The sequence below is a fragment of the Aquimarina pacifica genome, assembly GCF_000520955.1.
Classification (GTDB): domain Bacteria; phylum Bacteroidota; class Bacteroidia; order Flavobacteriales; family Flavobacteriaceae; genus Aquimarina; species Aquimarina pacifica.
In genome coordinates this window covers 57672-115342 of the sequence record NZ_JACC01000008.1, presented here as the reverse complement: position 1 = coordinate 115342, position 57671 = coordinate 57672, and the positions used below count along the sequence as shown (strand labels likewise).

Annotated in this window: 54 protein-coding genes and 2 riboswitches (2 of these 56 cut by a window edge); of the genes, 32 read left to right on the top strand and 22 right to left on the bottom strand. The window is 33.8% G+C overall.

The window, feature by feature from the left end; translation table 11 throughout:
• Positions 1-77 carry the final stretch of an L-histidine N(alpha)-methyltransferase gene (locus DZ60_RS0105975; protein ID WP_025741180.1) on the top strand. Its footprint begins 898 nt before the window's first position, so 77 of the gene's 975 nt are visible here — the last part of the coding sequence; its start codon lies beyond the left edge, outside the window; the stop codon is at positions 75-77.
• Positions 78-170: 93 nt separating this feature from the next.
• Here the strand turns inward: DZ60_RS0105975 and DZ60_RS0105970 are convergent, their stop codons facing one another.
• The 7 genes from DZ60_RS0105970 to DZ60_RS22590 all read right to left on the bottom strand — a co-directional run bounded on the left by DZ60_RS0105970 (position 171) and on the right by DZ60_RS22590 (position 5872).
• Positions 171-542, bottom strand: coding sequence for a VOC family protein (locus tag DZ60_RS0105970; RefSeq protein WP_025741179.1), 372 nt, complete (start codon positions 540-542; stop codon positions 171-173).
• A gap of 50 nt (positions 543-592) precedes the next feature.
• Positions 593-1516, bottom strand: coding sequence for a M43 family zinc metalloprotease (locus DZ60_RS0105965; RefSeq protein WP_025741178.1), 924 nt, complete (start codon positions 1514-1516; stop codon positions 593-595).
• Between the two features lie 84 nt (positions 1517-1600).
• A complete protein-coding gene (locus tag DZ60_RS0105960; protein WP_025741177.1) occupies positions 1601-1969 on the bottom strand; it encodes a hypothetical protein in 369 nt (122 codons plus the stop codon).
• A 121-nt stretch (positions 1970-2090) separates the two neighbouring features.
• On the bottom strand, positions 2091-3338 hold the full coding sequence (locus DZ60_RS0105955; protein ID WP_025741176.1) for an RNA polymerase sigma factor: 1248 nt from the start codon (positions 3336-3338) through the stop codon (positions 2091-2093).
• The gene (locus DZ60_RS0105950; RefSeq protein ID WP_025741175.1) at positions 3338-3685 is read right to left on the bottom strand and encodes a YciI family protein; all 348 of its coding nucleotides are present in this window, start codon (positions 3683-3685) and stop codon (positions 3338-3340) included. Before DZ60_RS0105950 ends, DZ60_RS0105955 begins: the two co-directional genes overlap by 1 nt.
• 684 nt (positions 3686-4369) lie before the next feature.
• Positions 4370-4666: an isoamylase early set domain-containing protein gene (locus DZ60_RS0105945; RefSeq protein ID WP_025741174.1), complete on the bottom strand. Its 297-nt coding sequence runs from the start codon at positions 4664-4666 to the stop codon at positions 4370-4372.
• Between the two features lie 135 nt (positions 4667-4801).
• Complete coding sequence (locus DZ60_RS22590; protein ID WP_034228836.1) at positions 4802-5872, bottom strand: aminotransferase class V-fold PLP-dependent enzyme; 1071 nt, start codon at positions 5870-5872, stop codon at positions 4802-4804.
• 65 nt (positions 5873-5937) lie between these two features.
• On the opposite strand from DZ60_RS22590, the gene DZ60_RS24660 reads away from it, so the two are divergent.
• From DZ60_RS24660 to fabD, 4 genes are all read left to right on the top strand, one after another.
• Complete coding sequence (locus DZ60_RS24660) at positions 5938-6882, top strand: dihydrofolate reductase (protein WP_025741173.1); 945 nt, start codon at positions 5938-5940, stop codon at positions 6880-6882.
• Between the two features lie 59 nt (positions 6883-6941).
• Positions 6942-7394: a pyridoxamine 5'-phosphate oxidase family protein gene (locus DZ60_RS0105930; protein WP_025741172.1), complete on the top strand. Its 453-nt coding sequence runs from the start codon at positions 6942-6944 to the stop codon at positions 7392-7394.
• 13 nt (positions 7395-7407) lie between these two features.
• Complete coding sequence (locus tag DZ60_RS0105925; protein ID WP_025741171.1) at positions 7408-8259, top strand: fructosamine kinase family protein; 852 nt, start codon at positions 7408-7410, stop codon at positions 8257-8259.
• Positions 8260-8344: 85 nt separating this feature from the next.
• Complete coding sequence (gene fabD, locus DZ60_RS0105920; protein ID WP_025741170.1) at positions 8345-9226, top strand: ACP S-malonyltransferase; 882 nt, start codon at positions 8345-8347, stop codon at positions 9224-9226.
• 184 nt (positions 9227-9410) lie between these two features.
• Here the strand turns inward: fabD and DZ60_RS0105915 are convergent, their stop codons facing one another.
• The gene (locus DZ60_RS0105915) at positions 9411-10277 is read right to left on the bottom strand and encodes a hypothetical protein (protein ID WP_025741169.1); all 867 of its coding nucleotides are present in this window, start codon (positions 10275-10277) and stop codon (positions 9411-9413) included.
• Positions 10278-10298: 21 nt separating this feature from the next.
• Entirely contained in the window at positions 10299-10994 is a 696-nt protein-coding gene (locus DZ60_RS0105910; protein WP_025741168.1) for an Ig-like domain-containing protein, read from the bottom strand.
• A gap of 612 nt (positions 10995-11606) precedes the next feature.
• On the opposite strand from DZ60_RS0105910, the gene DZ60_RS22580 reads away from it, so the two are divergent.
• The 3 genes from DZ60_RS22580 to DZ60_RS0105895 all read left to right on the top strand — a co-directional run bounded on the left by DZ60_RS22580 (position 11607) and on the right by DZ60_RS0105895 (position 14311).
• Complete coding sequence (locus DZ60_RS22580) at positions 11607-12632, top strand: YHYH protein (protein WP_025741167.1); 1026 nt, start codon at positions 11607-11609, stop codon at positions 12630-12632.
• Positions 12633-12712: 80 nt separating this feature from the next.
• Positions 12713-13252, top strand: a complete 540-nt coding sequence (locus tag DZ60_RS0105900) for a hypothetical protein (protein ID WP_025741166.1) — start codon at positions 12713-12715, stop codon at positions 13250-13252.
• Positions 13253-13600: 348 nt separating this feature from the next.
• On the top strand, positions 13601-14311 hold the full coding sequence (locus DZ60_RS0105895; protein ID WP_034228834.1) for a DUF481 domain-containing protein: 711 nt from the start codon (positions 13601-13603) through the stop codon (positions 14309-14311).
• A 56-nt stretch (positions 14312-14367) separates the two neighbouring features.
• Here DZ60_RS0105895 and DZ60_RS0105890 read toward each other — a convergent pair whose 3' ends face one another.
• From DZ60_RS0105890 to DZ60_RS0105880, 4 genes are all read right to left on the bottom strand, one after another.
• Positions 14368-15645 (bottom strand): metal-dependent hydrolase family protein, encoded by a 1278-nt coding sequence (locus tag DZ60_RS0105890; protein ID WP_025741164.1) that lies wholly within the window; start codon positions 15643-15645, stop codon positions 14368-14370.
• Between the two features lie 124 nt (positions 15646-15769).
• Entirely contained in the window at positions 15770-17374 is a 1605-nt protein-coding gene (locus DZ60_RS24070; RefSeq protein ID WP_051477587.1) for a DEAD/DEAH box helicase, read from the bottom strand.
• 110 nt (positions 17375-17484) lie between these two features.
• Entirely contained in the window at positions 17485-18699 is a 1215-nt protein-coding gene (locus DZ60_RS24065) for a hypothetical protein (protein ID WP_051477586.1), read from the bottom strand.
• Between the two features lie 149 nt (positions 18700-18848).
• Positions 18849-20018, bottom strand: coding sequence for a DegT/DnrJ/EryC1/StrS family aminotransferase (locus DZ60_RS0105880; protein WP_025741163.1), 1170 nt, complete (start codon positions 20016-20018; stop codon positions 18849-18851).
• Positions 20019-20209: 191 nt separating this feature from the next.
• On the opposite strand from DZ60_RS0105880, the gene DZ60_RS0105875 reads away from it, so the two are divergent.
• A complete protein-coding gene (locus DZ60_RS0105875) occupies positions 20210-21367 on the top strand; it encodes a 3-deoxy-D-manno-octulosonic acid transferase (RefSeq protein ID WP_241448726.1) in 1158 nt (385 codons plus the stop codon).
• Positions 21368-21384: 17 nt separating this feature from the next.
• Here DZ60_RS0105875 and DZ60_RS0105870 read toward each other — a convergent pair whose 3' ends face one another.
• From DZ60_RS0105870 to DZ60_RS0105860, 3 genes are all read right to left on the bottom strand, one after another.
• Positions 21385-22041 (bottom strand): DUF2461 domain-containing protein, encoded by a 657-nt coding sequence (locus DZ60_RS0105870; protein WP_025741161.1) that lies wholly within the window; start codon positions 22039-22041, stop codon positions 21385-21387.
• A 14-nt stretch (positions 22042-22055) separates the two neighbouring features.
• Positions 22056-22670, bottom strand: a complete 615-nt coding sequence (locus DZ60_RS0105865) for a deoxynucleoside kinase (RefSeq protein ID WP_025741160.1) — start codon at positions 22668-22670, stop codon at positions 22056-22058.
• A 365-nt stretch (positions 22671-23035) separates the two neighbouring features.
• On the bottom strand, positions 23036-23377 hold the full coding sequence (locus DZ60_RS0105860) for a hypothetical protein (RefSeq protein ID WP_025741159.1): 342 nt from the start codon (positions 23375-23377) through the stop codon (positions 23036-23038).
• 281 nt (positions 23378-23658) lie between these two features.
• Between DZ60_RS0105860 and DZ60_RS0105855 the strand changes: the two genes are divergently transcribed.
• Both DZ60_RS0105855 and DZ60_RS0105850 read left to right on the top strand, forming a co-directional pair.
• Positions 23659-24843, top strand: a complete 1185-nt coding sequence (locus DZ60_RS0105855) for a heparan-alpha-glucosaminide N-acetyltransferase domain-containing protein (protein WP_025741158.1) — start codon at positions 23659-23661, stop codon at positions 24841-24843.
• 94 nt (positions 24844-24937) lie between these two features.
• Positions 24938-25360, top strand: coding sequence for a DoxX family protein (locus DZ60_RS0105850; protein ID WP_025741157.1), 423 nt, complete (start codon positions 24938-24940; stop codon positions 25358-25360).
• A 92-nt stretch (positions 25361-25452) separates the two neighbouring features.
• On the opposite strand, the gene DZ60_RS0105845 is transcribed toward DZ60_RS0105850, so the two are convergent.
• From DZ60_RS0105845 to metK, 3 genes are all read right to left on the bottom strand, one after another.
• Positions 25453-25716, bottom strand: a complete 264-nt coding sequence (locus DZ60_RS0105845; RefSeq protein ID WP_025741156.1) for a hypothetical protein — start codon at positions 25714-25716, stop codon at positions 25453-25455.
• Between the two features lie 389 nt (positions 25717-26105).
• The gene (locus DZ60_RS0105840) at positions 26106-26441 is read right to left on the bottom strand and encodes a hypothetical protein (RefSeq protein WP_025741155.1); all 336 of its coding nucleotides are present in this window, start codon (positions 26439-26441) and stop codon (positions 26106-26108) included.
• A 189-nt stretch (positions 26442-26630) separates the two neighbouring features.
• On the bottom strand, positions 26631-27887 hold the full coding sequence (metK, locus tag DZ60_RS0105835; RefSeq protein WP_025741154.1) for a methionine adenosyltransferase: 1257 nt from the start codon (positions 27885-27887) through the stop codon (positions 26631-26633).
• A 378-nt stretch (positions 27888-28265) separates the two neighbouring features.
• Positions 28266-28372: riboswitch (SAM riboswitch) on the top strand.
• 135 nt (positions 28373-28507) lie between these two features.
• On the opposite strand from metK, the gene DZ60_RS0105830 reads away from it, so the two are divergent.
• The 5 genes from DZ60_RS0105830 to DZ60_RS0105810 all read left to right on the top strand — a co-directional run bounded on the left by DZ60_RS0105830 (position 28508) and on the right by DZ60_RS0105810 (position 35067).
• Positions 28508-29797 (top strand): O-acetylhomoserine aminocarboxypropyltransferase/cysteine synthase family protein, encoded by a 1290-nt coding sequence (locus DZ60_RS0105830; protein ID WP_025741153.1) that lies wholly within the window; start codon positions 28508-28510, stop codon positions 29795-29797.
• A 74-nt stretch (positions 29798-29871) separates the two neighbouring features.
• On the top strand, positions 29872-30840 hold the full coding sequence (locus DZ60_RS0105825; protein ID WP_025741152.1) for an alpha/beta fold hydrolase: 969 nt from the start codon (positions 29872-29874) through the stop codon (positions 30838-30840).
• A 58-nt stretch (positions 30841-30898) separates the two neighbouring features.
• Positions 30899-33313 (top strand): bifunctional aspartate kinase/homoserine dehydrogenase I, encoded by a 2415-nt coding sequence (gene thrA, locus DZ60_RS0105820; RefSeq protein WP_025741151.1) that lies wholly within the window; start codon positions 30899-30901, stop codon positions 33311-33313.
• 153 nt (positions 33314-33466) lie between these two features.
• On the top strand, positions 33467-33892 hold the full coding sequence (locus DZ60_RS0105815; RefSeq protein ID WP_025741150.1) for an OsmC family protein: 426 nt from the start codon (positions 33467-33469) through the stop codon (positions 33890-33892).
• On the top strand, positions 33889-35067 hold the full coding sequence (locus tag DZ60_RS0105810; protein ID WP_025741149.1) for a trans-sulfuration enzyme family protein: 1179 nt from the start codon (positions 33889-33891) through the stop codon (positions 35065-35067). The genes DZ60_RS0105815 and DZ60_RS0105810 overlap by 4 nt, the downstream gene beginning before the upstream one ends.
• A 79-nt stretch (positions 35068-35146) precedes the next feature.
• Here the strand turns inward: DZ60_RS0105810 and DZ60_RS0105805 are convergent, their stop codons facing one another.
• Entirely contained in the window at positions 35147-35710 is a 564-nt protein-coding gene (locus tag DZ60_RS0105805; RefSeq protein WP_025741148.1) for a hypothetical protein, read from the bottom strand.
• 84 nt (positions 35711-35794) lie between these two features.
• A complete protein-coding gene (locus DZ60_RS0105800; RefSeq protein ID WP_025741147.1) occupies positions 35795-36325 on the bottom strand; it encodes a hypothetical protein in 531 nt (176 codons plus the stop codon).
• A 307-nt stretch (positions 36326-36632) separates the two neighbouring features.
• On the opposite strand from DZ60_RS0105800, the gene DZ60_RS0105795 reads away from it, so the two are divergent.
• The 9 genes from DZ60_RS0105795 to DZ60_RS0105755 all read left to right on the top strand — a co-directional run bounded on the left by DZ60_RS0105795 (position 36633) and on the right by DZ60_RS0105755 (position 45111).
• Positions 36633-36899, top strand: a complete 267-nt coding sequence (locus DZ60_RS0105795; RefSeq protein ID WP_025741146.1) for a DUF2061 domain-containing protein — start codon at positions 36633-36635, stop codon at positions 36897-36899.
• Between the two features lie 57 nt (positions 36900-36956).
• On the top strand, positions 36957-37583 hold the full coding sequence (locus DZ60_RS0105790) for a phosphoadenosine phosphosulfate reductase domain-containing protein (RefSeq protein WP_025741145.1): 627 nt from the start codon (positions 36957-36959) through the stop codon (positions 37581-37583).
• Positions 37584-37607: 24 nt separating this feature from the next.
• The gene (cysD, locus tag DZ60_RS0105785; protein WP_051477584.1) at positions 37608-38546 is read left to right on the top strand and encodes a sulfate adenylyltransferase subunit CysD; all 939 of its coding nucleotides are present in this window, start codon (positions 37608-37610) and stop codon (positions 38544-38546) included.
• Positions 38547-38711: 165 nt separating this feature from the next.
• Complete coding sequence (locus DZ60_RS0105780) at positions 38712-39959, top strand: sulfate adenylyltransferase subunit 1 (RefSeq protein WP_025741143.1); 1248 nt, start codon at positions 38712-38714, stop codon at positions 39957-39959.
• Between the two features lie 110 nt (positions 39960-40069).
• Entirely contained in the window at positions 40070-42154 is a 2085-nt protein-coding gene (locus DZ60_RS0105775; RefSeq protein ID WP_025741142.1) for a HEPN domain-containing protein, read from the top strand.
• 71 nt (positions 42155-42225) lie between these two features.
• Positions 42226-43005 (top strand): uroporphyrinogen-III C-methyltransferase, encoded by a 780-nt coding sequence (gene cobA / locus DZ60_RS0105770; RefSeq protein WP_025741141.1) that lies wholly within the window; start codon positions 42226-42228, stop codon positions 43003-43005.
• Between the two features lie 26 nt (positions 43006-43031).
• Positions 43032-43631, top strand: a complete 600-nt coding sequence (locus DZ60_RS0105765) for a precorrin-2 dehydrogenase/sirohydrochlorin ferrochelatase family protein (RefSeq protein ID WP_025741140.1) — start codon at positions 43032-43034, stop codon at positions 43629-43631.
• Entirely contained in the window at positions 43628-44683 is a 1056-nt protein-coding gene (locus tag DZ60_RS0105760; RefSeq protein WP_025741139.1) for an NAD(P)/FAD-dependent oxidoreductase, read from the top strand. The genes DZ60_RS0105765 and DZ60_RS0105760 overlap by 4 nt, the downstream gene beginning before the upstream one ends.
• Before the next feature lie 107 nt (positions 44684-44790).
• Positions 44791-45111 carry a 2Fe-2S iron-sulfur cluster-binding protein gene (locus DZ60_RS0105755; protein WP_025741138.1) on the top strand — a complete coding sequence of 107 codons (321 nt, stop codon included), beginning with the start codon at positions 44791-44793 and terminating at the stop codon, positions 45109-45111.
• Between the two features lie 399 nt (positions 45112-45510).
• On the opposite strand, the gene DZ60_RS24060 is transcribed toward DZ60_RS0105755, so the two are convergent.
• Entirely contained in the window at positions 45511-48783 is a 3273-nt protein-coding gene (locus tag DZ60_RS24060; RefSeq protein WP_025741137.1) for a chondroitinase-B domain-containing protein, read from the bottom strand.
• Positions 48784-49337: 554 nt separating this feature from the next.
• Here DZ60_RS24060 and DZ60_RS0105745 point away from each other — a divergent pair.
• From DZ60_RS0105745 to DZ60_RS0105710, 7 genes are all read left to right on the top strand, one after another.
• Positions 49338-49760: a hypothetical protein gene (locus tag DZ60_RS0105745; protein WP_025741136.1), complete on the top strand. Its 423-nt coding sequence runs from the start codon at positions 49338-49340 to the stop codon at positions 49758-49760.
• Positions 49761-50061: 301 nt separating this feature from the next.
• Positions 50062-50934, top strand: coding sequence for a hypothetical protein (locus tag DZ60_RS24055; RefSeq protein ID WP_152537372.1), 873 nt, complete (start codon positions 50062-50064; stop codon positions 50932-50934).
• Between the two features lie 162 nt (positions 50935-51096).
• Positions 51097-51206, top strand: a riboswitch (SAM riboswitch).
• A gap of 138 nt (positions 51207-51344) precedes the next feature.
• Positions 51345-52346 carry a homocysteine S-methyltransferase family protein gene (locus DZ60_RS0105730; protein ID WP_025741135.1) on the top strand — a complete coding sequence of 334 codons (1002 nt, stop codon included), beginning with the start codon at positions 51345-51347 and terminating at the stop codon, positions 52344-52346.
• A gap of 3 nt (positions 52347-52349) precedes the next feature.
• Complete coding sequence (metH, locus tag DZ60_RS0105725; RefSeq protein WP_025741134.1) at positions 52350-55043, top strand: methionine synthase; 2694 nt, start codon at positions 52350-52352, stop codon at positions 55041-55043.
• 51 nt (positions 55044-55094) lie between these two features.
• Positions 55095-55571 (top strand): DinB family protein, encoded by a 477-nt coding sequence (locus DZ60_RS0105720; RefSeq protein WP_025741133.1) that lies wholly within the window; start codon positions 55095-55097, stop codon positions 55569-55571.
• A 170-nt stretch (positions 55572-55741) separates the two neighbouring features.
• On the top strand, positions 55742-56695 hold the full coding sequence (gene metF, locus DZ60_RS0105715; protein ID WP_025741132.1) for a methylenetetrahydrofolate reductase [NAD(P)H]: 954 nt from the start codon (positions 55742-55744) through the stop codon (positions 56693-56695).
• 118 nt (positions 56696-56813) lie between these two features.
• Positions 56814-57671: the 5' portion of an acyloxyacyl hydrolase gene (locus tag DZ60_RS0105710; RefSeq protein WP_034228827.1), read on the top strand. 240 nt of this gene lie beyond the right edge of the window; only the first 858 of its 1098 coding nucleotides appear in the window; the start codon lies at positions 56814-56816; its stop codon lies off the right edge, out of view.

The following is a 57671-nucleotide window of genomic DNA, read 5'->3' as shown; positions in this document are numbered from 1 at the left end:
CAGGATTAGAAGTTATTTGTTCTTTTGCTGATGAAAATAAGGAGTATAAAAATTATGTAATACAGAAAACTAATTAAAAAATAGTACTATAATTATAGGTTTGATTGTAAATTGTTACGAGTATAGCTGTTTTAATTTTTGGGGAAGATGCTGTTTTCGTATGGTTTTAACTAGACATGTTGATCAATTAGAATAGCATTTCCGTCGGGATCCATTACTACCAAACTCGCTGGTCCTGTTGTGTTCTCATCAGCTTCGTTTTCTATACTTATATTGTTCTTTTTTAGGTGCTTTTGGATTTCTCTTATATCATCAAAATGAGTAATATTATTAGCATTTTGGTCCCATCCAGGATTAAAGGTTAAGAGGTTGTTTTCAAACATTCCTTCGAATAGACCTATTAAAGTATTTTCATTTTTCATGATCAGGTATTTTTTTTCAAGATCACCTGCAAAAACTGCAAAACCTAGTTTTTCATAAAATTGTTTGGATGCCTTAATGTCTTTGACACTGAGACTAACTGAAAACGCACCTAATTTCATATGTTCTTTTTTTTTTGTTAAAAATTAGTCATGTATTCAAATTTCGTATTTTATCTTGATATAGCAGACGAAATTATAAGAGATTTTCTACGATCAGCATTTTCTAATACATATCGCATGCGGGTAACTTGATCATTGGTAAACATATTCATGCAGGAATCCGCAGTATAGTCCATATAATTATTAATTAGCGCTATTTCTTCATTGCAGGCGAATATGTTTTCTACACAATCTTTTGAACGTTTCGTTACAGGAGGAGTGTCATCACAATAATCATCATATTCACCACATGTAGTATTTTCTCTTTTGCCCCATAAGTGTTCTAATCCGAAAAAATGACCCATTTCATGAGTCAATGTTCTGCCTAGATTTGCATTTCCAGAGATATTTGATTCACCAAAATGTGGGGTGTTAATGAGAATACCATCCCCTTTTGTTTGTAGTTCATTTTCGAGTCCTGGTAAATCCGTAGTAGGGAAAGTTGAACTGCCTAGAAAAAGATTTTGGGGAGCTACGGGCAGCACCCAAATATTGATGTAGTTGTCAGGGTTCCAGTAACTATATTGGGTAAGCCAGTCGAAAGGTAACTCTGCATTGTCTGAATCAATCTCGATATCAGATGCATTAATTCTATGTATGCCATTTGTAGGGTTTCCTTCAGGTGTGATTTCTGCAAGAATAAATTCTATTTTTGTGTCTGCCCCTAATATGTGTGTATTATAACCAGAGGTTCCTTCTTTTTTTCTGAAATCATTATTTAGAATTTGCACCTGAGACATGATTCTATTTTGAGCTAAATTGTTTCCTTCACCAATGGGTTCTCCTAAATGAATAATATGAATAACTATGGGTAATTTGTATATGTCAGATGCTATTTGAAGGTCTTCTTTTGCATCATCAGAAGTACAAGAAAAAAGTACAGTGATTAAAAGAATAAGGATAACAGTTATTCTGTAGGGTATAAGAAAATTCATTTTCGGGATTAATACTATGGGATGTTTGCAGGCATAATTTATAAAATTCTAAATATAATTTATAAAATGACAGGTAATTTAACTTTAATCTTTTTTTAACCAGACAGTATCGTCTTCTTTGCGAATTAGTGTTGAATTATCTTGTATTGTAAATGAAATATCAAAGTTTAACCCATCCTCTTTACTTAGTTCAATACTATTTTTATTTATAGTATATGTTGTTACATAAATAATGTCACTACCACCTATTAAGGCATTGACTTCGGAGGAGTTTACAAACTCAACAAATTCGCTACAGTTTATTTCGAAGTTTGAGCTGTTATCACAATCAGGAATTTGATGTACGAAGGTCCCGGTAACTGAATACTCAGAATCTTGATCATCATTATTTGAGCAAGAGGCAATGATAAAAAAGGAAGGTATTATTAGTAAGATTGAATATATTTTTGGCATCACGATTTGTTTTAAGCATTTTTATATTGATGTGTCTATCACTAAATGGTTGCTCATACATGGATTGTTTCTATAGAATAACAAGAAATGATTACCTATATTATTTGTTTTGAATAAATAATCAACTATTATTTTGAAGCAATGTTCTTTTCTTTTTTTGTAAATACTCTTTTTCAAGGACATTGTTTACATGATCAATGGCATCATTAAGATATGCTATTGCTTTGTTGAAGTTTTTGATGGCACTATAGTAATCAGAAAGTGCTCCGTAATAAAGATAAACGCGTTGTCCAAAGTCTTTGGGCATGAGTTGATCAAAATAGCCCTTGGCTTTTGAAAGTTCTTTATTTTGAATACATATAACTGCCATTGTTAATATATGAGTTGGCATTGGTTGAAGCTTATTAAGACATTGATACCAATGTAATAGTGCATTCCAATTTGTGTCATCAAAATGTTTAGCTTTTAGATGTTCGAAGGCTATCGCTGCTTCATAATGGTAGCATGAAAACTCGGCGTTATCTACTGCTTTACTCATAATAGAATTTCCTAGTTCAATTAACGGAAAATGCCATTGACTTCTATCTTGATGCTTAAGATCCAGAATTTTATTTTCTGTACTAGTTTTAGCATTTAGTCGAGCGGCATGAAAACACATTAGTGCAAACAAAGCATAACTTGTTGAGGTGCGTGTTAGTTTATTTTTGAGCAGCATTTTACATAGGCGCATGGCCTCACCACACAATTCTTTTCGTATTAATTTTTCTTTTTGATTAGAATGGAATCCTTCATTAAAAATTAGATACAAGACCTCCATAACACTTTCTAATCGTTGAGGCAGCTCTTTGCCTTGGGGAATAGTAAACTTAAGCTGGCATTGCTGAATACTTTTACGGGCACGGGAGAGACGTTTTTTTATCGTTTCTTCTTTGGTTAACAATGCAGATGCTATTTCTTTGATACTAAATCCAGACACCGTTTTTAGGGCAAATGAAATGCGGTCTCTAGGATCTAGATTCGGGTGACAAGCAGTAAAAATCATCCTTAGTTGAGAATCCTCGATTTCGGTATCGAGAAAAAGTTCATTAATTGCAATAAAATCTGTTCCTGATTGTATATTAGGAAGATAATTTTTCTCTGTTTTTAACTTCCTAAAAATATCAAGCATTCTATTTTTAGCCGCTTGGATTAACCATGCCTCTGGATGTTGAGGTCGTTCATGCCTCCAGGATACACTAGCTTTGACAAAGGTGTCTTGTACTGCATCTTCAATAGTTTCTAGATGTTCTAGACCAAAAATACGGGTTAAAATAGAGACCATCTTTCCGCTATGATGTCTAAAAAGATGGTCAATATATTTGGACTCCATTATTGGTCAAAAACCATTATTTCACGAATTTCTACCGTTCCTCCAAGATCATAGTCAGGAAAATCTTGTGCAATTTCTTGTACCTCATCAAAATCTTTGGCTTTTACTAAATAATAACCTCCTATCAGTTCTTTGACTTCTGCTGAGGTAATGTCTGTAACGGTTCGATTTTTTCCCACAATTCGACGGATGTTTGGTGTAAGTGCATTTCCTCCACGATGAATTCCTTCTTTTTGCATTTTATCATTCCATGCAAACCATTTTCCCATTCGATTTTGAAGTTCTTCAGGAGAAAGTCCTATATCGGTGTAATCTGCACCGACAAAAAGCATCATAAATTCTTTCATAATAATTAAGTTTTAAATTGTTTATACTACTAAGACGTTTATCAAATCAGAAAGGGGGACATTTTTTTGTTTTTTTTACTAAAAAAGCAAACCACTTAAAATTAGATAGGTAGTATGCAGTTAGAAATGTAGTAGATATGAATGATTTTTCAAAACTTCGTAATATTTTTTGACATAAATATTATGTAATGTGTACAATTAGAAAACCAGAGTAATTGAGTTAATAAGTATTGTTTTATGATATGTTTGGTCTAATTAATTATTGTGGGGATATGGTAGTTTCTGACTGTATTTATTTTTCTAACCATAAGGTGAGTATGGTACTTATAAATGATGGTTGCGTAGCTTTTATTGGCCTAATCAGATAACTATAAAAAGGTTGGCATCCCTTTTCCTTGGGGGAGGCGACAGGATGCTAACTTTACCTAATTATTATTTATAAAACAATATATGAATACGAATGACTATGGATCAATTTTTTGATGCCTTATCATTTTTGTACGAATTGATATAATGATTTAAGAAAATAGTTTTGTAGAAATATAAAAGGATTTTAAGAATAGTATTTAGAAAAAACAGCACACAAAAGAATATGATGTACTAATTGATACTGATTAGTACACAGCTATAATAAAGTTCTAAACACTATTGTTATAAAAGTATTAAAAAACCTAAATTATTCTATTACAATACTAACAAGCTATTGTCGGTAGAAGCAAAATCGCTCCACTGATATCCATCAGCTTCGGCTTCGTTAGTCCATTGACCATCTACGACATATTTAAACTCAAAATTGTTGTCTTTGGGAAGATTTATGGTTCCCTTGAAATTGCCGTTTTTTAATTTTTTAAGTACAGTAGCTTCAGTATTCCACTCATTAAATTCTCCTGCTACACTTACAGTGTTGGCTTCTTTTGCAGGAACTATGAAGGTAACTTTACAAATGGGTTTAGATTTTAAATATTGTTTGGTAATCGCCATAATTTTTTATTTTTTATTTAAGCATTGGTTAAAAAACTTGTAACTAAGTTACTATAAAAGGCTAGAAATAAAAAATGGAGGAGTCACATTTTTAGCTATTTAATGACAATTATTTCAAAAAAACTATCTATAACGTTATAGGTTATCAATTAATTTGTCAATATCTTCTTTTGTGTTGTAAAAATGTAAGCTAATTCGAATACCCGAACCTCTTAAAGAGGTAATAATATGTGCTTTTTTTAATGTATTAAATAGTTTTTCATCACCTCGGATATTATAAATAGAACTATGTACAGGTCTTTTCATTACCTCTTTGTCAAGTAACTCTAATTTGCTTAATTCTACTCTTGCGTAATCAGATACTTCTTTGATACTGTTTTCTATATTCAAAATTCCTATTTGGGTTAAAAATTTCAAAGAGTGTTGTAAACTTCCGAAGTTAAAATTATCTAAATGGCCACATTGAAATCGAGCTTGTAAATTAGTATATGAATCATCATAATCCATCTCTAATGCTGATTTTTTGTACGAATTTGGGGTAATTCTCTCAAGTATTTCGTTTTTGAATAGGAAAAACCCGTTGCCATATCCACCAAGAAGCCATTTATAGCCACTACATCCAAGAATATCGATACCAGAACTGTCAAAATCAAAATCTTTGGTACCACAAAATTGAGTGCCATCTGCAATAATGAGTAGCTTCGGATATGTAGCTTTTAATGTTTGTAGAAAGTTAAGATCGATCATAATGCCACTTATGTATTGTATAATACTTATCGCCAGAATATCAGGTGCGTGTTTTTCTATGGCTTCAACAATATTTTGTTCTAAACTAGCATTTACCTGAGCATAACAGACTTCGAACCCCTTGTTTGTAACTGCAAAATTTAGGGAAGGGTAATCAGTATCTAGGAGTAGTATTTTTCTTTTTTTCTCTAAACCATTTAGTATTGTATTGATGCCCAATGAGAAATTTGGAGTTAATATTATATTCTCTTCAGAAGCGCCTAAGAAAGACCCAATTGTTTGTCGTACATTTTTAAGAAACATCTGTTGATGGTCTCTAATTTTACTTCCGTGTAGAATAAATTCTAAATCACATTCTTGTCTAAAATCTAAAAGTGAATCATATAATATACCTGAAGCAGCAGTGTTGAGATAGGTGTTATGGGATAAAATAGGAAATACGTTTCTTAAATTCTTCATAAGTTACTTCGGCGATTTTTGGTAAAAACTATATCTTTACTTCTAGATACTAAGGTAACATTAATATGTTTTCAAAAAAGAAAGAAAAAGTACAAGTTGATCCACAGCAAAGAGAACTCTATGAGCATGCTCGTAAGAGAGTTATTCAGAAAAAAAGATTATTTCAGCATTTCATTGTTTTCATTGTAGGCTCTTTGTTCTTTATTCTTCTTAATTTATTAGTGGGGTACAAAAAAGAAGTTACTTTCTTTGGTGCAGACTGGTATGTCATTTGTGTGATTTTTTGGGCATTTCTTTTTATGATACATTTTTGTAATGTTTGGTTGTTTAGCACATTTATGGGTAAAGAGTGGACTGACCGGCAAATGGAGCGACTTATTACGAAGCAAAAAGCCGAAATTGCTTTACTCAAAAAAGATGTTGACTTAATGTACCCGACAGATGAACTTAAAAAAAAGAAAGAAGGGTTTATTAAAGAAAAAGCATCAGAAATTGTAAATGTAATGCAAGAGTCCAATCCTCTGATCACTATGATTGCAGCTGCCGGAGAGGATAATTCATTGGGAAAGGATAATGATTTGGTTTGGCATTTACCAGATGATTTTAAGCGTTTTAAATCATTGACTACTGGTCATCATATTATTATGGGGCGAAAGACATTTGAGTCATTTCCAAAACTATTGCCTAATAGAGTACATGTAGTAGTGACCAGAAATACCTCATATCAAGCCGAAGGAGCTATTGTCGTGCATACCATAGAGGATGCAATAAAATTAGTAAAAACAGATCCTCAACCGTTTATTATCGGTGGAGGCGAAATTTATGCGCTTGCTATGGAGTATGCGAAGTGTATAGAGCTTACCAGAATACATGAATCTTTTGAGGCCGATACGTTCTTTCCTGAGATAGATATGAATATTTGGGAGTTAAAGAAAGAAGAATTTCATGACGTGGATGAAAGACATAAACATCCTTTTACATATTTAACATACTACAGAAAAAAAGAGTAATTTTTTATCTCCTAATTTCAGAAAAGAATAGGTGTATAGATAAAAGCAATTTCTTGAAAATGGAATTAACAACAGAGATTAAAAAGTATTTAGATCGAAGTGTTTTATGTTGGTTGGCAACCAGCTCACAGGACGCAATACCCAATGTATCTCCCAAAGAAATATTTACGCATTATAAAGAAGATTGTATTATCATTGCAAATATTGCATCCCCTCAAACAGTTATTAATATCAAAAATAATAATAATGTATGTGTCAGTTTTGTTGACGTTTTGGTGCAAAAAGGGTTTCAGTTAAAAGGAAAAGCAGTAATTATAAAGAAAAATGAACCCGAATTTGATGAGATTGAGCCTTTGTTATTAGAAATGACAAAAGGGGTTTTTCCATTCTCATCAGTGCTAAAAATAACTATAGACCAATCAAAAGAAATATTAGCACCGAGGTATTTGTTTTATCCCAATACTACAGAAGAAGAGCAAATAGAAAGAGCCAAAAAAGCCTATAATTTATAATTCACATATATTTTTGTTATCAGAATCAATTGTATATCACTTAGAGAAGTTTCTTTCAGAAAAAATAATATCTTCAGTGCGTATGTCAGGAGGAGATATTAATGACGTCTATATGTTATCTACTACCAAGGGTAAAGTAATAGTAAAAATAAACATAGCCTCATTATTTCCCGAGATGTTTGCTGCAGAGGCAAAAGGACTTAAGGAGTTAAAAAGCTCGAATACATTTAGAGTTCCTGAAATATTGGGATTTGATACGATTGATAACACTTCTTTTTTACTACTAGAATATATTAATACTGGACAACCATCTGGGGATTTTTGGACAGTTTTTGGAGAAAAATTGGCTTTATTGCATCAGCAAAGTTCTCCTTGTTTTGGACTGAGTATCGATAATTATATAGGAAGTTTACCCCAATTCAATGCAAGGCACCATACAGCCGAACAGTTTTACATACAGCAGCGTTTGCATCCTCAATTCGAATTAGCAGCGACGAATGGTTTTCTATTCTCTGGGTTGGATCAATTTTATAAATGTATAGAAGATGAAATCCCCAAAGAACCGGCAAGTTTGATTCATGGTGATTTATGGAGTGGTAATTTTATAGTAGGCAATGGTGGCATTCCTTGTTTAATTGATCCAGCAGTTGCATTTGCACCTAGAGAAATGGATATTAGTATGATGTTGCTTTTCGGAGGTTTTGATTCAGAATTGTTTCGAGTATATGATGAGGTTTTTCCGTTTTCGCATAATTGGAGAGAGCGATTGTCGATATGGCAGTTATATTACTTACTAGTTCATCTTAATATATTTGGGAGCTCCTATTATGATAGCGTAAAAAATGTTTTAAATAAATATTCCTAAAAGGTATAGTAAGCTCTAAAAGCATAAATTCTAGAAGTAAGTTATAATCCTTACTTTTGTCAAAATTTTAAACAAACACGATCATATGAATGCATATGTATTTCCTGGTCAAGGAGCACAGTTTTCGGGAATGGGTTTAGATCTATATGAAAACTCAGAAATAGCAAAAGAACTTTTTCATAAAGCTAATGATATATTAGGTTTTGAGATTACTAAAATTATGTTCGAAGGTACTGCTGAAGAACTAAAGCAAACCAAGGTTACACAACCGGCTATCTTTTTACATTCGGTAATCCTCAGCAAAGTGATGGGTGAAACGTTTGTGCCAGATATGGTTGCAGGTCATTCTTTGGGAGAATTCTCTGCATTGGTTGCCAATGGAGTGCTTACTTTTGAAGATGCCTTACTTTTGGTGTCAAAAAGAGCACTGGCTATGCAAAAAGCATGTGAAGCATTACCCTCTACAATGGCAGCAGTTTTGGGATTAGAAGATGAAGTAGTAGAGGAAGGATGTAATACTATAGACGGTATAGTTGTCGCGGCAAATTATAATTGCCCGGGTCAATTGGTGATTTCTGGAGAAATAGAGGCAATAGAAAAAGCGTGTGAATTGATGAAAGAGAAAGGCGCAAGAAGAGCACTGATGTTACCTGTAGGTGGTGCGTTTCATTCACCATTAATGGAGCCCGCCCGAGAAGAACTTGCAGCTGCTATCGAGGCAACAACTTTTAGTACACCAACTTGTCCAATTTATCAAAATGTAACCACAACAGCAGTTACAGATCCCGAGGAGATTAAAAAGAATTTGATTGCTCAACTTACCGCTCCTGTAAAATGGACACAAAGTGTGCAACAGATGATCAATGATGGAGCTACACTATTTACAGAAGTGGGTCCAGGAAAGGTATTGTCGGGCTTAGTAAAAAAGATTGATAGATCTTTAGAAACGGCTTTGGCATCTGTCTAACCAAAATTGAAATACTTCTTTTTTGTATATTATTAACCACCAATTAAATTAGGTGGTTATTATCTCAAAAAGATACATGGTATAAAAATAAAGCTCTCAAAAATAGGTGCGTTTTTGAGAGCTTTATTTTTTACCAATTATGAATTAGAACAAGTCTTTTGACTAATTTTAACTCATAGTTCTATTATTTAATAACAAGAAAAACACCGCCGGATATTGAGGCATTTGCATAAATAATACGTCCATCTATTGCAGAAGAATAAGCGACAGAAACACCTATTTTTTTTGTGATGTAATACGCGATTTCTCCTCCTAGATTAGTGTATTCTATATTGTTTGCAAAAATACTTCCTTGCGAATTTATGGCAGATTTATCTCCGTTTTTTAGGGATTGTACGCGATTAAGCCTTCCTAGGAGTAATACTTTTTTCTTAAATAATGAAATACCTGTTTCTGCACCTAGATGCAACTCATCAGAAAAGTCCTGAGTTCTATTATTGTAACCAATAAAAGTTTTGGCATATAAGGATGTCTTTTTTATAGAAAAAGGAACTCCAAAATTTAATTGAATAAGCTGATTAAACTCACCATCTCCTGTTTGAAAACTTCCATCAGATCCCCCAGCATCATTTCCTGTTGGGAGCCCAAGTTTTAATGTAGCAGCTATGGCTATGTTGCTTCTTTTCAGAAGACTATAGCGCACAGCGATATCTATATCACCAATACTATTAAGAGCTTCACCTTCTTGAATAACTTCCCCAGTGGTTGCAGAGATTTGATCGTTTTGGTAGGTTCTAGAAAAAAAAGGTACATATGCAATTGCATCTAGTTTATCAGAAATTCCATATTCACCATAAAAATTCAGGTTAAAAAGCCCTCTGGTTGCATTTGGGTCTATTTTGCCCGTGTCTGTAAAATGTTGATCAGATACTAATGACCACGCAGATACTTTGTAATATCCGTTGTTTTTGCCTTTTACCCATTGTGCATTCGATATTAGAATACCACCAAGTAAAGTGCATATAAAAAGCCAATGTTTTATAGTTACCATTTTTTATATATTACCGATTATTCAGTTTATTTTTCCTTCTCCTACTTTTACAGAAAATGGTTTGCACCAATATAGTAAGTACCCGTATTGATTAATGCCAACCTCCTGATCACTTATATCATAAACATGAGCTCCGCTAAAGACCGTTACAGGTCCAACCTCAAAAGCATTTTCTATAGAATTAGGATTGTTTGTAAGGTATAAGTACAAGCCAGGTAAGGCAGTTGATGCAGAATAATTATCTGATATAGATATACGAATATTATCTTGCGTAGATTGTTCAGTTATCATAAAGTCTCCTGTTAGTTCATAACTAGAGGTTGTTTTAATAACTCCTGTCTTAATATCGTTGTCTAGAACTGTACCTGTACTGACTTGTAGTGTGTTACGAGTAATTGCGTTTTCTGTTTCATCATTTATTCGAACACTGATAATGGCTTCACCTTCTTTTAGAGCAGTGGCAAGGCCTAATTCGTTTATACTAATAATGGTATCATCAGAACTTGTCCATAAAAAAGTAACGTTTTCTTCTTGTCCTATGTTATTAAGATAGGTCGCTTCGAATTGATGAGTTTCTCCTACAGCCAATGATATTAAGGGGTTGTCAATTCTTAATATGGGGTCAATGGTATCCTCAATAATATCTTCACCGATACAGGAAACAAAGCAGGCAAAAATAAGAGTCATAAGTAAAAAACGGCTATTTGTAGCTCTCATACGTTCTGGTTTTATAAAACAATCTAATACAGAGTTATACGATCTGTTTTCAAAATACAGTACTTGGTCGCAATGAATTTTGTAAGCTTACAATTATTTGTAATTATAAAAGAACAGGCGGTGTTAACTTGGGCGTTCGGGCGGGCTATTCATTGCAATTCCTCGCATCTCCTATCGTCGAGCTGCGGGATTTTCATTGCTATCCCTAACGCTAACCTCTTTATGAAAATATAAGAACATGTACTTTTCGAAAATCTACACTGTTTGAAAAATAATAGCCAAAAACTCTTATAAATCTTTTAGAAATTGAAACGATTTTTGATAGATGCACTTAGGTGAGAATGGTATCACTTGAAGAATATATATATGAGAAATAAGTATCAAAAGTTCATGTGATTGATTATGACAATAAAATTAGTGTTTATTAGGTCAGTTGGGTATGCAAGAAGGGGCGTTTTCTGTGAATTGTATTTATTTTTTTATTGAAGATTTAAAAATAGAGATACGCTGAATTTAGTAATACGTCGACTGAAATTTTTTGTCAAATTTTTAATAATGGTGATAAATGATTTACTTTTAGTATATTAACTTATAGAACTATTTGTAGAACTTATGAGAGATTTAAATAAAGTAAAATATATAGTCTTATTGCTTTTGTCTATGATTGCGGTAGGATCCTGTAATAGTGATGATTCAGGTACAAATGAAGAAGAAGCTGTAGGAGATGAAGATGTTGACGGAGATGGAGATGGCGATGGAGAAGTTGCAGATTGTGAAACCAGAGATGATTATAATTTGGTTAATGGTCCGGGAGTTTGTAGTGTAGATTTAGATATTTCGAATCTCTTTACAATGGTTGAAGAAAATGGAAATAGGGTAATTACGGCAAATAATATCCCTGAGCATGAGGTTGGTGTTTTTAACAATGCTGATGTATCAGCTCAAGATGAGACCTATACTATTACACTTACACCAGAAGTAGCAAATGAATTGACATCTTTACAGGGAGATACCGGTCCCGAATTTAGATTTGGTGTTTTGTTAAATGGGGTAGAGTTGGATCCCATTGCAGCAGAACCCTGGCCCCATAGTGATTTAGGGATCATGGATCCAGATGTTAATTGGGATTGGAACCTGGAAGCTCTAAACATTGGGATTGGATTAGATTGTAATTATTCGCATGTACAACCAACAGGACAATATCATAGTCATGGGGCGCCCGCTTTGTATGATAAAATTGCAAATGCAACAGGTGATGAGATGGTATTGGTAGGCTATGCCGCTGATGGTTTTCCATTGTATTATAAGTATGCTTATGAAACGGCTAGTGATAATACATCTTCTATTGTAGCAATGAGTTCGAGTTACAGACAAAAGACAGGTAATAGACCAGGTGATGGAGAAACGGCTCCATGTTCTGAATATGATGGGGCGTACTCTGCCGATTATGAATATATAGAAGATCTAGGTACTTTGGATGAAGCTAACGGAAGAACGGGTGTTACACCAGAATACCCAGATGGGACGTATTATTATATACTTACTGATGGAGACGAGTTCCCAAGTATCCCAAGATATTTTAGAGGTACGCCTTCGGTAGATTTTGCTCAAGGTGGAGGGCAAGGTGGAGCTCCATAGTAAGGTACTCTTAGCGTTTTTATTGTATAATTTTGGCTATGATGTTAATAAGTAAGAATTGTCTACTAGTATTCATGAACATGTTTTTATTTTTTGCAGGACATGCTCATGATGCTGATAAAGCATATTTTAAAATTCATAAAGAAGCAGATAATGTGGTTGTTTTTGCAGAATTTCCTTGGAGTATAAGAAAGGTGTTAGATAATATTAAAACAGAAAATAGTACGGATCAGAACCTTCAAATTAGACTACTTAACTACATTAAAAAAAATATCATTTTAGAAAATAATGAAGGAGATAGATTTCCTATTGTCAATATTGAATTTTTAAAGAATAGAAATGAAGGACATCATAGTACAGTAAATTATAAAATATTTTTTAAAGGAGATCGGCTATTTAAGGTTACAAATACCATAATGTGTGATTACTTTAAAAATCAACAGAACTACCATGAACTTTCTAATGTGTCCCACCCAAAAATTACGAATGCAGAAAACACATACTTTATAATAAATCAAAACAATTCTAACATTGGATTTAAGTACTATCTATCTATAATTTTGGTGTTATTTATTATAATTTCCATTTTTCTGAGAAGAAAGCTGTTTTTTAGACAATAAGATACTCAAGCTAGCCTATTTTTGGAAGTTTTGTTTTCACTTTTTTAGCGAATACTAAATTTTGTATTTCGAGACTTTACAAATAAGCATAGGTCTTTCTATCTAGTTAAAAAAGCCATTTTCTCTCGGGATAATTCTTATTGGGTTTTCATTAATTTTGCTTGTATCTATTGATTGCTCTATAGAGATTAAAATGAGTCAAGAAACATAGTACTAAAGTAGTATCTTTGGGAAATTAATTAATGATTGGTGAAAACACTGTAAAATGTATTAGAAATGCTATCTGAGTATAATTATCAACTAGTAAGAAAAAGTATATTGTTTTTTTTATTGATAAGCTGTTTTTTCTTGCAGGCACAAATAGTTAATGTAGAAAACTTGAGACATGAGATTGATTCTACAGGTTGGTCTGGTCATGTTAGATTAGACGGGCAATTAGAAAAAAACAATACCAGTAGAATTTTAAATTTTTCTAATCAATTACGACTTCAGTATAAGCGTGAAAAGAGTGTGTGGTTTTTAATACACGACATGAGTTTTAAGGAAATAAATGCAACCGAAATTATAAACAACAGTACGCAGCATTTAAGATATAGTCATGAATTATCTTCAAGAGTTTCTTATGAGGCTTTTTTACAGTCTCAATCTGATAAAGTGTCCGAAATAAAGATAAGAGCTCTGGCAGGTACAGGGTTGCGATTTAACTTATATAACGCAAAAAAATATAAATTTTTTCTAGGAGTAACCATGATGTACGAGTATGAAAATTCTGTTGATGATATAGAAAATGTTCAAAACAACATAAGAAGTAGCAACTATGTTTCTTTTAAAATAAAACCAAATGATAACATTTCATTAGTAAGTAGTAATTATTTTCAACCACTAATAGACTATATTTCTGATTATAGAATTTTAAGCGAAACAGCAATAATGCTTAAGATTGTCAAAAATTTAAAATTTATAACAACCCTGTATTATATTTTTGATTCTTTTCCTGTTACCAATGTTGCAAAAGAACAATATAAACTAACAAGCGGATTAGTGTATTCTTTTGATTAAAATGGTACGATTTATTCCTGCAAATGTTAAGTTAAAGAGGTTCTTAATTTTAGAGGCTATTCTTTTTTAAATACTTCACCTTCTTTCATAACAAAAACAACGTCTTCCATGGTATTAATATTTTTGGTTGGGTCTTCATTGACGGCAATAATATCGGCAAGGAAACCAGTTGCAATTTGCCCCAATTGATTTTCCATGTTTAGGATTTTTGCGTTCGTTATTGTTGCACTTTGAATCGTTTCTATTGCTGGCATTCCTGCTTCGGTCATAAAACCAAATTCTTTACCATTTTGTCCGTGTGCAAATACGCCGGCATCGGTGCCAAAAGCAATACCGACTCCTCGTGCATATGCTTTTTTAAATGTGTTCTGTATTTTTGGACCTATTTCTAATGCTTTCGGAACAATAATAGAAGGATAATAGTCTTTTATTGTTGCTTTTTGAGTTACTTCTTTTCCTGCTGAGATGGTGGGGACGAGATAGGCATTGTGTTCTTTCATCATGTCCATAGTTTTTTCACTCATCAGAGTGCCATGTTCTATTGTTTTTACACCGCCCAAAATAGCACGTTGCATTCCTTCATCTCCATGAGCATGAGCCGCAACATGAAAACCATAATCTTTTGCAGTTTCACAAATGGCTTTGATTTCTTCAACGGTAAATTGGGGGTTAGAACTACTTTTAGCAACACTTAATACGCCTCCTGTAGCTGTGATTTTAATAAGGTCAGCCCCATTTTTATATCGCTGGCGTACTGCTTTTTTTGCATCCTCGACACTATTGACGACACCTTCTTTGGGACCTGGGTCACCTATTAGAGATCGTTTATTACCATTCGTAGGATCGGCATGTCCTCCTGTAGTTGCTAAGGATTTACCTGCAGTGAAAATTCTAGGGCCTATTATTTTATGACTATTGATTGCTTTTTTTAGAGAAATATTTACCCCTGTTCCTCCTAAATCTCTAACAGTAGTAAAACCGGCCATCAATGTTTTTTGTGCAAACCCTACAGAATTATAAGCTACATCTGCCTCACTAGCAGTATATTTTTGTAAATACGCATTAGGATTTGTCTCATTCTCAATATGCACATGCAGATCAATTAACCCAGGTAATACCGTTTTATCCTTAAGATCGAGAACAATATCTTTTGTGCCGCCATTGATATATCCATTTTCTACTCGTATTATTTTATTTCCAGAAACGACGATTGTTTTTTCAGTTTCAATTTTCCCTGACTTCGTGTTTACTAATTTTCCAGAGTGAATATAAATATCTTGAGAAAAGGTAATGCTCGTGATTAATATTAAGAGTAGAGTATAAGCGTATTTCATAATGCAAAGAGTGAGTTTGAGTTTACGATGGGTAATTTAAATAAAAATGAGAATACTATTTCATTGATTAAGGTTTTATTTAGAAACGTAATAAGAATTGATGTACGATTATCTTTAGCTGAGATTATTTTAAAAGACTCTCTAGATTTGTTTCTACAAAATCAGGAACAGTATTTACTTCAATAATGTCGTTAGAAAGGTTCTTTTTTTGTTCTTGTAGGCGTAATATTTTTTCTTCGATAGTATCTTTGGTTATAAATCGGGTAACGATTACATTTTGTGCTTGACCTATTCGATGTGCTCGAGCAATTGCTTGTTTTTCTATAAAGGGATTCCACCATGGATCAAGAAGTATGACATATGATGCTTGGGTAAGGTTAAGCCCTACGCCACCAGCTTTAAGCGAAATAAAAAATAGAGAGATGTTATCATTGTTCTGAAATTCATGTACCACTTTCTCCCGATCATCACTTTTGGTTTGTCCTGTCAAACACACAAACGGAATATCGTTTTGTTTTGACCAAGATTCATATATAGCTAGGTGAGAAACAAAAGAGCTGAAAATCAATACCTTCTTTTTAGACTTCACCAGTATATCCAGATAATTGGTTACATCCTTAAATTTCCCGGATTGATTTTCTGATGTATTGTTGATCAATTGAGGATGATTGGCTAATTGTCTAAGTTTTGTAAGTGTATTGATGATATTAATTTTATTTATAGAAACTGGATCGATACCAAGTAGGACATTACGTGCAATAGATTTTTCTGATTCATATTGTTTTTCTTGATCAGGTAACATTTCAGTGTAGATTACTTGTTCTGATAATGCTGGCAGGTCTTTAGCAACTTCTTCTTTTGTTCGTCTAAGAATAAACGGATCAATTAATTCTTTTAATTCCTGAATGCGTTCCTGATTTTGATGTTTTTCTATGGGAGTTTTAAAATGTTCCTTAAAAAAAGGAAAGCTTCCTAACATACCCGGGTTAATAAATTGCATCTGCGACCATAGGTCTGATAATGAATTTTCTATAGGAGTACCACTCAATGAAATTTTATTTGAGGCATGTATCTTACTTATAGCCTGAAAAACTTTTGAATTTTTATTTTTTATTTGTTGACTTTCATCCAAAATTAAGTACTTGAAATCAATTTTTTCTAGTACAGAAATGTCATTCGATGCGGTTGCATAGGTAGTTAAAACAATATCGTAGGTTTCGAGATAAGGAGCGATTTTTTTTCGATCTGACCCAAGATATTTTATGATCGTAAGATGTGGAGCAAATTTTTGAAGTTCTTGCACCCAATTAAACATCAAAGATGATGGTAAAATAATAAGAACTTTAAGAAAGGTTTTTATGGCGAGAGGTTCATCAAACAAGTCAAATTGAATTCTTTTTATCTCATCTTCATTAGGAGTAAGCTGTTCTTTAGTAAAAACAAGCATCGCAATAGTCTGTAGCGTTTTTCCTAACCCCATGTCATCGGCAAGACAGGCGCCTAAACCATGATTGTAATGTTGTACTAACCACTGTACACCTTGTTCTTGATAGGGGCGAAGTGTTGCTTTAAGTAATGAAGATGTTTGATACTTTGTTTTAGTAATCTCTTCTAATTCAATTTCTTGAGAAGGGATGATTTCTTTAAGAATAGGGTAGTTGTTTTTCTTGACTCTAACGGTATCTCCTTCTATATCACTAAAGTTTGATAGTTTTTTATAGCGACTCATCCAAGCTAAGGGGATAATAAAGATTTCAGTATCACCTATTGGGAAAAACCTGTTATTGTTTTTGATGTAAGGAATGAATTGTGAAAAAGGTATCTCTTGTTCTCCTATTCTTATAATACCTTTGATGTCAAACCAGTCTTTTTTTTTTGGTTGCTTATGGTAATATTATAAGGAGCTGTTGTACTGTTTTTACCCTCGAACAAAGGTAGTTTTATTTCAAACCCTTGATTTTCTAATTGTTTTCGGTTTTGCGAAATCCACTCTAGGATCTCATAAGGGTCGGTGGCCCCTTCAAGTTCTAACATCAAATTATTATTAACATGAAGACCTAGAGATACTAAAAAGTCAATGTGTTCTTGTTCATTTTTCGGGTTTCTTTTTGTCTGTATAACTTGTAAGTCATTACTCTGATTAAGAAGCACAGTTGAGTAAGTGCTTTTTGAACCGTTATACTCAAAGGTAACATCATGATATTCAAAAAAGACTTTGGCAACATAAATATTGCGTATAAAGTCCTGAACAACCTCTATCCTCTTGGATTTAATATCAGTGTAGGTAAGGATATCGAATCCATTCGCAATAACATCAATGTTTTTGATAACCGGAATTATAATTTTTTCGACATATGTTTTGATATGTTTTTTTGCAATAGTAATTTTTTCTTTGTTCTGAAAAGGTTTTAGTTTATTGGCATTTAGGTTTTGAATAGGATACACCTTTTTGTCAATACTGATCCATGCAGGTTCATTTAGTAAAACAACAATATTGTGTTTTTGAGGAATGAATATCTTTTCTCCATCTTTCAGAGAAAAAGCATATTCTATACCATCTTCTGTTTTGGTAAACTCTGGTATGGGGTGCAGGTGATTTGTAGCTAAGGTTAATTTATGATCTTCTACACGATCTTTTCTTTCTGCATTATAACTTATGAAATATCTGTGTGTATAAATTAGCTCAAAAAAAACAGCTAGTTTTTTATGCACATACATAAGAATGACTTCTTTTTTCTTAGGGTCTTTTAAAAGGTCTGAAAGAGTTAGTTTTTTTCTTTGAACAGTTTGAAAACGCTTTTTAAGTGTATTAGGTTTTAGTTTAGTACAGATATCTAATAGTTGCTCATGTGGTGTATCAAGATATTCTAACCCATGGCTATTCAGGGTTTCAGAGGTGGCCTGTTTTTCTATGTACTCAAGATGTCCTTCATTAGACAATGGGACGATATATGCCTCTGGCAATAGAGGGATGTCTACAATATTAGAGTCAATAAGATTGTAACAAATACAAAAAGAGTTCATTGGTTTCTTAGAAGTAGGTGTAATATCCATTTAATTATAAAAAGTCAGGTCAAATAAATAACCGACATATAATATTTACAGATATTAAAAAATTAAATAATAATTAGTCTCTCAAAAGCACAAATTTCAATCAAATGAAAGTCATGTTTCTATATAAAGGTTCTATGTGTTCGTATGCTTTATTTTGTAACAAAATCAATAATAGTTGTTGTAATAAATGCGATTTGTTCGTCATCTAATTCTGTGTGCATAGGTAGTGAAATTACCTCTTTTACTAGTTGATTTGTTACCGGAAAATCCGCCTCGTTATAGCGAGAATCCTGATATGCTTTTTGACTATGTAATGGAATTGGATAATAGATTCCACAAGGAATCCCAGTATCATTAAGGTGTTTTACCAAGGCGTCTCGATCAGTGTTTAATACACGAAGTGTGTATTGATGAAAAACGTGACAATCACAAGCATTACAACTAGTATTTATATCCTTATCACACCCTTTTCCTTTAATACTTGGGGTGATAATGTTTTTAATTCCTGCAAAAGCCTCGGTATATTTTTTTGCTGCAGTTCTTCTTGCATTATTATAATTATCAAGATTTGGTAATTTTGCTCTTAATACAGCTGCTTGTATTGAGTCCAAGCGTGAGTTTACACCAACTACATCATGATGATATCTTTTATACATTCCGTGATTAACAACCCCTCGAATTGTATGTGCTAAGTCATCATCATTTGTAAAAATAGCGCCTCCATCTCCGTAACACCCTAGGTTTTTCGAAGGAAAAAATGAAGTAGAGCCAACATGTCCTATGGCTCCTGTTTTTGCAGACGAGCCATCGGCAAAAGTATAGGTGCTACCAATTCCCTGAGCATTGTCTTCAATAATAAATAGGTTGTGTTCCTCAGCAATTTGCATAATTGCATCCATATTAGCCGGTTGACCAAATAAATGAACTGGTACGATAGCTTTTGTTTTTGAAGTAATCGCTTTTTTTATAGCAACTGGATCTATATTAAAAGTATCTGGTTCTACATCAACCAATACAGGAGTCAACTTAAGTAAAGCAATCACTTCTACCGTTGCTGCAAAAGTAAAGTCTGCAGTGATTACTTCATCTCCAGGTTGTAATCCTAAACCCATCATTGCAATCTGTAGCGCATCGGTACCATTACCACAAGGGATCACATGTTTTACAGAAAGATATGCTTCTAATTCTTCCTGAAAACTGCGAACTTCAGGTCCGTTAATAAAAGCGGTGTTTTCTATGACATCAAGTATAGAGGAGTCTACACGTTCTTTAATATGCTCGTATTGACCCTTGAGGTCAACCATTTGTATTTTCTTCATGGTCGTGTTTTATAACCCGACGAAAGTACAAAATAATGATGCTATTGTCAATGTAATTTTAGATAAAAGAAATGTATTTTAGCAATTCATTAAAATCAAGATTAGTGGGTAGTATATACAATATTTTTATAACGCTCTTCAATACAATCTTACCTTTACTAGGAGGGCTAAGCTCGAAACTGAAATTGTTTGTGAATGGAAGAAAAAAGGTTTTTACTGTATTAGAGAGAGAAATACTAGATAAGGATAGAGTTCTATGGTTTCACTGTGCATCATTAGGAGAGTACGAGCAGGGAGTACCCGTCATGGAAGTTTTAAAAAAGAAATATCCTTCTCATAAATTGTTGGTTACTTTTTTTTCCCCTTCGGGATATGAGGCAAAGAAAAATAGCACCTTAGCAGATGTTATTGTATATCTGCCAATAGATACAAGAGCGAATGTGAGACGTTTTTTAGACCTCGCACATCCAGAATTAGCGGTTTTTGTAAAGTATGAGTTTTGGCCCAATTATTTATTAGGATTACATGCACAAAACATTCCGGTCTTGTTTATATCGGCAGCTTTTAGAGAAGGTCAGGTGTTTTTTAAATGGTATGGCGGTTTTATGAAAAAAGTATTGCAAGTCGTACAACACTTCTTTGTGCAAGATGCTGTTTCTAAAAGATTACTTGAAAAACATGGTTTTACCAATGTAACTTTGAGTGGAGATACCCGTTTTGATAGAGTATCGCACCAAATAGAAATGAATAATCAGGTAGATTTTATTTCAGAATTTATTAATAACCGACTTTGTATCGTGATAGGGAGCTCATGGCCAGAGGATGAAGAGGTTTTTGTAGAATACATAAATCAATCGAAGAGTAATCTTTGTTTTATTATTGCACCACATGAGATAAAGGAAAATGCTACAACCTCATTATGTAAAAAACTAAAAAAGGAAACAGTTTTATTTTCGAATAAAGAGAATGTAGTTCTCAAAAATCAAGATGTTTTTATAATGAATACTATTGGGTATTTGTCCAGAGTATATAGTTATGCGGATATAGCATATGTTGGCGGAGCCATGGGGACAGGTGGATTGCATAATATTTTAGAGCCAGCCACTTTTGGAATTCCTATTGTTATCGGAAAGAACTACGAAAAGTTTAGAGAAGCTATTCAGCTTCAGAAGCTTGCGGGCTTATTTTCTGTGTCTAACCAAGATGAGTTTAATCGTATTATGGGTAAATTAATTGATAATGAAAAATTTAGAGAAAAAACAGGAATGATTGCGGGGCACTTTATTGATAGTAATACAGGAGCTACCAATAGGATTATAGAATACCTCGAAAATAAAATTAAAAACTAAATGATAAGTAACCTGAATTATACGGTAACGGCTTCATTAAAATATCTTCGAAACGGAAGCATTTCTTTATATACATCTATTACTCGATCCATAAAATTCTCTTCTAGAACATCATTTTTTGTCAAAGGGTGAACAACTGCAAATGTTCGATAACGCAATAGGTCTATATATCTATGATCAGATGAATATCCTTTGGGAGTAGTTTTTAGTTTGTTGGGATCTAATAATATCCCTCCAAAGGTGTCTTTAAAACTTTTTTTATCCAAGATTTTTTCAAGTTCTTCTCCATTGTAATCAATAGCTTCTCTTATACTAGTCAATATTTTATTGTCAGGTCTCCAGTATCCGCCTGCCAAGAGGCATTGAGATAGTCCAATCTCAATATAAAAATCTCCTTGTTTTGTACGTTGATCTAAACCTGCTCCAAAGTGATCTTTGTAAACGGGTTTATTTGGGTGAAAAAGTAAATTATTATTTATGCGATTAATTCCTTTTTTCCCAGGAGTTGGGTAATAGTTCACATCGATAGTCGCTAATTTTTCATCTAGGGTATCGAGCCAATTCACAAATGAGCTTCTAAGGTTTTGATAACGTTTTCTGTGGATATCCATCCACTCTTTGTGATTGTTGTTTTGTAAGTCTTCAAGAAACTCAAATAGCGCATTAAAATCCATGGCATTGGTCATTCTTAGAATAATCCGTTTAATTCTGCATCGATACGATTGATAATATTTCCTAAATCTTCAGGGTTGTCAACAAAATTAAGTTGGTCGACATCAACAATAAGTAAGTTGCCTTTGTCATAATCGTGTGCCCAAGCTTCATAACGTTCATTAAGTCTACTAAGATAATCTATGCTAATCGTATTTTCATATTCACGACCACGTTTATGAATTTGATTTACTAAGTTAGGGATGCTACTACGTAAATAAATTAATAAATCAGGACCTTCTACAACCCCTTCCATAAGATCAAAAAGGGATCTGTAATTCTCATAATCTCGGTTAGTCATGAGTCCCATTGCATGTAAGTTTGGAGCAAAAATATAAGCATCTTCATAGATTGTTCGATCCTGAATAATGTCTTTGCCGCTCTCACGAATATCCACTATTTGTCTAAAACGACTGTTTAGGAAATAAATTTGAAGGTTAAAAGACCATCGTTCCATTTTGTTATAAAAATCTTCTAAATATGGATTTTCTAAAACGTCTTCAAAATGAGGTTCCCATTTATAATGTTTAGCAAGTAATCGGGTCAATGTTGTTTTTCCTGCTCCGATATTTCCAGCTATAGCTACATGCATAATAGATCGTTTTTCTTGGGATTGTTATTTAAAAATATACCTTAGATATTGGGGTAAATATAATAGATTTTATGAGTAAGATAAAAGGGATGCCAAGGAATTTCGCTAATAATATTTTTTTTGAAATTCTATGATATCTACTCAATAAACATGTGAGGTGTGTAGGTTCATGCATATTTCTATTTTGAGCTCATTTAAATTTTTGTTTTTAAGCAAAAAATTGCGAACAAAACAAAAATCTAAATGAGTTTCTTTGTTTTGGATGTAACTAATTGTTTTATAAGTGTATGGCTTACTGATTTATTGGGGTTTACTATAAAAGTTTGAAATACAATAAAGACTAAAGTTTTTTGTAGAAAGCAGCTTTAGTTTTGGATTTTTACTTTTATTGGTCCACCGCTTGATACAGAGCTTCCTCCAATTTCATCAATATTTACAGGTAATTCATCACTTGTGCTAATCGTAGCAAGATCTATCTTGAGCTTATCATAGGTGTCTATGTTCTTTATGTTTACATTAATCTCATCAGTGTTATTGATCCTTACATTAATAGATCCGTCAGCATTAATGGGGATTATTCCATAACTTGCTTTCGAAGAATTGTTTGCATAGGTCTTAGCAATAGGATTAAAGTCTTTAATGACTTGTATTACAAGGCAAATAGCAATAATTGTTGTAATAAACTTGGTGTAATTGTCTGTTTTCATGAGATTGATTTTTTGGTTTTTATAAAGGTACTAAAAGTAGATGTTGTTATTCGAGACCTACCCTTTTTCTTCTTAGATGTTTGATACAATCAAAATGAGTAGTACTTTTTTTATAAATTTTTACTGCATGCAGCTTAACTTTTCATAAGTTTGAAGCCTGTATATCGTGTATATGAATATCAAGTAATGACATTTTGTAAATTAACTAATTTATTTTTGGCACAATACAATCCTCCAAAAACTCGTTTTTGGGAATAACTAACTAACTAAAGGCCTTACCAATGGTCAAGACAAAAAATCGTTTGCATTTTTTGGATGCGCTGCGAGCATTCGCCATTTTAATGATGTTACAAGGTCATTTTGTACATGCATTATTGGCAAAAGAATATCATGGTAGTGATCATATTATCTATACCCTTTGGGAATACTGTAGAGGAGTTACAGCTCCTGTTTTTTTTACAATAACCGGATTTATTTTTATTTTTTTATTAGTAAAACAGCAGGATGTTGGGTTTAAGAATCCAAGAGTGAGCATTGGGATAAGACGTGCCCTTAAAGTTATATTGTGGGGGTATTTATTGCGACTAAGTATGTTCTCTATTTTTAATGGAACCTTAAATCCTTCTTTTTTTTATATAGATGTACTGCAGTGTATAGGATTGTCGCTACTTTTACTTATAGGAATCTATCTCATGTATTATCGGTTAGGAGTGAATTGGTTTCAGTACACTTTGTTGGTAATAGGTATTGTGGTTTTTTTTCTCGAACCTATCTATGATAATCAACCCTTAGAATTTTTAATACAACCAATTTCAAATTATTTTACCAAAGCAAACGGATCTATATTTACAATATTTCCTTGGTTTGGATATGCTTGTTTCGGAGGGTTTTTGGCAATAGCCTTTACCAAATATGAGGCGGATAAAAGAGTCTATTCAATAGGTGTTTTACTACTTTTGGTATTTGGATTAGTGTTGATTTTTTATTCGTCCCCATTTTTTGAATTTATGCACCAAGTAACTAGATTACAGGTTTTTAGATCAGTGGGTAGTAATAATTACTTGTTTATGAGGTTGGGAGATGTATTTATTGTCTTTTCTGTTTTTATTTTGATTAGAAAATATATTGTTAACAAAACGATTTCGAAAATAGGAAGCAAAACCTTGTCCGTCTACATTATTCATTTTTTTGTGCTCTACGGTAGCTGGTTTGGATTAGGGTTGACCGCTATATTTTACCATGCTTTAACTCCAATACAATCATTTATAGGAGCATTATTATTTGTATTTGGTATATGTACGTTGGTTTTGAATTATTATAAATATGAAGAAGAATTAAAGCTTCGTTTACAGAGGTTATTCGTGTCTATAAACAAAAGAATTGATCGTATTCTACCGGATTATGTGATCTCTGCAAGAAAAACCGTGATGCGTAGATATCGTAAACTTTTATATATAAGGAAGTAGAGAAGTTATATTTTGTTGTTAATATTGAAGGGTTTCTTTTTTTATTTTTCTAAAAATCAGTATCTTATAGTGATTTAATCAATACTTTTTTATTATGCCGACAATAAAATCATTGAATAAATGGGCGAATGCGCATACGTATTACCCATTAGATTTACTGCGAGTAGCTTTGGGAGTATTTTTGTTTTTAAAAGGAATAAATTTTATTAGCAATAGTCAGATTTTGGTGGATCTAATTACTCCTGTACAGAATCTTGCCGGTTCTATGATCGTACTTCATTATGTTGCTCCTGCTCACTTGATAGGAGGTGTGTTGATAGCCTTTGGGTTGCTTACTCGATGGTCCGTGATTGCACAATTACCGTTATTAATAGGAGCTGTTCTTATTAATTTTATAGGAGAAATGAACGTTGCAAATTTGGTAATTGCAAGTGTTATCCTTGTTTTATGTATTTTTTTCCTTTTTTATGGATCAGGAAAGCATTCAGTAGATTACTATCTGAAAATGGAACAGTAGCCATTATATGCGCTCTCTTTTCTAATCTTTTTGCAATTTATATTTTAATGGTTTTAAAATATAAATTGCAAAAAGATTAATAACTATGTCTATTATTCGCTGGGGATATTAATGTAAATAGTGTCGATCACTCGAGATACAAGTACAGCGTCAGAGTCTTCAGAAAATTTCTTTTTATTTCTTAGAATTTCTTTTTTTGTTTTTTCCCACTCCTTTTCATCAAATGGAGCATTATTTTCTGTTTGAATGATTGCCGATTTCTCCTCAGAACTAGGATCAGATGCATTTGTAAATCGTTCTTGTGCAGTACATAAAAATGCAAAGCTTAATAAAGCAATAATAAGTAGATTTTTCATTTTTTTATTTTGGTCGTTAATAAATACTAAACATGACATTGTGATTGCTAGTAAAAATTCAACTTAATTTCTCAAAGAATTAAGGTTCAAAATAAATATTTATCAGTGAGGTGATACTAAAGATAGTAATATTATTGCTATTTGCCTTACGGAAAAACCACAGACTATGTAATGAGGTTTTATCCAAAAGCGTATATTATCTATATAGTAATGTGTTCTTTAGTATTGAGTGTGAAGAGTTCAATTAACTTTTTTGAATAAAGTAAAAATACAGTTTATTTTTAGAAAAATGAAAAAAGATGCTGAAAATAACAAAGAACAGATGTTGTTCTGTAGAAAAAGATTGATTTAAGTCGTATGGGGTTCTGTGAATTTATCTTAATGATCATTTACCATCCAGACAAGCTTGATTTTGTTGGGTATTGAGGAATCGTAATATAGATAGTGTCATTCTTTCCCAATGTTTTTGCTCTATTTGTGATGTGTAGCTGTTTTTTTATTTTTCTCCATTCTTTTTTGCTGTAGAAGCGTTCATCACTTTCTTTGATGGGTGACTTTACTATTAATCGATCTATAACAATAGTTTGGTCAGTATTGTATTCCTCTTCTTCAATTTGATTATCAATAGCTTTTATCGAAGCAAAATCATTTTTAAGATCCTGGCCCAATGATACATTAACTGCACACATAATAATAATACTGCTTATGATAAATTTTACTTTCATTACGCTTTTAAAATAATATCAAAGTGTTCGTAAAACACAATTAAAGAATGATTTAAAAAGTAAAAGTAGGTATAATACCTGATTTTGCGATGGGTATAAATCACATTTTTTAGAACTCTAATTCAAAAATCGATAAAAGACAATAAAACCTGATATAATCAATAGGTTTTTAGAATTAATTAAGAGGTTTTAAATGTTAAATTCGCTTTTTACCGCATCTACATAGTCTAATTTTTCCCAAGTAAAAAGCTCTACCTCTTTTTCAATTTTACCAGAATATGGACTTTCGAATATCTTTACTACTTTTTGAGGTTCTTTTCCCATATGTCCGTACGCTGCTGTTTCAAGATAAATAGGGTTACGAAGTTTAAGACGTTCTTCTATTGCTGCTGGTCGCATATCAAATATTTTTGATACCTTTTTTGCAATTTCGCCATCCGTAATTCCTAGGGTAGAGGTGCCGAAAGTGTCTACAAAAATAGAGGTAGGTTCTACGACGCCAATAGCATAAGAAACTTGTACTAATGCTTCACTTGCTACACCTGCTGCAACAAGGTTTTTGGCAATATGTCTAGAGGCATAAGCTGCAGAGCGATCTACTTTACTAGGATCTTTCCCAGAAAAAGCACCACCACCATGCGCTCCTTTACCACCATAGGTGTCTACAATTATTTTTCTTCCAGTAAGTCCGGTATCTCCGTGGGGACCACCAATCACAAATTTACCAGTAGGATTTATATGATATGTGATCTCATCATTAAACAACTCTTGTATATATGTTGGCAACTGATTAATAACTCTCGGAATTAATATGGTAATAATGTCATTCTTTATTTTAGAAAGCATTATATCGTCATTTGCATCAAAATCGTCATGTTGTGTAGATACAACGATGGCTACAATACGTTGTGGAACATTATCATCGCTATACTCAATAGTTACCTGGCTTTTAGAATCAGGACGTAAGTAAGGAATTTCTTTGCCTTCTCTTCTCAGTTTGGCTAACTCGATTAAAATTTTGTGAGAAATATCAAGAGCCAAAGGCATGTAATTAGATGTTTCTTTGGTAGCATAACCAAACATCATTCCCTGATCACCAGCTCCCTGTTCCTCTTTGGTTTCTCGATCCACTCCTTGATTAATATCTTGAGATTGCTCATGAATTAGTGAGATCACACCACAAGAATCACCACTAAATTGATAGGCTCCTTTAGTATATCCAATAGAGTTAATGACATCTCTTGCAATGTGTTGAACGTCTAGGTATGTTTTTGATTTTACCTCCCCAGCAAGAACTACTTGTCCTGTAGTTACAAGTGTTTCGCAGGCTACCTTAGATTCTTGGTCAAAAGCTAAAAAATTGTCTAATAGTGCATCACTAATCTGATCTGCTACTTTATCTGGGTGTCCTTCAGAAACACTTTCTGAGGTAAATAAATATGCCATTTTATCTTGTTTTAGTAGGGAATTTGCGCGATTCTGCCATGAAGTTTTTCACCAGAAGAATACTTCTGAGTTGAACTGCTTTAGCATTTTTATACCAAAAATTAACTTTAGGTAATTGGGGTTGCAATCAGTCAAATCTTTCCCTGAAAATATTTCGGTAAAGTTATAAAAAATGATAATACTAAAAAGCATTTAACGTATCATTAATGTAAAAGAATTTCTATAATAACTGTCAATCACTTTCTCATTGTACATCGTAGATTTGTAAAACTTTGTTTTAGAGTTATGTTAGGCTTTAAAAAACAAATTTTATTGAAAATTGTTTTAGTTTAAAAATAATTATTAGATTTGCCTCGAAGTTTCTTATACATATTTAGTAAGTTATTAAGAAAGGTGGAGGGAATAGACCCTGTGAAACCTTAGCAACCCTTTATACTTAAAGAAGGTGCTAAATTCTATCTCGATTTGTCGGGAAAAGATAACTCGATTCAATTACTTTTTGTAATTGTCGTTTCCTTTCTTATTAATTTTCTATATCCTTAACTCTTCAGTTATTGAAGCAGTTTTAAAGATGTATTTGAGTTTTATTGAATTATTAAAACATGAAAAAATAGAGAATTATGAGTACACAAAAATTTGCAACAGAAGCTTTACATGCGGGTCACGATGTTACTACTAATGGGGGGACAAGGGCGGTTCCTATTTACCAAACCACTTCGTATGTTTTTAATGATGCAGATCACGCTGCGAATTTGTTTAATTTGTCAGAGCCAGGGTATATCTACACAAGATTAAATAATCCTACAAATGATATTTTAGAACAACGCTTGGCAGCATTAGAAGGCGGTATTGCTGCAGTTGTTACTGCTTCAGGTACAGCAGCCATTAATACAGCTTTATTAACACTATTAAAATCAGGAGACCATATCGTTGCCTCTAGTAGTTTGTATGGAGGTACTTATAATTTACTAAGTGTTACTCTGCCAAGGTTTGGTATCACAACAACTTTTGTCGATTCATCTGACCCCGAGAATTATAAAAAGGCAGTGCAAGAAAATACACGTGCATTTTTTGTAGAGTCACTGGGTAACCCAAAACTAGACGTATTAGATCTAAAAGCAATTTCTACAGAAGCTAAAGCTGCTAAAGTACCTTTTATTGTAGATAATACAGTAGCGACACCAGCTTTATTAAACCCTATTGAGTATGGCGCGAACATAGTGATTCATTCACTTACAAAATATATTAGCGGTAACGGAACATCTCTAGGAGGAGCCATTATTGATGCAGGAACTTTTGATTGGTCAAGTGGTAAGTTTCCAGAATTTACAGAACCTTCTGCTGGATATCACGGATTAGTATATCACGATGCATTAGGACCAGCTGCTTTTATTGCAAAAGCAAGATTAGAGGGATTACGAGATTATGGGGCGGCATTAAGTCCATTTAACGCTTTCCAGATTATACAGGGATTAGAAACGCTGGAAATAAGAATTAAAAAACATAGCGAAAGCGCATTAGCGTTAGCGACTTGGTTAGAAAATCAAGAAGAAGTAACTTGGGTAAAATATCCTGGATTGAAAAATGATCAATACCATACATTAGCAAAAGAATATTTGCCAAAAGGTCAAAGTGGAATTATTACTTTTGGTGTAAAAGGAGGTTTTGATTCTGCTAAGACTATCGCTAATGAAACCAAAATTTTCTCTTTATTGGCAAATATAGGGGATTCTAAGTCTTTGATTATTCACCCTGCAAGTACAACACATCAGCAACTCAATCAGGAGCAGCAAGAATCAACAGGGGTTACTCAGGATTTAATTCGCTTATCAGTGGGGTTAGAAAACATAGAGGACTTGAAGACCGATTTAAAAGAAGCTTTTAGTAAAATTAAACAAACTATCAAATAAAGGATGGTTTTGTTATAATCATTCGAAAAAGAAGGTCAATAAGTAAGCACAGAAAGTATTTATTAGTTTAGTATATGCTCCAAAAAATTCAGATAACCAATTTTACAACAGTAAGAGGTACATGTTTTAGTGCCATTCCTCTTACATATCAAGTGTTTGGTAAACCTCTTGGTCAAGCGCCCATAGTGCTAGTAAATCATGCACTTACGGGTAATTCTAAAGTATGTGGAGAAGGAGGTTGGTGGAATGGATTAATAGGAAAAAATAAATGTATTGATACCAATAAGTATACAGTTTTATCATTTGATGTTCCCGGAAATGGATATGATGGGGTGTCAGAAAACCTAATAGAAAATTATAAGGTTTTTAATGCAAGGGATATTGCTGCGATTTTTGCAAAAGGATTAGAGTTACTTGAGATTAAAAAACTATATGCTGTGATAGGAGGGTCTGTCGGCGGAGGGATTGCTTGGGAACTGGCTGCATTACATCCCAAATTTATAGAACATTTAATACCTGTGGCAACAGATTGGAAATCATCAGATTGGTTGAAGGCTAATTGTTTAGTACAAGAACAAATTTTGATGAATTCAAGTAATCCTGTTCATGATGCGCGATTACATGCCATGTTGTTTTATCGATCACCAAAATCATTTAGAGATAAGTTTGATAGAAGTTATAATAATGAACAAAACATGTATAATGCAGAAAGTTGGTTGCTGCATCATGGAAATAGACTAAAGGAGCGTTTTACATTAGCTGCTTATAAAGAATTAAATTATATTCTAGCAAACATTGATATTACCGAAGAAAGAGGTAGTTTTATAGAAGTAGCAGGAGCTATACAATCAGACATACATATAATAAGTGTTAATTCTGATTTGTTTTTTACAGAAGAGGAAGATAGAATTACATATGAAACATTGCGTCCTATAAAGCAAAATGTAACACATGGTGTTATAGATTCTGCCCATGGACACGATGCGTTTTTGATAGAGTTTGAGCAATTGAGTGAATTACTAAAAGATGTTTTTAGTGTATAGAGATGCTATGTAATTGTGTAATACAATTTCTATACGATTTTGAAAATTTAATAAAGAAATGAAGGTTCTAAAATTTGGAGGAAAATCACTAGCGGATAAAGAAAGCATCCAGGCAGTGGTACAAATAATACAAGATAAGATAAAAAATGGTGAAAAAATCACCGTAGTATTGTCGGCAAGGGGAAAAACAACAGATGAACTTGAAGAAATTTTACAAAAGGCATCAAAAAATGAACCATATAAGGAGCAACTAGAGGCATTTAAGAAGTATCAAAAAGAAGGATTTTCTAATGTTAGTTTTGATGAAGAGTTTGAGGTACTGGATAAATTGTTCGAAGGTGTTTCTCTTTTGGGGGACCATAGCAAGAGGATAAAGGATCAAGTATTGTCACAAGGAGAAGTCATATCTGCAAAGCTTTTAACTCATGTGCTTAAGGAAAAAAACATCAAAGCTAATTTTACCGATAGTAGAGATCTTATAATTACTGATGCCCAATTCGGCGATGCACAACCTTTGGATAAATTATCTAAGGAAAATGTAGTTAGTCATTTTCAAGAGTATGATGCTGCTACAGTACATATAGTTACTGGCTTTATAGCATCGAATACTAAAAACGAAACGACAACTCTAGGCAGAAATGGAAGTAATTATACTGCGGCATTATTGGCAAACTATTTGGATGCAGATGAGTTGCAAAATTTTACACATGTTAATGGTATTTATACAGCCGACCCAGAGTTAGTGCCTTCAGCCAAAAAAATAGCCAAACTATCTTTTATCGAAGCCAACGAATTAGCTTATTTTGGAGCCAATGTATTACATGCCAAAACGATCATTCCTTTGATCGAAAAAAATATTCCGCTTAGAATATTAAATACTTTTGATCATGAGGGTGAAGGTACATTAATTACATCCAAAGCAAGCGAAAAAGGGATAAAGTCTCTTTCGGTATTAGAGAATGTAGCACTTATTAATCTAGAAGGAAGAGGACTTTTGGGGAAAGTAGGAGTAGATGCAAGAATTTTTAGGGTTTTGGCACATAAAAATATTAGTGTCAGTATCATTTCCCAAGGATCATCAGAACGAGGTATCGGATTTGTTGTAGAAGCCGATAGAGCAAAAGATGCAAAACAGGTTTTAGAACAAGAATTCGAATCTGATTTTTATACGCGAGATGTAAGTGGGATCACAATAGAAGAAAATGTGTCGGTTATTTCTATTATAGGTCAGGATCTAAGTACATTTCATAAGCCTTATAATGCATTAATTAAAAACCAGGTAGTCCCCCTATTATTTAATAATACAGTTACTGGTAAAAATGTTAGTTTAGTCGTTCGTAAAAATCAATTGCACAAGGCTTTAAATGTAATACATGGAGAGATTTTCGAAATTTCAAAAAAAATAAATATTGCAATATTTGGGCACGGATTAGTTGGGGGAACCTTAATTGATCAAATCCTTAAATCTGCAGAAGGAATAGAAAATCGAAAAAAGATAGAACTTAATATCTTTGCTGTTGCAAATTCTCGTAAAGTGCTGTTTGATACTAACGGAATTAATGCTAGTTGGAAATCTGATTTAGAAACATTAGGTGTTTCATATAAAATAGAAGATGTAATTCGATTTGCAGACGAACATCATTTAGAAAATTTAATAGTTGTCGATAATACTGCAAGCGAAGCTTTCACAAAAAATTATATCCAATTAGTTGAGCATGGTTTTGATTTGGTATCATCTAATAAGGTAGCAAATACATTAAGTTTTGAGTTTTATAAACAGTTAAGAGCAAAACTTCAGGAGAATCAAAAGCAGTATTTGTATGAGACAAATGTTGGGGCAGGGTTGCCGCTTATAGATACTATTAAGTTGTTACATTTGTCAGGAGAAAATATTACTAGAATAAAAGGTGTTTTTTCTGGATCATTAAGTTATTTATTTAATACATTTTCTGTTGAAGAAAGACCATTTAGCGAAGTTTTGCAAGAAGCAATAGATCAGGGGTTTACTGAGCCTGATCCGAGGGAGGATTTATGTGGAAATGATGTAGGAAGAAAATTGTTAATTCTCGCTAGAGAATTAGATTTGAGTAATGAGTTTGATGACGTAAAGATTCATAATTTAATTCCTGAAGGATTAAGGGACGGGAGTGCAAAGGAGTTTCTAGAACGTTTAGAAGAGCTTAATTCTACATATCAAAAAGCGAAAACAGAGCAAGAACCGAATCATGTGTTGAGATATATTGGTGATCTTTGGGGAGATTTATCCCAGGAGAAAGGAAGTTTAGACGTAAAGTTAGTATCTGTACCGCAAAGTAGTGCATTAGGTCAAGTAAAAGGTTCTGATTCAATATTTGAAATATATACAGAGTCGTATGGAGATCAGCCTATTGTGATTCAAGGTGCCGGTGCCGGAGCTGCAGTTACTGCAAGAGGTGTTTTTGGGGATATTTTGAGATTGACAGAAAAAGGATAGACGCGAACTTGTTTTTTGAAGTCAGTTTTTAATGCAGGGGAAGACAGGTATCCCATATTGTAAAATGAAGATAAATTAAAATATTTAATAATAACTCTCAAAATGCCCAAATGAGAGTTCTCCTTTTTTAATTGGAGTTAGTGGGTGATTATTATGAAAATAGAATTAGAGAGAATAAACGAAGACTATCATTTCGAACTCAAGAATGAAAGAGGTCATGTTACCTATATAGATAGTAAAGCTGCTGTAGGAGGACATGATCTAGCGCCAAGCCCTATGGAGTATGTATTGATGGGGGTAGCAGGCTGTAGTTCTATTGATATTATTTCTATACTCAAAAAACAGCGACAAAATATTACTTCGTATAAAGTAGAAGTAATAGGAAATCGAGAAAAAATAGAAGATGCAACTCCTTTTAAAGTAATAGAAGTAATTGTTTATTTAGAAGGAGAAATTGTTCCTGCAAAAGCGAAAAGAGCAGCGCAGTTGTCTTTTGAGAAATATTGTTCAGTATCAAAGACATTAGAACCCACAGCAGCGATAGAATATAAAGTATTGGTTAATAACGAAGAAGTATGAGCTTAGAAACTCAAAATTTTGAAACACAAGCGGTTCGAACGCAAACAGAGAAAACACAATTTCTAGAGCATTCTACACCTATGTATTTGACCTCGGGATTCGTTTTTGAAGACTCTGAGGAAATGAGAGCAGCTTTTGCTGAAGAAAAACAACGTGATTTGTATAGTAGGTATAGTAATCCGAATACAAATGAATTTGTAACCAAAATGTGTCGTCTAGAAGGAGCAGAAGATGGTTTTGCATTTGCAACAGGAATGGCTGCTGTGTATTCTACTTTTGCAGCATTACTAGATGCTGGAGACCATATTGTTTCTTGTAGATCAGTTTTTGGGGCTACACATGCATTGTTTACTAAGTATTTCCCGAAATGGAACATAGAAACGAGTTATTTTCCTGTGAATGATGTTGACTCTGTAGAGAATCTTATTCAGCCTAATACTAAAATAATATATGCAGAATCTCCGACAAATCCAGGGGTCGATGTATTAGATTTAGAGCGGTTGGGTGCTATTGCAAAAAAACATAATATTCTATTGGTAATTGATAACTGTTTTGCGACGCCTTATTTGCAAAACCCAATTAAGTTTGGGGCTGACTTGGTTATTCATTCTGCAACCAAACTAATTGATGGTCAGGGAAGAGTGTTAGGAGGTGTTACGGTAGGTCGAAAAGAATTGATTAGAGAGATTTATTTGTTTTCGAGAATTACCGGACCTGCTATGTCACCTTTTAATGCGTGGGTGTTGTCCAAAAGTTTAGAAACATTGGCAGTGCGTGCAGATCGACATTGCGAAAATGCATTAAAACTTGCAGAGTTTCTAGAATCGCACCCTAAAGTAAATTGGGTGAAATATCCATTTTTGCCATCACATCCTCAATATGAAATAGCTAAGAAACAAATGAAGTCAGGAGGAAATATTGTAGCTTTTGAAGTGAAAGGTGGTGTGCAGGGCGGAAAAACATTTTTTGATAGTATAGAGATGTGTTCTCTATCTGCAAATCTTGGAGATACCCGAACTATTGTTACACATCCTGCATCAACAACACATAGCAAGTTAGCCGATGAAGATAAGCAAGTGGTGGGTATTACCAATGGCATGGTGCGGTGCTCTGTTGGATTAGAGCATATAGACGATATTATTGAGGATATTGAACAAGCTTTATTAGAGATATAGGGATATGTTATTTTAAATATAAAAAAAATCAGGGCGCATTGCCCTGATTTTTTGTGTGTTGTTAATATTGTATAATATGTTACTTTGTAAGTGTATATACGACTGTTCCGGTAATTGTGCCAGTTAGATCAAAACCTTCAAATAAGGTTGAATCTTCAAGATTTTCATCTATTTCGATCTCAAAAATCAACGTGGTATCGGTTAATGTAGTGACTGTAGCGATACGCTCCTCTGATGTTGTAGTATTTAAAATAGTAAGTTGATCACCTTCTAGACTCCATGTTCCTACAATTGCGAACTCTTGACCCGGAACTTCTTGAGATTCTTCGATACCAAAAAAACTAAAGGTTACCTCAGTAGTAAAACTTCCACTACTTGTAACAACATTAGGAGATTCAGAAAAAGATACTTCGGTATTAAAATCTTTACCAATAGCAGTGTAGCTTAAGGATACTGCTTGCCCTTCTACTGTGGTGTTTAGTGTGCCATCAGAGGCAGTAAGTCCTGTTAGGTTCCAGTCCCCCGTTAATGTACCTGTCAATTCGCTTGAATCATCTTCCTGTTCATTAGCATTGTCATCATCGCTACAAGCTGTAAATAGAGAAAACGATAGTAGGAATAAAATAAAACTGATTCTTTTCATAATATATTTGGGTATGTTAAAATTTTGGGATAAAAATAATGCTATTTTGTTTAATGGTGGTTGTTTTTTGTGTTAAACAATTGATTATCTTTTGTCTAGTTCGATAATTTGACTTCCAGTGATTTCAAAAGTAATTCCGTCAATTTCGACGGTTTCATTCATTTCTCTACGCAAAATCATGGTCTCGGCTGTTAACCAGATTATTTCTATAATTTCTTCGGTATTAGAAGAAAAAGTAAGGATTATGTTTTCGTCAATAGTCCATTCTCTGGATCCTATAAAGTCCGGGATTACTTCTTCATGATTAAACGATTGTAAAGGAGTTTTTATTGCTGTTATTTGTGTGAAGTCTCCAGAGCTTGAAAAAGAATTAAGTAAATCAGCCGAGGCGGATTCTGTAAATGTAAGAGTTGTCGAATATTCTTTTCCTGAGATTTCATAAGTGCCGTCAACAGCCGTTCCTTCAATTATAGTTGCAATAGTACCGTTTTCCGAAGTCACCGATGTAAGTGCCCAATTACCATAGATTAATGATAGATCAATTTGGGATGAATCATCATCATCACAGGCAATAAAAAAGAAGGTGGTAATTATGAATAAAAATATTTTTTTCATGTCAAAAGAGGTCAAAACAAGAGATGTTACTTTTAGGATTAAGTATTCTATTGTGTTGTTGTTTTTGTGCCAAATGTAGTGTATTTCAGTGGTTTTTTAGGTTTTATTTATCTTTTTAGAAGAGTCCTTTTGGTGTTTTTTTTATGATATTTTAATAATCTACTAAGCTAATAGGGTGTTTGTTGATAATATGATAATTATACAAGTGTGAGTAAAGTTTTTCAAATCTTTTTGACTAATAAACAGATTTTTATATATACATTTGCTTAATAATCTACTATTCCGATAGGGTAATAGAAATTAAAAAATGATTGTAGACCAAATGATATTAGATAAAGTAACTGCACAGAAGACTACATATCAGGATGATAGAACGTCTGAAAAGCCATTGCGTAGTATCGCAAAAGCGGTGAGCTGGAGAGTAGTGGGGACATTAGATACGTTGATAGTGTCTTATTTACTTACTGGCGAAATTGCATTGGCAACTTCGATAGCATCTATTGATTTTGTAACTAAAATGATTCTTTATTTCTTTCACGAGAGAGTCTGGAATCGTATTAAGTGGGGGAGATAATATCGGTCTCATTTGCGTGAGATTAAATAAAATAAGTTTTTACTGATTGATTTGATTATGAAGTTTACGGAAAAAGAAATAGAGCGTTTAAATATTAATTTTAGAGATAAAGCCCCTTTGGAGATTATTCAATGGGCAGTATTAAATGCTGAAAGACCTATTGTAACTACAAATTTTAGACCTTATGAGGCAGCTATCCTTAATGTGTGTGCTGCTGCAATGTCTGATATTCCTGTGATATGGTGTGATTCTGGGTATAATACACCAAATACCTATAGACATGCAGAAGAAGTGATTGATTTATTAGGGTTAAATATAAAATTGTATGTTCCTAGACAAACCTCTTCTCATAGAGATGTGGTAATGGGGATACCAGATATAGAGGATCCAATGCATAAAGTGTTTACAGAGCAAGTAAAGTTAGAGCCTTTTAAAAGAGCGATGGCTGATTTTAAACCAGATGTTTGGTTTACGAACCTTCGAAAAGGGCAAACGGCATTAAGGGATTCTTTAGATATTTTAAGCCTTGGTAAAGATGGGGTGTTAAAAGTTAGTCCTTTTTATTATTACGGTGATGAACAATTGGATATTTATATGAAAGAGAATAATTTACCCAATGAGTTTAAGTATTTTGATCCGACAAAAGTTTTAGGAAATAGAGAATGTGGATTACATACAAGTTAATCAAGCTAGAAAGAAAATTAATACATGGAAGTAATTGAAAATATAAAAGAACAAGTCGAAGGAGTGAAAAGGTTAACAGTAAATCCATTAGAAAGCGAAGCGATTTATATTTTTCGCGAAGTAGTTGCACAGTTTGAAAAACCAGTATTACTTTTCTCAGGAGGAAAAGATTCTATTACATTAGTTCGACTGGCTCAAAAAGCGTTTTACCCTGGTAAAATTCCATTTCCATTATTACATATAGATACAGGTCATAATTTTCCTGAAACTATCGAGTTTAGAGATCGTTTGGCAAAAGAATTAGGAGTAGAGTTAATAGTGCGTAATGTACAAGACTCTATAAATGCAGGAAAAGCAATAGAGGAAAAGGGGAAATATGCAAGCCGTAACAGTTTGCAAACAGTTACATTATTAGATGCACTAGAAGAATTTAAATTTGATGCGGCAATTGGTGGTGCACGTCGAGATGAAGAAAAGGCAAGAGCCAAAGAGCGTATTTTTTCTGTAAGAGATGATTTTGGACAATGGGATGAGAAAAACCAGCGCCCAGAGTTATTTGATCATCTAAACGGTAAAATTGATCTGGGACAGAATGTTCGTGTGTTTCCGATTAGTAACTGGACCGAATTAGATGTTTGGAGTTATATTCAGAAGGAAAACATAGAAATTCCTTCTATTTATTTTGCACATACGCGTAAAACTTTTGTTAGAGATGGTATGATTTGGTCAGCAGAAGATGATGTAGTCTATAGAGAAGATGATGAAGTAGTAGAAGAAAGATTGGTGAGATTCCGTACTGTAGGAGATATGTCCTGCACGGCAGCAGTGCTTTCTGACGCAATTACCATTGATAAGGTAGTAGCCGAAATTAGAGAATCAACGATATCAGAAAGAGGGGCCAGAATTGATGATAAAAGATCAGAAGCAGCCATGGAAAAAAGAAAACAACAGGGATACTTCTAAGAAAAATAAGTATTCATTAGTTATGAATATTTGATGATATTCTGATGATTCAGACAATATAAATTTAAGAATAAAAAAATATGGAAGATAGTTCGCTTTAGTTTTATTAGTTACTATTAGAGAAGTGTAATTAGCGAATATCTATCGACCATCAACCAAAATAAAATGGACGTATTAAAAATAGCAACAGCAGGAAGTGTAGATGATGGTAAAAGTACCTTGATCGGTCGTATTTTATATGATACCAAATCATTAACTACTGATAAGTTAGAAGCTATCGAAACCAGAAGTAAAGCTAATGGTTTTGATTATTTAGATTTTTCACTTGCTACAGACGGATTGGTAGCAGAGAGAGAACAAGGAATAACTATAGATGTTGCTCACATATATTTTTCTACAAAAACCAAAAGCTATATCATAGCAGATACTCCTGGTCATATTGAGTATACTAGAAATATGGTTACGGGTGCCTCTACATCTCAGGCTTCGATTATATTGGTTGATGCGCGTAAAGGTGTAATTGAGCAAACATACCGCCATTTTTTCATCAATAACTTATTAAGAGTAAAAGACGTAATTGTCGCTATTAATAAGATGGATCTTGTAGATTTTTCTCAGGAGAAGTATGAGGCAATAAAGGCAGACTTTGAAGAATTAATTAAAAAAAGTGACTACAAAGAACAGAATATAACCTTTATCCCAGTAAGTGCATTGCAAGGAGACAATGTTGTTGAAGCGTCAGAGAATACACCATGGTATTCTGGGCAGACATTATTAGAACACTTAGAAGAATTAGACGCTCAAGACGTATATGAGAAAGCACAGGTGCGTTTCCCGATTCAGACCGTAATTCGACCTAAAAAAGATGAGTTTCATGATTTTAGAGGATATGCTGGTAAGTTGTATGGAGGAGATCTTTCTGTAGGAGATGAGGTGACAGTTTTGCCAACAGGAACAACATCAAAAGTAAAAGAAATTTACTTTTTTGATCAAAAGTTTGATACAGCGGGAAGAGGAAGTTCATGCACTATTACACTAGAGGATGATGTTAATGTTAGTCGTGGTGATATGATTGTAAAATCAGCAGAAAAGCCAAGAGTAGAAAAACAATTGACAGCCACCGTTTGTTGGATGGATAGTAAAGATCTTGCTGTAGGATCTAATTATTTTATACAAAGTGGTAGTAGTCGAGTGTTGGTTAAAATAAAAAATATAAATGGTACCATTGCGACAGATTTTTCTGGAGAGAATACTTCAAAAAATTCTTTAAGTCTAAATGAAATAGGAAAAGTTCAAATACAATTGAGTAAACCACTAGCGATAGATTCTTATAGTAAAAATAAAGCTTCAGGATCTTTTATATTGATAGATTCACAAACAAATAATACAGCTGGTGTAGGATTTATTGATTAAGTAAATTTCTTTAATCAAGAGAATAAAGCAAGGATTTTAGAATTCAAGGAATAAGTATACAAAAGTCATAGTTATGTCCTTTTTTAAAAAGGATAAAATATAAAAAAAAGATGCAAAGTTTTAGAACCGAAATAGAAAACCCAATAGTCCAAAATGATATTATAGAATTGGCTAATAAGATTGAGCAATTTCATAATGGAAAGATTGATGAAGAAAAATTCCGAAGCCTTAGATTAGCGCGAGGAGTTTATGGGCAACGTCAGGAAGGAGTGCAAATGATTCGTATTAAGTTACCGTATGGTAAAGTTTTGAGTAATCAATTACGAAGGATTTGTGAGGTTTCTGATGAGTACTCTCGAGGGAGGTTGCATATTACTACGCGTCAGGATATTCAGATTCACTATGTTGATTTAAACAGAACACCAGAACTGTGGGCAGAGTTAGAAAGAGATGATGTTACTCTGAGAGAGGCTTGTGGTAATACCGTGCGTAATGTAACGGCTTCTGAGACTGCCGGAATTGATGTAAAAGAACCTTTTGATGTATCTCCATATGCAGATGCATTATTTCGTTTTTTCTTGAGAAATCCGATATGTCAAGAGATGGGTAGAAAGTTTAAAGTATCTTTCTCAGGAACAGAAGAAGATACTGGGTTATCTTATATGCATGATTTAGGCTTTATCGCTAAAATTGAAAATGGAGTAAGAGGTTTTAAGGTAATGCTAGCAGGTGGACTAGGTTCACAACCAAGACTTGCTGATGAATTATATAGTTTCTTACCGACAGATAAAATTATTCCTTTGATGGAAGGTGTCTTAAGAATTTTTGATCGCCATGGTGAACGAAAAAGTAGAGCCAAAGCAAGAATGAAGTTCTTAGTAAAAGATATTGGTCTAGACGCTTTTAGAGAATTAGTAGAAGCAGAGCAGGATGCAATAGCACAAAAAACTGTTGCCATAGATGCAGAGGCATATGAGGTATCGGTTCCCGTATCTGTCAAAGCTCCACAAGTAGAAATTAAAGATCAAAAAGCCTTTGATCTTTGGCAATCTACAAATGTGATCACACAAAAGCAGCCTGGTTTTGTAGCTATCGGTATCAAAGTTTTGTTAGGAGATTTTTATACAGACAAAGCACGGTTACTTGCAGATTTAGTAGAAAAATATGCTGCGGGAGAGATTAGATTGTCTTTACGTCAGAATATATTGATTCCTTTTATAAAAGAAGATTTGGTTCCTTTTTTCTATCAGGAATTAGAAAAATTAGGATTCGTAGAAGCAGGATACAATAAAGCTGTTGATATTACCGCTTGTCCAGGTACTGATACTTGTAATCTAGGTATAGCAAGTAGTACAGGGATTGCAGAAGAATTAGAGCGTGTGATTGCTGCAGAGTACCCTCAATATCTCGAAAAAGAAGATTTAGTAATCAAAATTAGTGGCTGTATGAATGCATGTGGTCAACATAATATGGCTAATATTGGTTTTCAGGGAATGTCTGTGCGTACCAAAGATAAGCTTGTTGCTCCAGCACTTCAAGTGTTATTAGGAGGAGGGAATTTAGGAGATGGTAAAGGACGTTTTGCTGATAAAGTAGTAAAAGTGCCAAGTAGAAGAGGACCAGAGGCGTTACGAAGAATTCTAAATGATTATGAAGCGAATGCCGGCGGGAAACCTTTTGTTACATATTATGAAGAAAAAGGAGAGAAATACTTTTACGATTTTCTAACGGATTTGTCTAATGTAGACAACCTTACCCAAGAAGATTTTATCGATTGGGGTACAGAAGAAGAGTATGTGAAAGCAATTGGAGTAGGTGAATGTGCAGGAGTTGTTATTGATTTAATCGCCACTCTCTTTTTAGAAAGTGAAGAAAAGATAGAAAATGCAAAGGTTTCCTTTGAGAATGAAGTGTATTCAGATGCAATTTATCACGCATATAGTTCTATGGTAAATTCTGCAAAAGCATTATTACTGGCAGAAAACAAGAAGACAAATACACATGCAGGTATTATTGCAAGTTTTGATGATGAATTCGTTGCTACAGGAAAGATTAATGTAGGTAGTAGTTTTGCAGATCAAATATATCAGATTAATAAGAATGCACCGACAAAAGATTTTGCTGTAGCATATATTAAAAACGCAGAAGAGTTTTTAGAAAAAGGAAGAGCATTTAGAGCTACAGAAGTACAATAAGGTTTTGTGATTTAGTTGTATTTTTGTAAAGAATAAAAAAGAAGTTGAGTTTGAAGAAAAGTAGCCATAATATGAATAAAGCGATATCGGTTCAATCAAAAACTGCAAAGCTTACAGTTGTAGGAGCAGGACCTGGTGATATAGAATTGATTACGCTCAAGGCTATTAAAGCTTTAGAAAATGCAGACGTCGTTTTATATGATGCATTGGTAAATCCGGATCTTTTAGAATATGCAAAAGGAGCAGAGCTTCTTTTTGTAGGTAAACGAAAAGGATGTTATGCGTATCATCAAGATCAGATTAACGAACTTATTGTTAGTTATGCAACGCAAAAAGGGCATGTAGTTCGTCTTAAAGGCGGAGATCCTTTTATATTCGGACGTGGAACAGAAGAGATGGAGTATGCAGTAAAATATGGCCTAGAAGTAGCTATGGTGCCAGGAATATCATCATCATATGCAGTACCTGCCATGCAAAATATTCCTTTGACCAAGAGGGGAGCTTCAGAAAGTTTTTGGGTAATTACAGGTACAACAAAAAAACATGCACTATCTGAAGACGTAAAACTAGCGGCGCAATCAAATGCCACAGTAGTAATTTTGATGGGAATGAGTAAGTTGTCTCAGATAACAAAAATATTTACTGCTGCAAATAAGCCTAATACGCCTATTGCTATAATACAGAACGGAACAAGAGAAGATGAAAAAATAGGAGTGGGAACAATTAGTTCTATCGAGGCAATTGTAGAAAAACAAGGGCTGTCGAATCCTGCAATAATTGTAATAGGAGAAGTGGTAAACCATAGAACAGCATTGTTGGCATTACAAAGTGAATTAAACGAGTCATATTAAGAAGGCATATCTGGCAAAGAAGTAGAATGAGTAATCAGGAAAGAAATAATTTATACCCCGTGTTTCTTAAGGTTAAAAACCTTAATGTTTTAATAGTGGGGGGTGGAAATGTCGCAGAAGAAAAATTGAATTTCCTGACAAAATCTAGTCCAGATGCTAAAGTAACAATGGTGTCACCAATGTTTAGGGAGGCAACAGTAAAACTTGCCGAAAGATATTGTGTTACTATGGTAACAGATGTGTATGATGTAAAATACTTAGAAGGGCGACATGTAGTTATTGCAACTACCGATGTCCCTAAAGTAAATGTACAAGTCTGGAAAGACTGCAGAGCACAGGCAAAATTGGTTAATGTAGCCGATAACCCACCATATTGTGATTTTTATATGGGAGGTATAGTAACCAAAGGGAATGTGAAAGTGGCAATTTCTACCAACGGAAAGTCGCCAACCACAGCAAAACGACTACGTCAATTTTTTGAGGAAGTAATTCCTGAAAATGTCGACGATTTAGTCAAAAATTTAAATGAATATAGAAAAACAATAAAGGGTGATTTCGAAGAAAAAGTGGAAGTACTTAATGAATTTACCAAAGGATTAATAGGAAAAAAAGAAGTTGAAAAATGATTAAGACAGATATTTTAATTATTGGTGCAGGACCAACAGGATTATTTACAGTTTTTGAAGCAGGATTATTAAAGTTGAAAACACACCTCATTGATGCACTACCACAACCGGGCGGTCAATGTTCAGAGATTTATCCCAAAAAACCTATCTATGATATCCCAGGATTTCCAGAGATTCTAGCGGGTGATTTGGTAAATAATCTAATGGAGCAAATAAAACCTTTTGAGCCTGGATTTACTTTAGGAGAGAGAGCTCAGACTATAGAAAAATTAGAAGATGATACCTTTTTAGTAACTACTAATAAAGGAACACAGCATAATGCTCCTGTAGTTGCAATTGCTGGTGGATTAGGTTCTTTTGAGCCACGTAAACCACCGATTCCTAATATTACTGATTTCGAAGATAAAGGTGTCGCATATATTATTCGGGATCCCGAAGTATACAGAGACAAAAGAGTCGTTATTGCAGGAGGAGGAGATTCTGCACTAGATTGGACAATCTTTTTGGCAGAGGTAGCGAGCGAAGTAACATTGGTGCATAGAAGAAATGAGTTTAGAGGAGCTTTGGATTCTGTAGAACGTGTAGCAGAACTAACCAAACTAGGAAAAGTAAATTTGATTACCGAAGCAGAGGTAAAAGAGCTTAAAGGAGAAGATCATATCACAGGAGTAGGTATTAAGCATAAAACCAAAGGAGATATTCAGGTTGATACAGATTACTTTATACCGTTGTTTGGGTTGTCTCCAAAACTTGGACCTATTGGTGATTGGGGATTAGAAATAGAAAAGAATGCTATCAAAGTAGATAACTCTTATGACTACCAAACTAATATTCCAGGTATTTATGCAATAGGAGATGTAAATACATATAAAGGAAAGTTGAAACTTATTCTTTCAGGTTTTCATGAAGCTGCAATTATGTGTCAGAGTGCGTATCAACGAATATTTCCAGATAAGAAGTATGTGATGAAGTATACTACAGTTGGAGGAGTAGAAGGGTTTGATGGTACTAAAAAAGAAGCCAAAAAAGAAGTAGTTAAGTCTATTATATAAAAATAATTTGTTCTATTTTTAAACCTCATAGGTTTCATAAACCTGTGAGGTTTTTTACAATAAAATAGTGTGCTATTCAATTTGTTGAATAGAAAAATAAATAAAAGATGTCTGATATTACCATAAAAATAAAAGATAGAGAAGGTGTAGTTCATGATATACAAGCACCTACAGATATGGCAATGAACTTAATGGAAGTTTGCAAGGCTTATGAACTTCCGGTAGAAGGAACCTGCGGAGGGATGGCCATGTGTGCATCATGTCAGTGTTATGTGTTGTCGGATCACGAATTACCTGAGATGGGACAGGATGAAGACTTAATGTTGGCAGAAGCATTTTATGTAGAGGATAATAGTAGGTTAGGTTGCCAAATTCCTATAACACCAGAGCTTGACGGATTAGAAATAGAATTAGCACCAGAATCGTAGGTGTTACTGCCTTTTGATTAATTTTAGTAATAGCTGTATTTCTAAAAAAAAATAGACCCATGGGGTTGTTTATAGCAACCTGTTTACTCAGTTAATACAATACTAGTTTTGTAATGAGACTTAAAGCAGCTATTGGGGTTCTCTTATTTTGATACATCCAAGACTTTTCAGTGTGTAAGAATGTAGTGTAATGACGTAGTTTGGACTACTGCAAATTCTGTGGCTTCGTTGTTTTTTTTAATGTCATCTGCGGTGTATGCTAAAATCAAGAAAACACCAGTATTAATTGTATCTCAAAGCCTAATAGCGAAGTTTCAATGCAATAATGGGTTACATAAAAAAAGACTGTCTTTTCAGACAGTCTTTTTTATTTTTTTATTGAGCCATTTAGAAATAGTATTATTCTTTAGTTACTTTAGTGACCGATATAGTTTGACCTTGAGGGTTAGCTACTTGTAGTAAGTATATTCCTTTAGCTATAGCGTCACAGTTATTTAAAACACCATTGCGTCCATTAATACTTTGAGAAATAATCAGTTTCCCAAAGAGGTCAAATAATTTTACATTTCCAATAGTTTGGTCTGTTTTATTTATTTGAATTGACAGACTTTTTGTAAAAGGACTAGGGTAAGCAGTAACCTCGGAAATAGTATCAGCAAAAGTGTTTTTTGCATTGTCTCCTGCACAAATAATTTCGAAGTCCGAAATGGATATCCAAGAATCTGCATAACTATTCGCTCCGACCACAGTAAGTTTTACATATCTTACTATTTGTGTGGTAAAGGTTCTATTAATAGGTCCTGAATCTGAATTGTTACTGGCATCGACTAAAGTAGAAAGTCCTGATGTAGCAGATGTTGTAGAACCTTCTATTGTAAATTGATAATCTCTGTCATTATGGGTTACCAAATTTATTTCATTAATATTATAATGATCACCTAAATCGATTACGGCATATTGGGGATATCCCTCTGCTGACCATCTATTACCATCATTACCGTCAATGAGATTACTCACCGTATTTGTTGTGTTTTGCTCAGAGCTAAAGTCAATGATTGTACTATTTAGGGCTAGGTTTGTTCCTGAGCTGCAAGAGCTTGAAGAGCCTTCGCCTTCATAAACCTCAACTTCTGCCAAAGAAAGTGGAGTATTGATTAGATTAGTAGTTATTTTAACCGTGTTACCAAATGCTCCATTAGCATCAATAGTTATTGAAGGATTAGGGGTTTCGGTAATGGTTTGTGTGTATACTTCATTACCACTACTGTTGATTACAGTTACCGTAAAGTTAGAAAGCCTGTCCATGCAACAGTTAATTCTATTGTAAATTACTATTTCGCCAATATTAGTTTCTTGATTAAGTACTACCTGCCACCAAGATCCGGTTAAAGATAATGTGTGGGTTACTGAACCACCATTCCAATTTCCATTAGTATTACCATCAATTGCAAGATTGGCTTGTCCTAGTGTAGAGGAATAATTTGAGGATTGTGATGCAGTGCCGTCCAAGGCTAAATTATCATTGTTGGGTTCAGTGGATTCTGTAAACTCAAATGAATCAACATTTAACAAATACCCTGAACCTCCAGTAAATACTAGGTATATATCTTGAGTTCCGCTTATTTCTGAAATATCCTCAGTAAATGTTAGCCATGTGTCCCAACTGTTTGTGGATGTAACGGTTACATTTCCAATAAGTGTTCCTGTTGTGCTTCCTTGACGTATTTCTATAGTTCCTCCGGAATTTTGACTTGATGCTAAAACAGAAATCGAACTGGCTCCTGTACCAAAATCAACATCTTCATACATAATCCAATCTCCATTTTGTATCCAGCCAGCATAAGTGTTATCATTATCTATTTGTATTCCAGATTGTTCGCAGAAGTCTTCACCTTCAATAGTTGAAAAGGCATTCTGTTCTTGACATGTTGTAGTATCCTCTTCGCCTTCTTGGGATATTGTAATATTTCGACTAATACTATTTCCTGAAATAGTGATAGTAGTTGTCCGAGAAGAAGTTGTTGTGTTGGCATTTACGGTTACTGTTGTTGATCCATTATTGGACCCGCTAGTAGTATTAACTGATAGCCAAGAACTACTTTCACTTACAGTCCAGTTGATATTTGATGTTATGGTTATTGTTTGAGAACCTCCATTGGCGTCAAACTCTGATACAGAACTTACAGTTAGATAATCGGTGCTAGTTCCATCACAACCAGTAAGGCTATTACCGTTAGCATCTAGGAAGCAAGCTCCAACAGTAGAGGCTACGTCATTATCTGTAAAAGGACTACTAGATATATTGGCACCTGCACCGTTAGCACCAGATATTGTAAATATTTCACCATTACTAGTAGCTGATAAATTAGCTGATGTAAAGCCATTAACAGATTCACCTAAATCTGAACCTTCATATACATTACCAGAAAATGTAAGTGAGTTTCCGATAGTACTATAAGCACCAGATATAATGTTAGAAATATTCGAATTGTTACTTCCGAAATAAATCACATTATCAGTAACGGTACCATAAACATTATCGGCTCCATCTCTAGAGTCATTAAAATATATAGGAGATTCAGTATTAATAAATGTATTATTAGAAAAATCGATATTCTCAACATCTTGATAAGAGTTGGATACACTTGTTGATGCACAATTAGACACAGAACTTGTATTACCTCCTACGAATGTTAATCCATTATTCCAAGCTGCAAAGTCTTGGGTTGTAACACAGTTTTGAATGTAATTATTTGTTATTGTATGATCGCTATCAGTTATTCTAATTGCTCCGGTACCTTCTACGTTTTCACCCAAAAAATAATTACCGACTACTGTTGCGTTTGGACCATGACGCATTACTAATGAGCCTCTACATCTTCTAAAGGTGTTATTTAGGTAGCTATTATTGGCACTTTTATTAGTGATTATTTCATTTTCACCATCCGCTTGTACGAAATAGTTATTGCTTACAGTGGCTGCAGAATTTACATTTTGATACTCACTTGTACCTATTCTTATTGTTTCGCTATCACCTGCATTGGTCAGGTCTGGGTCAATTTTCTCATAATTAAAGAAATAATTATTACTAATAATATGTCCAACCTCATTACATCTTCCTCCCTCTGCATTGTACTCGTATTCAGCTAATATAAGAGCTCCCGAAGTGCTTTTGTTCATAAATGAACAGTTTGTTACAGTATTGTAATTTCCATACAATACGATCCATCTGTGCTTAACACTTGTTCCTGATTCGACATCATCTGGATCTACTTGTAACCCATTTATAGCACAATTTTTGATGGTGCAATGTTGAGCGTAATTTGTTCCATTTCTAAACTGAATAAAATTGCTTGCTCCATATCCACCATTCCAGTAAAAGCCATCTACTATTAGATATTCTCCGGCGATATCTATTTTAAGGCCATTATTAAATATAACACCTCCAGGGGTTTCGGACTTAAAGGTGATTGGGTTATTTGCTGTGCCAATTCCCGAAAATAAGATTCTTTCATCTGAATTGTATGTTCCATCAGCTAATATAACAACATCTCCGGCGCTTAAATTTAAGTTTTCTAAATCCTCTACAGAGCTTATGTTGTACTCTGCAGCGTTAGTTAGTAATGGGATCAATAGAAGTAGTGTTGTGTAAAAATAATTTATTGTTTTCATGGTTGTAGTGATTAAATTAATTGTGTTTTGTTTAAAAAAATTAATTTTCTTTAAAAATACTGTTAATTAATTGTAAAAAACAAATATGCCTAATCAATTGTCTTTTTGGTTAGTTTTTAATCTTCGACTTAAATTTTCTCATTCTTCCTTTTATAGAGTTCGATTATGATAAATATTTAATGTGTTTTAACCTCAATTCAAAGAGATTGTTTTGGTGTAACATAGAACTGTTAACTATATGTACAGATCTTAAAGGTTTCTAAAAAACCATAGATCTTGATATTTGGTGATTAATTTGGATGAGATTATATAATAGAATTAGCTCCCGAGTCGTAGCTCGTATTACTTTTTTGTCCAAAGAATTTTGTTGGTTTTAATTGATAATTAGTAACGTGAAAAATCATCATTAATTAGAACAAATATGGATAGCGATTTTAGGTTCTTAAAAAAAACTTAAATTAAGTTAAATAATAGTTAGGGAGGTGTTTAATAAGACACTATTACAAGTAGATTTCTGACATTTGTGTATCACAATACTTTTAAAACCAACAATAATGTCACAAATCAAGAACCTAAACCTAATTCCCTTATTAGTTCTTGCGTGTCTTTTACTCTCTTGTGAGAAACAGGCAAATACTATAGAGGAACAAAACATTGAAACAGATACAACTGTAATTAATCAAAAGAGCATTGCAGCTTTTGACGTAGTTATTAAACTTGTTGATGAGAATAGCGGGCAAGATGTTGATGCTACAACTTTATCTGGGTATGCCGCGACAAATCTAGAAACTGGAGAAGTTTCATATACGTCTAGATACGAGGTTAATCTTTTCGAAAGCCTTCCGGTAGGAACGTATCGTTTTGACGCATATGATGGATATTTTGATGGAGCCTCTTCTGTAGTTGCAGAAATTAGTTCAGAATTAGAAAACGAAGAAGGGTGGATCGAAATTACATTAAAATATTGGTCAGAATAATTTAGAATTTCTGATTTGAAATAAAAAAGGTAAATCATATCACATATGATTTACCTTTTTTTATTTTAATACTTGGTAAACATCTATTTTACACTAAGTGCTGTTTTAAAACTTAATGATCAAAATTTGGAGTAATTGAGCATTAGGAAAAAAGGGTTTTTTACCCCGATAAATCTCCACTTTGACCTGTACATAAAGGGGTTTTAGTCTCTGTTTTTTTGTTTTTGATTGGTTTATTTTTGAAAGAGGTCCTAAGTTTCTTAGTAGGGGGCCTGTTTATCAGAATAAAAAATCACATCACATGAAAACAACTGCATTTTTATTTAGGCTAACTTGCTTATTAATGGTATTTGGAACTGCAATTTTATTTACAAATTGTGAAAAAGAGCACTTATCAGAAGAAGAGTATATTTTAGAACAAGAAAGTGAAATAGTCTCAAACGAATTAACCAAAGATGAATATCTAACCAAAATTCAAAAAGATTCCCTGAGAGAAAAAGGGTTTGACTTTCCAATTGATTTTGATTGGTGTTCATACGTACCGAATTTATCTGGGTACTATTATGGTAATGATGGAGGACATTATTATTTTAGGCAAATCGGGAATCAATTATATTGGTTCGGAGAACATCCGTCAGGATTTTGGTCTAATGTTTTTAAAGGAACCATAAGCGGAAAGACAATTACAGGAACGTTTTATGACGTCCCAAAAGGAGGTATTCAGGGACAAGGGAGCTTGACGCTGTATATTGGGTGTTTTGGGCTAACAATTTCAAAAACATCAGGAAATCAATTTGGAGGATCTCTTTGGACAAAAACCAGTAAACCCGCAAATTTGCCACTACCTCGTTCTGCTGGTTTCGGCACCGTTAATGATGAAAATGATATCACAGGAAGATGGATAGGGGATGACGGTGGAGTTTACTACATCAGAGAATATGGTAATATGGTGGTTTGGTTCGGAGAACGTTTTTTTATATCGGGTCAACCATCATGGTCTAATATAGCCTGGGGAAGTCGATTTTATAGTCAATTATGGCTGGATTGGGCAGATGTTCCCAAAGGAAGTGCTAATAGCTCGGGGATTTTAAGAGGATTTGTTGAAGGTCCTGATTATATAACCTTGGGCCACAATACCGGTGGTTTTGGAGGAACAAGACTTTGGCGTTATTAAGATAAATATATAACTGTTATTAGGCAGTAAATCTCATAAAGACCATCTTTGATGGTCTTTTCTATATAAAATAGTAAAAGAAACTTGCATAACAAAAGGTTATGGTGTTTCTTTGCATCTCGTAAATAATTGAAAAATTATTTATAGTTCATAAACATACAATTGTTATCAAGAAAGGTGGAGGGAATAGACCCTATGATGCCTTAGCAACCCTTTATTCTTTAAAGAAGGTGCTACGTTCTATCCGTTAGTTATATCGGACTAGATAACGAAGACTCATAGCCAGCGCTATATTTTTCCCGTTTATTTTTCTTGATACTATATTTAGCTTAATTCTTTGATTTTGTAAGGAATTAGCAATGTTTGTTTTATTTCAGGGTATGCTGAGATTCACCTTAATTGGTTTTTAAATGAAGGATATAAAAAAAATAGTAGAAGAAAGAATTCTTATTCTTGATGGAGCGATGGGGACAATGCTTCAAAGAAATAAGTTTACAGAAGAAGATTTTAGGGGAGACCGATTCAAAGATTGGCCAGTTCCTGTACAAGGGAATAATGATTTATTGAGCATCACTCAGCCTGAGGCGATCAAAGAAGTGCATAGGCTTTATTTTGCAGCAGGGGCAGATATTGTGGAGACAAATACGTTCTCAGGTACTACTATTGCCATGGCTGATTATGAAATGGAAGAGTTAGTATATGAACTTAATTATGAATCTGCAAAGATAGCCAAAGAGGTAGCTGATGAGTTTACAAAAAAAGAGCCCCATAAACCGCGTTTTGTAGCAGGGTCAATTGGTCCTACAAACAGAACTGCAAGTATGTCTCCTGATGTAAATGATCCCGGATATCGAGCGGTTACTTTTGATGAATTAAGAATAGCATATAAGTTACAGGTAGAAGCATTATTAGATGGTGGTTCTGATATTTTGTTGGTCGAAACCATATTTGATACCCTTAATGCCAAAGCAGCATTATTTGCTATAGAAGAAGTGAAGGATGAAAGAGGTGTAGATGTTCCTATTATGATAAGTGGTACAATTACAGATGCCAGTGGGAGAACATTGTCAGGGCAAACGGCAGAAGCTTTTTTAATTTCTGTTTCTCACATTCCTATGTTGTCTATTGGATTTAATTGTGCTTTGGGAGCTAACCAATTAACTCCACACCTCGAAGTTCTTGCCCAGAAAGCAGAATTTGGTGTATCCGCGCATCCAAATGCGGGACTACCAAATGCTTTTGGTGAATATGATGAAACACCTGAAGAAATGGCAGAACAGATTAAAGAGTATATGGATAAAGGGTTGGTTAATATTATTGGAGGTTGCTGTGGGACTACACCAGAACATATATATGCTATAGCCGAATTAGCTAAAAATTACAAACCCAGAACAGTCGGAATTACTGTATAAGATATGAGTAAGAAAGAAGAGAGAAAATATCTAAAACTGTCAGGGCTTGAACCTATGATCGTTTCTGCCGAAACTAACTTTATTAATGTTGGGGAGAGAACGAATGTAGCTGGGTCTCGTAAGTTTTTGCGTCTTGTCAAAGAAGAAAAATTTGATGAAGCTTTAAGTATTGCTAGGCATCAAGTAGAAGGAGGTGCACAGGTGATAGATATCAATATGGATGATGGCCTTATTGATGGAGAAGTAGCCATGGTGCGCTTTTTGAATCTTATTATGGCAGAACCTGATATTGCAAGAGTGCCTATAATGATTGATAGCTCAAAGTGGCATATCATAGAAGCAGGATTGCAAGTAGTACAGGGAAAATGCGTGGTAAATTCTATTAGTCTCAAGGAAGGAGAAGAAGAGTTTATTGCCCATGCCAAAAAGGTAAAACGGTATGGAGCAGCTGTGATCGTAATGGCATTTGACGAAGTTGGGCAGGCAGATAATTATGATCGTAGATTGGAAATTTCTAAAAGGTCTTATGATATTTTGGTAAATAAAGTCAATTTTCCTCCAGAAGATATCATTTTTGACTTAAACATATTTCCTGTAGCAACAGGAATGGACGAACATCGAAAAAATGCCATCGATTTTATTGAGGCAACCAAATGGGTTCGTGAAAATTTACCTCATTGTAGTGTGAGTGGAGGGGTAAGTAATGTCTCTTTCTCATTTAGAGGTAATGATAGGGTAAGAGAAGCAATGCACTCTGTATTTTTATACCATGCTATCAAAGCAGGGATGAATATGGGGATTGTAAATCCAGCAATGCTAGAGATATATGACGATATACCCAAAGAGTTATTAGAACATGTAGAAGATGTTATTCTGGATCGTAGAGAGGATGCTACAGAGCGATTATTAGATTTGGCAGAGTCTGTAAAAGGAACAAGTAAAGAAAGAGTTGTTGATCTTTCGTGGCGAGAAGAGCCTTTGCAGGATAGAATCACCAGAGCTTTGGTAAAAGGTATTGACGAATATATAGTAGAAGATGTTGAAGAAGCAAGACTAAGTGTTGATAAACCAATAGAGGTTATTGAAGGACACTTAATGACAGGGATGAATGTGGTAGGAGATTTATTTGGTTCGGGAAAAATGTTTTTACCTCAAGTGGTAAAGTCTGCCCGTGTAATGAAAAGAGCTGTAGCGCATTTATTGCCATATATAGAAGAAGAAAAGAAGAAAAATCCTCAAATCTCTGGTCAAAAAGATAATGCAGGAAAAGTATTAATGGCAACTGTCAAGGGAGATGTACATGATATTGGTAAGAACATTGTTTCGGTAGTATTGGGTTGTAATAATTATGAAATTGTTGACCTTGGGGTAATGGTCCCGGCTGAGAAAATAATACAAACTGCAATTGATGAGCAAGTTGATATAATAGGATTAAGTGGTTTGATTACTCCATCATTAGATGAAATGGTACATTTAGCTAAAGAAATGGAGCGTAAGAATTTCAAAGTACCATTATTAATTGGAGGTGCGACTACTTCTAAGGCCCATACCGCTGTTAAGATTGATCCTCAGTATAAAAATGCGGTAGTACATGTAAATGATGCCTCTCGTGCAGTAACAGTTGTTGGTGATTTGTTAAATAAGCGAAGCAACCAGAAATATGTGGGTGATCTCAAAGAAGACTATGAGAAATTTAGAGAAGGGTTCTTAAAACGAACGAAGAAAAAAGAATACCTAACTATTGAGGAAGCCAGAAAGAATAAATATACCATAGATTGGCCGGTATCAGAAATTACGAAACCAAATAAACTAGGGATTCACGTTTTAGAAGACTTTGATTTGAAGAAATTGGAAGCGTTTATTGACTGGACTCCGTTTTTTAGATCTTGGGATTTACATGGCAAGTATCCGGCAATTTTGACAGATGAAGTAGTAGGAAAACAAGCTACTGATTTATTTAATGACGCTCAGGAATTATTGCAAAAAGTTCTAGACGAAAAATTGTTAGGAGCCAAAGCAGTATATGGATTGTTCGAAGCTAATACTGTTAAGGATGATGATATAGAAATTGTTTCTGAAAACGAAAGGTTTACGTTTAGAACATTGCGACAGCAATTAAAGAAGTATGCAGGTAAGCCGAATTTTGCATTATCTGATTTTATAGCTCCCAAGGAAACAGGTATACAGGATTATATGGGGTGTTTTTGCGTAACTACCGGGTTTGGGACAAAAGAACTAGCAGAGGCTTTTGAGAAAGATTTAGATGATTATAATTCAATTATGATCAAAGCATTGGCGGATCGCTTGGCTGAAGCTTTTGCTGAATATCTGCATAAAAAAATTCGAAAAGATGATTGGGGTTACGCCTCAGAAGAAGCATTGAGTAATATTGAGTTAATAAAAGAAGAATATAAAGGAATTCGACCAGCACCTGGCTATCCTGCATGTCCTGATCATCTAGAAAAACTTACTATTTGGGAAGTGCTACAGGTAAAAGAGAGAATAGGAGTAGAGCTTACGGATAGTTTGGCAATGTGGCCGGCAGCATCAGTATCAGGATATTATTTTGCAAATCCAGAAGCAAGGTATTTTGGATTGGGTAAAATAAAAAGTGATCAGGTCAAGGATTTTGCAGCTCGTAAGGCTATGAAATACGAAGAAGCAGAAAGATGGTTAAGTCCTAATTTAGAAGATTAGAATGGTTTTTAAAACCTTTCAGTTTTTATGTTTTTGGTTAAATAGTAAGGAATGGATATAGAAGATATTGTATCGCAATTTGAAGAAGTTTTTGAGGGAACACCTTGGTACGGGCTATCAATACTAAAATCAGTAGAAGCAATTCCTGTAAAATTTTGGGATCAAAGATCCAAGGGAGTGGCACATACAATTGCTGAATTGATTGTTCATGTGATTGATTGGAGAGTTTTTGTAATAGAAAAGCTAAAAGAGAATCAATCGTATAGTATTTCAATGAATTCTGAAATGGATTGGCGGAAAGATGTATCAGTGACTAATGAAGCAGAGAAGATCGAAGGTATTAAACAACTCAAGAAAACACAAGGAGAAATTATTCAATTGTTAAGTAAAAAACCAGATTCTTGGATGTCTGAGTTTGTATTGGGTAAGGATTATAAAAATGAATATATGATGCAAGGTATATTGCAACATGATATTTACCATTTAGGGCAAATAAATTTGTTGTTTGCTACTTTAAAAGATAAATAATATAAAAAGAACAAGGCATTCATGAGATTTTAGTTAAAATGAGCGTGATGGGTTGAGAGATTTGTTCGAGCTCTTTTATGATCATAACAAGCAAGTAGTGAAAACCCGACTGAAATAAGACGTAGGCATACCCAAAGTAAAATAACCAACTAAGAATTATAAATAAAATAATGAAAGTTACAGAGCATATAAAAAAAGCAAAAGAAAAAACCTTATTCTCTTTTGAATTGATACCACCACAAAAAGGAAGAAGTATTCAGGAATTATACAATAATATTGATCCCTTGATGGAGTTTAACCCTCCGTTTATAGATGTAACCACTTCTAGAGAAGAATTTATTTATATCGACAAAGAAGGGTTGTTGGATAAAAAATTAACTCGTATGCGTCCTGGTACTGTAGGTATCTGTGCGTCTATCAAACATAAATATAGTGTTGATACAATACCTCACGTACTTTGTGGAGGTTTTACAAAAGAGGAAACAGAGTATTTATTGGTAGATTGTCACTATTTGGGGATTGATAATGTAATGGCATTGCGAGGTGATGCTATGAAGGAAGAGAAATACTTTACTGCAACCAAGGGAGGGCACAGTTATGCAAATGAATTGGTTGAACAAATAACCAATATGAATAAAGGACAATTTCTTCATGAAGTGATAGAGTCCGATAATCAATCTGATTTTTGTATTGGTGTTGCAGCATATCCAGAAAAACATATGGAAGCTCCTTCTATGGATGCAGATATTAGAAGGCTTAAAGCTAAAGTAGATGCTGGAGCAGATTATGTTGTTACACAAATGTTTTTTGATAATAAAAAATATTTTTCTTTTGTTGAAGCCGCCCGAAAAGCTGGGATTACCATACCAATTATTCCGGGAATTAAGCCTGTAGCCGTAAAAAAACATTTACAATTATTACCTCAGGTGTTCAAACTAGATATGCCAGATGAATTGGTTAGAGCTGTAGAAGAATGTGCTACCAATAAACAAGTAAGAGAGGTAGGGATCGAATTTGCCATACAACAGTCTAAGGAGTTGATGCAATATGGTGTGCCAGTATTGCATTATTATTCTATGGGTAAGTCTGATAACATAAAAAAGATTGCTGAAGCCGTATTTTGATAGGTCTCTGAGAAACGAATATTGTCTTAATACTTTGTAAATGTGACCTTATATCTTATTAAGTAGGTTTGTAATAATCTTTGTGAACTTTTAAAACAGTATTGTTATTTTTGCAAGCATGATCAAAAGAATTTGCTTAGTATTCTTACTTGTTAATAGCATGCTGTTTAATGCTCAAGAAGATAAGAAACATTTTGGTATAGATGTAAATAATTTCCACGGTTCTATATTAAAACATAATCCTGATATTTCTCATTTGATTACTGGGCATCCTTCAGGAATAATTCTTTCTTTTCAGCAAAAAACGTTCGGGGATAAAGAGTGGCAGCGCTTATATAATAATCCTGATTATGGAGTTTCTTTCATATATCAAGATATGGATAATGAATATTTAGGGGAACATTTAGGGGTATTCTTACATTATAATTTTTATTTTTTTAATAGGCTGTTATTCTTGAGAATAGGACAGGGAATGTCTTATGCCACGCGTCCGTATGATGAAGATAGCAACTTTAGAAATATAGCATATGGGACGCATTTGCAAAGTGCTTCATATGCATTATTAAATTTTAAGAAAGAGAACCTTCTAGATAGGTTGGGGCTACAAGCAGGACTCGGAGTGGTGCATTATTCAAATGGAAATTCTAAAGCCCCTAATAAAAGTACAAATACGTTATTTTTGAATGCCGGAATTACCTATAGTCTAGATCACTATGAAACAGAATATCCGCCAAAAGAAAAAAAATTGGTCAAGAAAACAGAACCAGTCGGATATGGTTTTATTTTTAGAAGTGGTGTTAATGAAAGTGATGTAGTAGGATCAGGAAGATTTCCATTTTATACAGTTGGTGGTTTTATAGATAAACGATTTAATAAAAAGGGAGCCGTTCATTTAGGTGCCGAAGTCTTTTTTTCTAGAGCATTAGAACGTTACATATATTTTAGATCGGTTGGTGGATTTGATGACGGTACCACT

Coding starts and splice junctions, on each gene's coding strand:
- DZ60_RS0105970 (WP_025741179.1), bottom strand. CDS start 542: ATGAAATTAGGTGCGTTTTCAGTTAGTCTCAGTGTCAAAGACATTAAG.
- DZ60_RS0105965 (WP_025741178.1), bottom strand. CDS start 1,516: ATGAATTTTCTTATACCCTACAGAATAACTGTTATCCTTATTCTTTTA.
- DZ60_RS0105960 (WP_025741177.1), bottom strand. CDS start 1,969: ATGCCAAAAATATATTCAATCTTACTAATAATACCTTCCTTTTTTATC.
- DZ60_RS0105955 (WP_025741176.1), bottom strand. CDS start 3,338: ATGGAGTCCAAATATATTGACCATCTTTTTAGACATCATAGCGGAAAG.
- DZ60_RS0105950 (WP_025741175.1), bottom strand. CDS start 3,685: ATGAAAGAATTTATGATGCTTTTTGTCGGTGCAGATTACACCGATATA.
- DZ60_RS0105945 (WP_025741174.1), bottom strand. CDS start 4,666: ATGGCGATTACCAAACAATATTTAAAATCTAAACCCATTTGTAAAGTT.
- DZ60_RS22590 (WP_034228836.1), bottom strand. CDS start 5,872: ATGAAGAATTTAAGAAACGTATTTCCTATTTTATCCCATAACACCTAT.
- DZ60_RS24660 (WP_025741173.1), top strand. CDS start 5,938: ATGTTTTCAAAAAAGAAAGAAAAAGTACAAGTTGATCCACAGCAAAGA.
- DZ60_RS0105930 (WP_025741172.1), top strand. CDS start 6,942: ATGGAATTAACAACAGAGATTAAAAAGTATTTAGATCGAAGTGTTTTA.
- fabD (WP_025741170.1), top strand. CDS start 8,345: ATGAATGCATATGTATTTCCTGGTCAAGGAGCACAGTTTTCGGGAATG.
- DZ60_RS0105915 (WP_025741169.1), bottom strand. CDS start 10,277: ATGGTAACTATAAAACATTGGCTTTTTATATGCACTTTACTTGGTGGT.
- DZ60_RS0105910 (WP_025741168.1), bottom strand. CDS start 10,994: ATGAGAGCTACAAATAGCCGTTTTTTACTTATGACTCTTATTTTTGCC.
- DZ60_RS22580 (WP_025741167.1), top strand. CDS start 11,607: ATGAGAGATTTAAATAAAGTAAAATATATAGTCTTATTGCTTTTGTCT.
- DZ60_RS0105900 (WP_025741166.1), top strand. CDS start 12,713: ATGTTTTTATTTTTTGCAGGACATGCTCATGATGCTGATAAAGCATAT.
- DZ60_RS0105890 (WP_025741164.1), bottom strand. CDS start 15,645: ATGAAATACGCTTATACTCTACTCTTAATATTAATCACGAGCATTACC.
- DZ60_RS24070 (WP_051477587.1), bottom strand. CDS start 17,374: ATGAGTCGCTATAAAAAACTATCAAACTTTAGTGATATAGAAGGAGAT.
- DZ60_RS24065 (WP_051477586.1), bottom strand. CDS start 18,699: ATGGATATTACACCTACTTCTAAGAAACCAATGAACTCTTTTTGTATT.
- DZ60_RS0105880 (WP_025741163.1), bottom strand. CDS start 20,018: ATGAAGAAAATACAAATGGTTGACCTCAAGGGTCAATACGAGCATATT.
- DZ60_RS0105870 (WP_025741161.1), bottom strand. CDS start 22,041: ATGGATTTTAATGCGCTATTTGAGTTTCTTGAAGACTTACAAAACAAC.
- DZ60_RS0105865 (WP_025741160.1), bottom strand. CDS start 22,670: ATGCATGTAGCTATAGCTGGAAATATCGGAGCAGGAAAAACAACATTG.
- DZ60_RS0105860 (WP_025741159.1), bottom strand. CDS start 23,377: ATGAAAACAGACAATTACACCAAGTTTATTACAACAATTATTGCTATT.
- DZ60_RS0105855 (WP_025741158.1), top strand. CDS start 23,659: ATGGTCAAGACAAAAAATCGTTTGCATTTTTTGGATGCGCTGCGAGCA.
- DZ60_RS0105850 (WP_025741157.1), top strand. CDS start 24,938: ATGCCGACAATAAAATCATTGAATAAATGGGCGAATGCGCATACGTAT.
- DZ60_RS0105845 (WP_025741156.1), bottom strand. CDS start 25,716: ATGAAAAATCTACTTATTATTGCTTTATTAAGCTTTGCATTTTTATGT.
- DZ60_RS0105840 (WP_025741155.1), bottom strand. CDS start 26,441: ATGAAAGTAAAATTTATCATAAGCAGTATTATTATTATGTGTGCAGTT.
- metK (WP_025741154.1), bottom strand. CDS start 27,887: ATGGCATATTTATTTACCTCAGAAAGTGTTTCTGAAGGACACCCAGAT.
- DZ60_RS0105830 (WP_025741153.1), top strand. CDS start 28,508: ATGAGTACACAAAAATTTGCAACAGAAGCTTTACATGCGGGTCACGAT.
- DZ60_RS0105825 (WP_025741152.1), top strand. CDS start 29,872: ATGCTCCAAAAAATTCAGATAACCAATTTTACAACAGTAAGAGGTACA.
- thrA (WP_025741151.1), top strand. CDS start 30,899: ATGAAGGTTCTAAAATTTGGAGGAAAATCACTAGCGGATAAAGAAAGC.
- DZ60_RS0105815 (WP_025741150.1), top strand. CDS start 33,467: ATGAAAATAGAATTAGAGAGAATAAACGAAGACTATCATTTCGAACTC.
- DZ60_RS0105810 (WP_025741149.1), top strand. CDS start 33,889: ATGAGCTTAGAAACTCAAAATTTTGAAACACAAGCGGTTCGAACGCAA.
- DZ60_RS0105805 (WP_025741148.1), bottom strand. CDS start 35,710: ATGAAAAGAATCAGTTTTATTTTATTCCTACTATCGTTTTCTCTATTT.
- DZ60_RS0105800 (WP_025741147.1), bottom strand. CDS start 36,325: ATGAAAAAAATATTTTTATTCATAATTACCACCTTCTTTTTTATTGCC.
- DZ60_RS0105795 (WP_025741146.1), top strand. CDS start 36,633: ATGATTGTAGACCAAATGATATTAGATAAAGTAACTGCACAGAAGACT.
- DZ60_RS0105790 (WP_025741145.1), top strand. CDS start 36,957: ATGAAGTTTACGGAAAAAGAAATAGAGCGTTTAAATATTAATTTTAGA.
- cysD (WP_051477584.1), top strand. CDS start 37,608: ATGGAAGTAATTGAAAATATAAAAGAACAAGTCGAAGGAGTGAAAAGG.
- DZ60_RS0105780 (WP_025741143.1), top strand. CDS start 38,712: ATGGACGTATTAAAAATAGCAACAGCAGGAAGTGTAGATGATGGTAAA.
- DZ60_RS0105775 (WP_025741142.1), top strand. CDS start 40,070: ATGCAAAGTTTTAGAACCGAAATAGAAAACCCAATAGTCCAAAATGAT.
- cobA (WP_025741141.1), top strand. CDS start 42,226: ATGAATAAAGCGATATCGGTTCAATCAAAAACTGCAAAGCTTACAGTT.
- DZ60_RS0105765 (WP_025741140.1), top strand. CDS start 43,032: ATGAGTAATCAGGAAAGAAATAATTTATACCCCGTGTTTCTTAAGGTT.
- DZ60_RS0105760 (WP_025741139.1), top strand. CDS start 43,628: ATGATTAAGACAGATATTTTAATTATTGGTGCAGGACCAACAGGATTA.
- DZ60_RS0105755 (WP_025741138.1), top strand. CDS start 44,791: ATGTCTGATATTACCATAAAAATAAAAGATAGAGAAGGTGTAGTTCAT.
- DZ60_RS24060 (WP_025741137.1), bottom strand. CDS start 48,783: ATGAAAACAATAAATTATTTTTACACAACACTACTTCTATTGATCCCA.
- DZ60_RS0105745 (WP_025741136.1), top strand. CDS start 49,338: ATGTCACAAATCAAGAACCTAAACCTAATTCCCTTATTAGTTCTTGCG.
- DZ60_RS24055 (WP_152537372.1), top strand. CDS start 50,062: ATGAAAACAACTGCATTTTTATTTAGGCTAACTTGCTTATTAATGGTA.
- DZ60_RS0105730 (WP_025741135.1), top strand. CDS start 51,345: ATGAAGGATATAAAAAAAATAGTAGAAGAAAGAATTCTTATTCTTGAT.
- metH (WP_025741134.1), top strand. CDS start 52,350: ATGAGTAAGAAAGAAGAGAGAAAATATCTAAAACTGTCAGGGCTTGAA.
- DZ60_RS0105720 (WP_025741133.1), top strand. CDS start 55,095: ATGGATATAGAAGATATTGTATCGCAATTTGAAGAAGTTTTTGAGGGA.
- metF (WP_025741132.1), top strand. CDS start 55,742: ATGAAAGTTACAGAGCATATAAAAAAAGCAAAAGAAAAAACCTTATTC.